Origin of the sequence: Rhodopseudomonas sp. AAP120, from assembly GCF_001295845.1 — a bacterium.
In the GTDB taxonomy this organism is placed as follows: domain Bacteria; phylum Pseudomonadota; class Alphaproteobacteria; order Rhizobiales; family Xanthobacteraceae; genus Rhodopseudomonas.
The window spans coordinates 1-55184 of the sequence record NZ_LJIC01000129.1 but is presented as its reverse complement, the minus strand read 5'-3'; the positions used below and the strand labels follow the sequence as shown (position 1 = coordinate 55184).

General features: G+C 64.5%; 60 protein-coding genes (1 of these 60 running past the window's edge). 36 read left to right on the top strand and 24 right to left on the bottom strand.

Going from position 1 to position 55184, the window contains the following annotated elements; genetic code table 11:
- Window positions 1-714, top strand: the end of a protein-coding gene (locus IP86_RS19900) for a bifunctional acetate--CoA ligase family protein/GNAT family N-acetyltransferase (RefSeq protein ID WP_054164163.1). It extends 2010 nt beyond the left edge of the window; 714 of the gene's 2724 nt are visible here — the last part of the coding sequence; the start codon falls outside the window, past its left edge; it ends in the stop codon at window positions 712-714.
- Between the two features lie 39 nt (window positions 715-753).
- Here IP86_RS19900 and IP86_RS19895 read toward each other — a convergent pair whose 3' ends face one another.
- Entirely contained in the window at window positions 754-1164 is a 411-nt protein-coding gene (locus IP86_RS19895) for a hypothetical protein (RefSeq protein WP_054164203.1), read from the bottom strand.
- A gap of 176 nt (window positions 1165-1340) precedes the next feature.
- Between IP86_RS19895 and IP86_RS19890 the strand changes: the two genes are divergently transcribed.
- The 3 genes from IP86_RS19890 to IP86_RS19880 are packed head-to-tail and all read left to right on the top strand — an operon-like array spanning window position 1341 to window position 4436.
- Entirely contained in the window at window positions 1341-2477 is a 1137-nt protein-coding gene (locus IP86_RS19890) for an ABC transporter permease (protein WP_054164162.1), read from the top strand.
- A gap of 2 nt (window positions 2478-2479) precedes the next feature.
- A complete protein-coding gene (locus IP86_RS19885; protein WP_054164161.1) occupies window positions 2480-3259 on the top strand; it encodes an ABC transporter ATP-binding protein in 780 nt (259 codons plus the stop codon).
- A 7-nt stretch (window positions 3260-3266) separates the two neighbouring features.
- Window positions 3267-4436, top strand: coding sequence for an ABC-type transport auxiliary lipoprotein family protein (locus IP86_RS19880; protein ID WP_054164160.1), 1170 nt, complete (start codon window positions 3267-3269; stop codon window positions 4434-4436).
- Here IP86_RS19880 and IP86_RS19875 read toward each other — a convergent pair.
- Window positions 4399-4713, bottom strand: coding sequence for a c-type cytochrome (locus IP86_RS19875; protein WP_054164159.1), 315 nt, complete (start codon window positions 4711-4713; stop codon window positions 4399-4401). The genes IP86_RS19880 and IP86_RS19875 overlap by 38 nt on opposite strands.
- A 186-nt stretch (window positions 4714-4899) precedes the next feature.
- Here IP86_RS19875 and aadR point away from each other — a divergent pair, with 186 nt between their 5' ends.
- Both aadR and IP86_RS19865 read left to right on the top strand, forming a co-directional pair.
- Window positions 4900-5619, top strand: a complete 720-nt coding sequence (aadR, locus tag IP86_RS19870; protein WP_054164158.1) for a transcriptional activatory protein AadR — start codon at window positions 4900-4902, stop codon at window positions 5617-5619.
- A 50-nt stretch (window positions 5620-5669) separates the two neighbouring features.
- Window positions 5670-6920, top strand: coding sequence for a cyclic nucleotide-gated ion channel (locus tag IP86_RS19865; RefSeq protein WP_054164202.1), 1251 nt, complete (start codon window positions 5670-5672; stop codon window positions 6918-6920).
- Between the two features lie 48 nt (window positions 6921-6968).
- Here IP86_RS19865 and IP86_RS19860 read toward each other — a convergent pair whose 3' ends face one another.
- A complete protein-coding gene (locus tag IP86_RS19860; RefSeq protein ID WP_054164157.1) occupies window positions 6969-7298 on the bottom strand; it encodes a hypothetical protein in 330 nt (109 codons plus the stop codon).
- A 146-nt stretch (window positions 7299-7444) separates the two neighbouring features.
- Here IP86_RS19860 and IP86_RS19855 point away from each other — a divergent pair, with 146 nt between their 5' ends.
- The gene (locus tag IP86_RS19855; protein WP_054164156.1) at window positions 7445-9556 is read left to right on the top strand and encodes a molybdopterin-containing oxidoreductase family protein; all 2112 of its coding nucleotides are present in this window, start codon (window positions 7445-7447) and stop codon (window positions 9554-9556) included.
- Between the two features lie 68 nt (window positions 9557-9624).
- On the opposite strand, the gene IP86_RS19850 is transcribed toward IP86_RS19855, so the two are convergent.
- Together IP86_RS19850 and IP86_RS28820 are read right to left on the bottom strand one after the other, a co-directional pair.
- Window positions 9625-9888 carry a hypothetical protein gene (locus IP86_RS19850; protein ID WP_054164155.1) on the bottom strand — a complete coding sequence of 88 codons (264 nt, stop codon included), beginning with the start codon at window positions 9886-9888 and terminating at the stop codon, window positions 9625-9627.
- 354 nt (window positions 9889-10242) lie between these two features.
- A complete protein-coding gene (locus IP86_RS28820) occupies window positions 10243-10632 on the bottom strand; it encodes a hypothetical protein (protein WP_156332567.1) in 390 nt (129 codons plus the stop codon).
- Window positions 10633-10781: 149 nt separating this feature from the next.
- On the opposite strand from IP86_RS28820, the gene IP86_RS19845 reads away from it, so the two are divergent.
- The 3 genes from IP86_RS19845 to IP86_RS19835 all read left to right on the top strand — a co-directional run bounded on the left by IP86_RS19845 (window position 10782) and on the right by IP86_RS19835 (window position 13819).
- Window positions 10782-11027, top strand: coding sequence for a hypothetical protein (locus IP86_RS19845; RefSeq protein ID WP_054164154.1), 246 nt, complete (start codon window positions 10782-10784; stop codon window positions 11025-11027).
- A gap of 284 nt (window positions 11028-11311) precedes the next feature.
- Entirely contained in the window at window positions 11312-11944 is a 633-nt protein-coding gene (gene ureG / locus IP86_RS19840; protein ID WP_054164153.1) for an urease accessory protein UreG, read from the top strand.
- Between the two features lie 219 nt (window positions 11945-12163).
- On the top strand, window positions 12164-13819 hold the full coding sequence (locus IP86_RS19835; protein ID WP_054164152.1) for an HWE histidine kinase domain-containing protein: 1656 nt from the start codon (window positions 12164-12166) through the stop codon (window positions 13817-13819).
- Window positions 13820-13920: 101 nt separating this feature from the next.
- Here IP86_RS19835 and IP86_RS19830 read toward each other — a convergent pair whose 3' ends face one another.
- Complete coding sequence (locus IP86_RS19830; protein ID WP_054164151.1) at window positions 13921-14466, bottom strand: sigma-70 family RNA polymerase sigma factor; 546 nt, start codon at window positions 14464-14466, stop codon at window positions 13921-13923.
- Window positions 14466-14687, bottom strand: coding sequence for a NepR family anti-sigma factor (locus tag IP86_RS19825; protein ID WP_054164150.1), 222 nt, complete (start codon window positions 14685-14687; stop codon window positions 14466-14468). Before IP86_RS19825 ends, IP86_RS19830 begins: the two co-directional genes overlap by 1 nt.
- Window positions 14688-14907: 220 nt before the next feature.
- On the opposite strand from IP86_RS19825, the gene IP86_RS19820 reads away from it, so the two are divergent.
- Together IP86_RS19820 and IP86_RS19815 are read left to right on the top strand one after the other, a co-directional pair.
- On the top strand, window positions 14908-15714 hold the full coding sequence (locus tag IP86_RS19820; RefSeq protein WP_054164149.1) for a response regulator: 807 nt from the start codon (window positions 14908-14910) through the stop codon (window positions 15712-15714).
- Between the two features lie 373 nt (window positions 15715-16087).
- Complete coding sequence (locus IP86_RS19815) at window positions 16088-16465, top strand: hypothetical protein (protein WP_054164148.1); 378 nt, start codon at window positions 16088-16090, stop codon at window positions 16463-16465.
- A 100-nt stretch (window positions 16466-16565) separates the two neighbouring features.
- Here the strand turns inward: IP86_RS19815 and IP86_RS19810 are convergent, their stop codons facing one another.
- Window positions 16566-17672, bottom strand: a complete 1107-nt coding sequence (locus tag IP86_RS19810) for an AI-2E family transporter (RefSeq protein WP_054164147.1) — start codon at window positions 17670-17672, stop codon at window positions 16566-16568.
- A gap of 243 nt (window positions 17673-17915) precedes the next feature.
- Here IP86_RS19810 and IP86_RS19805 point away from each other — a divergent pair, with 243 nt between their 5' ends.
- From IP86_RS19805 to IP86_RS28815, 3 genes are all read left to right on the top strand, one after another.
- Window positions 17916-18674: a L,D-transpeptidase gene (locus IP86_RS19805; RefSeq protein WP_156332566.1), complete on the top strand. Its 759-nt coding sequence runs from the start codon at window positions 17916-17918 to the stop codon at window positions 18672-18674.
- A 25-nt stretch (window positions 18675-18699) separates the two neighbouring features.
- Window positions 18700-19353, top strand: a complete 654-nt coding sequence (locus IP86_RS19800; RefSeq protein ID WP_054164146.1) for a DUF2865 domain-containing protein — start codon at window positions 18700-18702, stop codon at window positions 19351-19353.
- 107 nt (window positions 19354-19460) lie between these two features.
- Entirely contained in the window at window positions 19461-19616 is a 156-nt protein-coding gene (locus tag IP86_RS28815) for a Thivi_2564 family membrane protein (RefSeq protein WP_156332565.1), read from the top strand.
- A 161-nt stretch (window positions 19617-19777) separates the two neighbouring features.
- Here the strand turns inward: IP86_RS28815 and IP86_RS19795 are convergent, their stop codons facing one another.
- From IP86_RS19795 to cysP, 5 genes are all read right to left on the bottom strand, one after another.
- Window positions 19778-19978 (bottom strand): CsbD family protein, encoded by a 201-nt coding sequence (locus tag IP86_RS19795; protein WP_054164145.1) that lies wholly within the window; start codon window positions 19976-19978, stop codon window positions 19778-19780.
- 205 nt (window positions 19979-20183) lie between these two features.
- Window positions 20184-22358 carry a malate synthase G gene (locus IP86_RS19790; protein WP_054164144.1) on the bottom strand — a complete coding sequence of 725 codons (2175 nt, stop codon included), beginning with the start codon at window positions 22356-22358 and terminating at the stop codon, window positions 20184-20186.
- Window positions 22359-22507: 149 nt separating this feature from the next.
- Entirely contained in the window at window positions 22508-23386 is an 879-nt protein-coding gene (gene cysW, locus IP86_RS19785) for a sulfate ABC transporter permease subunit CysW (RefSeq protein ID WP_054164143.1), read from the bottom strand.
- On the bottom strand, window positions 23386-24213 hold the full coding sequence (gene cysT, locus IP86_RS19780; protein ID WP_054164142.1) for a sulfate ABC transporter permease subunit CysT: 828 nt from the start codon (window positions 24211-24213) through the stop codon (window positions 23386-23388). Before cysT ends, cysW begins: the two co-directional genes overlap by 1 nt.
- Before the next feature lie 398 nt (window positions 24214-24611).
- Entirely contained in the window at window positions 24612-25619 is a 1008-nt protein-coding gene (gene cysP / locus IP86_RS19775) for a thiosulfate ABC transporter substrate-binding protein CysP (RefSeq protein ID WP_054164141.1), read from the bottom strand.
- 330 nt (window positions 25620-25949) lie between these two features.
- On the opposite strand from cysP, the gene cysG reads away from it, so the two are divergent.
- The 5 genes from cysG to IP86_RS19750 all read left to right on the top strand — a co-directional run bounded on the left by cysG (window position 25950) and on the right by IP86_RS19750 (window position 31103).
- Window positions 25950-27386, top strand: a complete 1437-nt coding sequence (gene cysG, locus IP86_RS19770) for a siroheme synthase CysG (RefSeq protein ID WP_054164140.1) — start codon at window positions 25950-25952, stop codon at window positions 27384-27386.
- Window positions 27383-27697, top strand: a complete 315-nt coding sequence (locus IP86_RS19765) for a DUF2849 domain-containing protein (protein WP_054164139.1) — start codon at window positions 27383-27385, stop codon at window positions 27695-27697. The genes cysG and IP86_RS19765 overlap by 4 nt, the downstream gene beginning before the upstream one ends.
- A 13-nt stretch (window positions 27698-27710) precedes the next feature.
- Window positions 27711-29366, top strand: a complete 1656-nt coding sequence (locus tag IP86_RS19760; protein ID WP_054164138.1) for a nitrite/sulfite reductase — start codon at window positions 27711-27713, stop codon at window positions 29364-29366.
- Window positions 29353-29862 carry a DUF934 domain-containing protein gene (locus tag IP86_RS19755; RefSeq protein ID WP_054164137.1) on the top strand — a complete coding sequence of 170 codons (510 nt, stop codon included), beginning with the start codon at window positions 29353-29355 and terminating at the stop codon, window positions 29860-29862. Before IP86_RS19760 ends, IP86_RS19755 begins: the two co-directional genes overlap by 14 nt.
- Before the next feature lie 305 nt (window positions 29863-30167).
- Window positions 30168-31103, top strand: a complete 936-nt coding sequence (locus IP86_RS19750; protein WP_054164136.1) for a glutaminase — start codon at window positions 30168-30170, stop codon at window positions 31101-31103.
- 96 nt (window positions 31104-31199) lie between these two features.
- Here the strand turns inward: IP86_RS19750 and IP86_RS19745 are convergent, their stop codons facing one another.
- A complete protein-coding gene (locus IP86_RS19745; protein ID WP_054164135.1) occupies window positions 31200-31376 on the bottom strand; it encodes a DUF2735 domain-containing protein in 177 nt (58 codons plus the stop codon).
- Between the two features lie 477 nt (window positions 31377-31853).
- Between IP86_RS19745 and IP86_RS19740 the strand changes: the two genes are divergently transcribed.
- The 4 genes from IP86_RS19740 to IP86_RS19725 all read left to right on the top strand — a co-directional run bounded on the left by IP86_RS19740 (window position 31854) and on the right by IP86_RS19725 (window position 35831).
- Window positions 31854-32888, top strand: a complete 1035-nt coding sequence (locus tag IP86_RS19740) for a glutamine synthetase beta-grasp domain-containing protein (protein ID WP_054164134.1) — start codon at window positions 31854-31856, stop codon at window positions 32886-32888.
- 376 nt (window positions 32889-33264) lie between these two features.
- A complete protein-coding gene (locus IP86_RS19735) occupies window positions 33265-33777 on the top strand; it encodes a CAP domain-containing protein (protein ID WP_054164133.1) in 513 nt (170 codons plus the stop codon).
- Window positions 33778-33863: 86 nt separating this feature from the next.
- On the top strand, window positions 33864-35000 hold the full coding sequence (locus tag IP86_RS19730; protein ID WP_054164200.1) for a DUF3734 domain-containing protein: 1137 nt from the start codon (window positions 33864-33866) through the stop codon (window positions 34998-35000).
- Between the two features lie 42 nt (window positions 35001-35042).
- Window positions 35043-35831, top strand: coding sequence for a 3-hydroxybutyrate dehydrogenase (locus tag IP86_RS19725; protein WP_054164199.1), 789 nt, complete (start codon window positions 35043-35045; stop codon window positions 35829-35831).
- Between the two features lie 245 nt (window positions 35832-36076).
- Here the strand turns inward: IP86_RS19725 and IP86_RS19720 are convergent, their stop codons facing one another.
- The 3 genes from IP86_RS19720 to IP86_RS19710 all read right to left on the bottom strand — a co-directional run bounded on the left by IP86_RS19720 (window position 36077) and on the right by IP86_RS19710 (window position 38104).
- Complete coding sequence (locus tag IP86_RS19720) at window positions 36077-36358, bottom strand: type II toxin-antitoxin system RelE/ParE family toxin (RefSeq protein ID WP_054164132.1); 282 nt, start codon at window positions 36356-36358, stop codon at window positions 36077-36079.
- On the bottom strand, window positions 36355-36585 hold the full coding sequence (locus IP86_RS19715) for a hypothetical protein (RefSeq protein WP_054164131.1): 231 nt from the start codon (window positions 36583-36585) through the stop codon (window positions 36355-36357). Before IP86_RS19715 ends, IP86_RS19720 begins: the two co-directional genes overlap by 4 nt.
- Window positions 36586-36742: 157 nt before the next feature.
- Window positions 36743-38104, bottom strand: a complete 1362-nt coding sequence (locus IP86_RS19710) for a lipopolysaccharide biosynthesis protein (RefSeq protein ID WP_054164130.1) — start codon at window positions 38102-38104, stop codon at window positions 36743-36745.
- Window positions 38105-38342: 238 nt separating this feature from the next.
- Between IP86_RS19710 and IP86_RS19705 the strand changes: the two genes are divergently transcribed.
- The 4 genes from IP86_RS19705 to IP86_RS19690 all read left to right on the top strand — a co-directional run bounded on the left by IP86_RS19705 (window position 38343) and on the right by IP86_RS19690 (window position 41127).
- Window positions 38343-38549 carry a hypothetical protein gene (locus IP86_RS19705; protein ID WP_054164129.1) on the top strand — a complete coding sequence of 69 codons (207 nt, stop codon included), beginning with the start codon at window positions 38343-38345 and terminating at the stop codon, window positions 38547-38549.
- A gap of 310 nt (window positions 38550-38859) precedes the next feature.
- On the top strand, window positions 38860-39381 hold the full coding sequence (locus IP86_RS19700; protein WP_054164128.1) for a PAS domain-containing protein: 522 nt from the start codon (window positions 38860-38862) through the stop codon (window positions 39379-39381).
- Window positions 39356-40678, top strand: coding sequence for a methyl-accepting chemotaxis protein (locus tag IP86_RS19695; protein WP_054164127.1), 1323 nt, complete (start codon window positions 39356-39358; stop codon window positions 40676-40678). The genes IP86_RS19700 and IP86_RS19695 overlap by 26 nt, the downstream gene beginning before the upstream one ends.
- Window positions 40679-40827: 149 nt before the next feature.
- Complete coding sequence (locus IP86_RS19690; RefSeq protein ID WP_054164126.1) at window positions 40828-41127, top strand: hypothetical protein; 300 nt, start codon at window positions 40828-40830, stop codon at window positions 41125-41127.
- 60 nt (window positions 41128-41187) lie between these two features.
- On the opposite strand, the gene IP86_RS19685 is transcribed toward IP86_RS19690, so the two are convergent.
- Together IP86_RS19685 and IP86_RS19680 are read right to left on the bottom strand one after the other, a co-directional pair.
- The gene (locus IP86_RS19685; RefSeq protein ID WP_054164125.1) at window positions 41188-41670 is read right to left on the bottom strand and encodes a YbaK/EbsC family protein; all 483 of its coding nucleotides are present in this window, start codon (window positions 41668-41670) and stop codon (window positions 41188-41190) included.
- 126 nt (window positions 41671-41796) lie between these two features.
- Window positions 41797-42666 (bottom strand): amidohydrolase family protein, encoded by an 870-nt coding sequence (locus IP86_RS19680; RefSeq protein ID WP_054164124.1) that lies wholly within the window; start codon window positions 42664-42666, stop codon window positions 41797-41799.
- A 311-nt stretch (window positions 42667-42977) separates the two neighbouring features.
- Here IP86_RS19680 and ykgO point away from each other — a divergent pair, with 311 nt between their 5' ends.
- From ykgO to IP86_RS19665, 3 genes are all read left to right on the top strand, one after another.
- On the top strand, window positions 42978-43103 hold the full coding sequence (gene ykgO / locus IP86_RS19675) for a type B 50S ribosomal protein L36 (RefSeq protein WP_054164123.1): 126 nt from the start codon (window positions 42978-42980) through the stop codon (window positions 43101-43103).
- A 101-nt stretch (window positions 43104-43204) separates the two neighbouring features.
- Window positions 43205-43873 (top strand): tetratricopeptide repeat protein, encoded by a 669-nt coding sequence (locus IP86_RS19670; RefSeq protein ID WP_054164122.1) that lies wholly within the window; start codon window positions 43205-43207, stop codon window positions 43871-43873.
- A 133-nt stretch (window positions 43874-44006) separates the two neighbouring features.
- Window positions 44007-44435, top strand: a complete 429-nt coding sequence (locus IP86_RS19665) for an OsmC family protein (protein ID WP_054164121.1) — start codon at window positions 44007-44009, stop codon at window positions 44433-44435.
- Between the two features lie 159 nt (window positions 44436-44594).
- Here the strand turns inward: IP86_RS19665 and pyk are convergent, their stop codons facing one another.
- Window positions 44595-46028: a pyruvate kinase gene (gene pyk / locus IP86_RS19660; protein WP_054164120.1), complete on the bottom strand. Its 1434-nt coding sequence runs from the start codon at window positions 46026-46028 to the stop codon at window positions 44595-44597.
- On the bottom strand, window positions 46025-46636 hold the full coding sequence (locus tag IP86_RS19655; RefSeq protein ID WP_054164119.1) for a DUF1036 domain-containing protein: 612 nt from the start codon (window positions 46634-46636) through the stop codon (window positions 46025-46027). Before IP86_RS19655 ends, pyk begins: the two co-directional genes overlap by 4 nt.
- A 185-nt stretch (window positions 46637-46821) precedes the next feature.
- Here IP86_RS19655 and IP86_RS19650 point away from each other — a divergent pair, with 185 nt between their 5' ends.
- Both IP86_RS19650 and IP86_RS19645 read left to right on the top strand, forming a co-directional pair.
- Window positions 46822-47115 carry a DUF1244 domain-containing protein gene (locus IP86_RS19650; RefSeq protein WP_054164198.1) on the top strand — a complete coding sequence of 98 codons (294 nt, stop codon included), beginning with the start codon at window positions 46822-46824 and terminating at the stop codon, window positions 47113-47115.
- 212 nt (window positions 47116-47327) lie between these two features.
- The gene (locus tag IP86_RS19645) at window positions 47328-47600 is read left to right on the top strand and encodes a DUF2312 domain-containing protein (protein WP_011501826.1); all 273 of its coding nucleotides are present in this window, start codon (window positions 47328-47330) and stop codon (window positions 47598-47600) included.
- A 465-nt stretch (window positions 47601-48065) separates the two neighbouring features.
- Here the strand turns inward: IP86_RS19645 and ilvD are convergent, their stop codons facing one another.
- Window positions 48066-49922, bottom strand: a complete 1857-nt coding sequence (gene ilvD / locus IP86_RS19640) for a dihydroxy-acid dehydratase (RefSeq protein ID WP_054164118.1) — start codon at window positions 49920-49922, stop codon at window positions 48066-48068.
- A 312-nt stretch (window positions 49923-50234) separates the two neighbouring features.
- On the opposite strand from ilvD, the gene IP86_RS19635 reads away from it, so the two are divergent.
- Window positions 50235-51443, top strand: a complete 1209-nt coding sequence (locus IP86_RS19635; RefSeq protein WP_054164117.1) for a GTP-binding protein — start codon at window positions 50235-50237, stop codon at window positions 51441-51443.
- Window positions 51444-51462: 19 nt separating this feature from the next.
- On the opposite strand, the gene IP86_RS19630 is transcribed toward IP86_RS19635, so the two are convergent.
- The gene (locus tag IP86_RS19630) at window positions 51463-52206 is read right to left on the bottom strand and encodes a Crp/Fnr family transcriptional regulator (RefSeq protein WP_054164116.1); all 744 of its coding nucleotides are present in this window, start codon (window positions 52204-52206) and stop codon (window positions 51463-51465) included.
- Window positions 52207-52369: 163 nt separating this feature from the next.
- Between IP86_RS19630 and IP86_RS19625 the strand changes: the two genes are divergently transcribed.
- The gene (locus IP86_RS19625; protein WP_054164115.1) at window positions 52370-52594 is read left to right on the top strand and encodes a hypothetical protein; all 225 of its coding nucleotides are present in this window, start codon (window positions 52370-52372) and stop codon (window positions 52592-52594) included.
- 33 nt (window positions 52595-52627) lie between these two features.
- Here the strand turns inward: IP86_RS19625 and IP86_RS19620 are convergent, their stop codons facing one another.
- Window positions 52628-53071 (bottom strand): hypothetical protein, encoded by a 444-nt coding sequence (locus IP86_RS19620; RefSeq protein ID WP_245290680.1) that lies wholly within the window; start codon window positions 53069-53071, stop codon window positions 52628-52630.
- Window positions 53072-53402: 331 nt separating this feature from the next.
- Here IP86_RS19620 and IP86_RS19615 point away from each other — a divergent pair, with 331 nt between their 5' ends.
- Window positions 53403-54929 carry an acyl-CoA synthetase gene (locus IP86_RS19615; RefSeq protein ID WP_054164113.1) on the top strand — a complete coding sequence of 509 codons (1527 nt, stop codon included), beginning with the start codon at window positions 53403-53405 and terminating at the stop codon, window positions 54927-54929.
- Window positions 54930-55184 lie beyond the last annotated feature (255 nt).

Here is a 55184-nt window from a genome sequence, read left to right as displayed (position 1 = left end):
GTGAAGCTGTCGCAGATGGCGGCGGATTTTCCGCAGATCCACGAACTCGACATCAATCCGCTGCTTGCCGATGAAAGCGGCGTGGTGGTGATCGATGCGCGCGTGATGGTCCGCAAGGCGCAGCGCAAATTCGCAGGCCTCGGCAATACCACCTTCGCGGTGAAGCCGTATCCGTCGCAATGGGAGCGGCACCTCGAGGTGAAGGACGGCTGGCGCGTGCTGGCCCGGCCGCTGCGTCCGGACGACGAGCCGGCCATCCACGAATTCCTCAAGCACGTCACGCCGGAGGACCTGCGGCTGCGTTTCTTCGCGGCGATGAAGGAATTCAGCCACGCCTTCATCGCGCGCCTGACCCAGATCGACTACGCGCGCGCGATGGCTTTCATCGCGATCGATGAAGCCACCGGCGAGACGCTCGGCGTGGTGCGCATCCACTCGGACTCGATCTACGAGAGCGGCGAATACGCGATCCTGCTGCGTTCCGACCTCAAGGGCAAAGGGCTCGGCTGGGCGCTGATGAAACTGATCATCGAATACGCGCGGGCCGAAGGCCTGAAATACGTTTGCGGCCAGGTGCTGCGCGAGAATGCGGCGATGCTGCGCATGTGCCGTCACCTCGGCTTCGAGGCCAAGGCGGATCACTCGGAGCCGGACATCCTCAACGTGACGCTGGCGCTCACCGAGGCGTCGGCAAGGGCTGCCGCGCAGGCGTGATTGCGCGGGCGCGCTGTTTAAGCAGCGTATTTGGTGGGCCTAGAGTCGGCTGACCGACACCACCCGGAAGGTATGCATGTCGCCTTCCTCGCGGATCGACACGTATTCGCCTTGGACGAAACGTTCGTCGCCGAAGTGATAGCCCGCTTCATCCGGAATCGCGGCGTCGGCCTCGTACTGGAATGCCCACGATCCGCCCGGGCGGTGGACCAGATGGCCGAGGCTGTCGGCCTGTTGCGGCCGCTGCCGGGCGACCCGGCAGGCCTCGCGATGGCTTCGCCAGATCTCGGCATCGATGCGGTCGTTCTCATCCAGCGGCGCGACGATCACATACGCGATCTGCGAAGCCCCCTCCGGATGACCGGGTTCGCGAGCGAGTTCGAGTCGAATTTGACGGAAGCGCGCGGGCAACGACGTGTTGAGGATGGCGGACGGAGAGCCCTTGGTCATCGGATCGATCCTGTCGTCCTTGATTGCGTAAAGCTTACGCAGCGCTCCGCCGCCATAATTGATTTGCATCAATCGTGTATCGCGACGCAAGCTGTCGCATCGATGGGCTGCGAGGCGGCCGGCGATTCGCAAACGGAGTACCGGATGGCGGCGTTGAAAGTCGGAGCGAAGCTGCCGTGAGTTCTGCGCCCGTCCTGAATGCGGCCACCGATGGCGATGTGCTCGAGTTGCGTCCGGGCGGCGCGTGGACCGCGACGCATTCGGCGGTACTTGAACGATTATTCGCCGGAGTCGCCCCACAGGTCGCTGCCGCGCGGTCGCTCAAGATCGACCTGAGCGACGTGGCTGAAATCGATACGATCGGGGCCTGGTTGCTGGAGAAGGTGTCCCGCGAGGCGGTGCAAGCCGGGCGCACCGCCTTGTTCGTCGGCGTCGGCGATCGTTACGCCGGGCTGATCGAGGAGGTGCGCCAGGTCAATCGTCGCGGCCCGGCGCCGCGGCCGAAGGTCAATCCGATTATCGCGCGGCTCGACCAACTCGGCCGCTCCGCCTACAGCGCGACGCAGGACATCTCGGTGTTTCTCGATATGCTGGGCGCGCTGGCGATGGCGCTGCTCGGCGTGCTGCGGCGCCCGCGGTCGCTGCGCCTGACCTCGTTGACCTACCAGGTCTATCGCGTCGGCTGGCAGGCGATCCCGATCATCGTGCTGATCACCTTTCTGATCGGTGCCATCATTGCCCAGCAGGGCATCTTCCACTTCCGCAAATTTGGTGCCGAGTCCTATGTCGTCGACATGGTCGGCATCCTGGTGCTGCGCGAGATCGGCGTGCTGATTGTCGCCATCATGGTGGCGGGCCGCTCCGGCAGCGCCTACACGGCCGAACTCGGTTCGATGAAGATGCGCGAGGAAATCGACGCGCTCTCCACCATGGGGCTCGATCCCGTCGAGGTGCTGATCCTGCCGCGGATCATCGCGTTGGTGATTGCGCTGCCGATTCTGGCCTTCATCGGCTCGATGGCGGCGCTGTATGGCGGACTGCTGACGGCGTGGTTCTACGGCGGCATGATGCCGGCGGTGTATATCGCGCGGCTGCACGAGGCGGTGTCGCTGTCGAGCTTCGAGGTCGGGATGTGGAAGGCGCCGTTCATGGCGCTGGTGATCGGCATCGTCGCCTGCAGCGAGGGGCTGCGGGTCCAGGGCAGCGCCGAGTCGCTGGGTCTGCAGACTACGACCTCGGTGGTGAAGTCGATCTTCCTGGTGATCGTGCTCGACGGCCTGTTCGCCGTGTTCTTCGCCTCGATCGGGATGTGACGATGGACGCGCTCGCCGAGCTTTACGCCATCCGCGTCTCCGACCTCGTCGTCGGCTTCGGCCGGCAGGTCGTCCTGGATCATCTGTCGCTCGACGTGCGGCGTGGCGAGATCCTCGGCCTGGTCGGCGCCTCCGGCGGCGGCAAGTCGGTGCTGATGCGCACCATCATCGGACTGATCCCCAAGCAAAGCGGGCACATCGAGGTGATGGGCCGCGTCACCGAACGTGGGCTCGGCCGTGTCGGCGCTTCGGTTGCGGCTACATGGGGCATTCTGTTTCAGCAGGGCGCGCTGTTCTCGTCGCTGACGGCGCGGCAGAACGTGCAGTTTCCGCTGCGCGAGATGCTCACCATGTCGGACAAGCTGCAGGACGAAATCGCGACCGCAAAGCTCGAGATGGTCGGCATCGGCCCGGACGATTGGGACAAATACCCGGCGCAGCTGTCCGGCGGCATGACCAAGCGTGTGGCGCTGGCCCGCGCGCTGGCGCTGGATCCCGGCATCGTATTTCTCGACGAGCCGACTTCCGGGCTCGATCCGATCGCGGCCGGCGATTTCGATCAGCTCATCAAGACGCTGCAGACGACGCTCGGCCTCACCGTATTCATGGTGACGCACGATCTCGCCAGTCTCAACGTCGTCTGTGATCGCGTCGCCGCGCTGGCGGACGGCAAGATCGTCGCGATCGGCCCGATGCACGATTTGCTGCAATCCGAGCATCCCTGGGTGCATGCTTATTTCCACGGCAAGCGCTCGGCGATGCTGCAGCCCAAACAGGACTAGGACGCCCATGGAAACCCGAGCTCCCTTTGTCGTCGTCGGTGCGTTCGTGCTCGCAGCCATCCTGGCGGTGTTCGGCTTCGTGTTCTGGCTGCACAACACCAGCGGCATCGGGGCGCGCACCAGCTATCATATCCAGTTCCGCGATCCGGTGCCCGGCCTGCTGGTCGGTGCCGCCGTGCTGTTCAACGGCATCCGCGTCGGCGAAGTGACGGCGCTCAGCCTGGCGACCGACGATCCGCGCCGGGTGAACGCGACCATCGCCGTCGCGACCGATACGCCGGTTCGACCCGACACCAAGGTGGGGCTCGACTTCCAGGGCCTCACCGGTGTGCCGGTGGTCGCGCTGGAAGGCGGCAAGGATCTCACTGGCTCCGCCATCGCCACCACGCTGGTCGCCGAGCCGGGGGCGGGGCTCAGCATGACTCAGGCGGCGCGCGAGGCACTCCGCAAGGTCGACACCGTGCTGGGCGAGAACGCTCAGCCGCTCAAGGACACCATCGGCAATCTGAAGACCTTCTCGGAATGGCTCTCCAGCAAGACGGGTGCGCTCGACGGCATTCTCGGCGGCGTCGAGCGCATGACCGGCGCCAACGAGCCGGTGGTGAAGAAGGTGGTGTACGATCTGCAGCCGGCGGCCGGTTTTCCGCCGCCCGCAGGCGCCATCAAGGGACAACTCACCATTCCCGAGCCGACCACAGTGGTGCTGTTCGATAGCCAGAAGATGCTGGTCGCGCCGAATCTCGACCTGCCGGCGTTCGCCGGCGCGCAATGGAGCGACAGCATTCCGAAGCTGGTGCAGGAAAAGCTGATCCAGAGTTTTGAGAACTACGACATCGCGCATCCGCCGCTGCGGCCGAACGATGCGGTGACGCCGGACTATCAGCTCCTGATCGACATTCGAAGCTTCCAGATCGCGGGCGACAGCGAGCCGACGGCCGATGTCAGCTTGGGCGCCAAGATCATCGACAAGAACGGTAAATTAGTCGCGGCGCGGCTGTTTCAGCAGGCGTCCAAGCTGGATAAGCCGGAGCCGGCGGCGGCGGTAACGGCCTTCGATGCGTCGTTCGACGCGGTCGCCAAGGCGCTTATTCCATGGACCGTGAGCAGCCTGTCGGGCGGGGCCGGCGAAGCCAGGCCGATCAGTCCAGGCTCTTCAGGTACGACAAAAGGTCATTGATCTCGTCCGGCTCGAGTTCGAAGGCCGGCATCTTCGGATGCCCCGTGTAGATGCCCTCGGCGAAGGCCTCGGCCAGCGTTTCGATCGGGTAGCGGGTGTGCAGCGTTCGAAATGCAGGGGCCTGCTTCAGCCGGCTTTTGCCCGTGCGTCCGATCGCGTGGCAGCGCGCGCAATGGGATTTGGCGAAAACGAACCCGCGCTGTTCGGCGCGCGTCGCGGCGTCGGCTGAACTGATCATCAGAAGCGTTGCCGATATTAGAACAGAAATGATTCGCATTCGGCGTTCGATCCGGAAGGGCGCTTCGTCGATCGACCATTCAGTGCGCGGCTTGGTACGGCCTTGATCTGTGTCAAGCTGCCTTGACGATTTGCCGACATATTAACTTTTCGGGCGCATCGTACGTGATCTACGACGGTAGTGCGCGGCACATGAAGTTAATCTGGCGACCGCATGGAGTGATGGATGCCGCACCTCGCTTTTCCGAACTCGACTTGCGACGGTTTTCGTTGCGCGACCCATTGTTCGGTCCGTCCACTGGCGATTTGCGGTGAACTGGAGCAGCTCGAGCACGAAGAATTCGAACGTCTCGCTCAGCATGTTCGCTATGGGCCGAAAGAGGCGCTGTTCTCCGAGGATGAAGTCGCCGACGCGGTGTACAGTCTGGTCGAAGGCATCGCGCGGCTCTACAAGCTGCTTCCCGATGGCCGGCGCCAGATCATCGGGTTCGCACTCCCGGGCGATTTCCTCGGCATGGCGCCCTCGGCGCGCTACTCGTTTTCGGCCGATTCGATCGGCGGCGTCACGGTCTGTAAATTCTTCCGTGGTCCATTCATGCGCTTCATCGAAAACCGTCCGCACATGCTGCTGCGGATGAACGAGTTCGCGACGCGCGAACTGAGTCTGGCTCAGGATCAGATGCTGCTGCTCGGTCGCCGGTCCGCTGAAGAAAAGGTCGCCGCCTTCCTGGTCGGCTGGCGCGACCGGCTTGCCCGGCTGGAGGGCGTTACCAAGACCGTGAGCCTGCCGATGGGACGGCAAGACATCGCCGATTTCCTCGGCCTCACCATCGAAACCGTAAGCCGCACCTTCACCAAGCTGGAGCGGGAAAAACTGATCGTGATCGTCCCCGACGGGGTGCGCGTGCTGGATCCGAAGCGTTTCGACGCGCTCGCCGCGGCCTGATACGGTTCGTTCGACGGCGCGTCCGCCTGGGACCCATTCGAGGCCCAATGATGCGCCACGACCGGCCGCTGCATCTCCGAGCACGGCAGTACTTCTACGAGATCCTGGAATCCCATGCGCAGAGTACGCCGGTCGGCGTGTTCGCCAACCGCGTCATCGTGTTTTTCATCATGCTCAGCATCGGCGTCACGGTGCTGGAGTCGGTGCCGCGATTTCGTGACGACTACGGCTCGCTGTTTCGCGCGCTCGAGTTCGTCTGCCTCGTGTTCTTTTCGATCGAATACTACATCCGGATCTGGATCGCCCCGGAGCACGTGCCCTACCGCGAAATGAGTTCGGTGCGGGCCGGCTGGGCCTATATGATCAGCCCGCAGGGCATCGTGGACTGCCTTGCGGTGATGCCGCTGTGGGTCGCGATGCTCGGCTTCGACGATCTGCGGGTGCTGATCATCCTGCGCGTCCTGCGCGTGCTCAAATTCGCCCGCTATTCGTCCGGGATGCGCTCGCTGCTCGAGGTGCTGGAAGCCGAGCGCCGCGCGCTGCTCGCGTGCCTGGTGATCCTCGGCTGTGCGACGCTGGTGTCCGCCACGGCGATGCACATCGTCGAAGGCAACGTGCAGCCCGACAAATTCGGCACCATTCCGGATGCGATGTGGTGGGCGATCGTGACCTTGACCACGATCGGCTACGGCGATGTCGTGCCGGCCACCGGCATCGGCCGGATGATCGCCTCGGTGACGATCGTCGGCGGCCTGATCATGATCGCGCTGCCGGTCGGCATCGTCGCCAACGCCTTCTCGGAAGTGATCCATCGCCGCGATTTCATCGTCAATTGGAGCATGGTGGCGAGGGTGCCGCTGTTCTCGCACCTCACCGCCGGCGATATCGCGCATATCATGCAGTTGCTGCAGGCCCGGCAGATCGAGCGCGGCGAGGTCATCTTCCGCCGCGGCGACCCGGCGACGGCGATGTATTTCATCGCCGAGGGCGACGTCGAGATCGAACTCGGCCCGGAGGAGCGATCGAGGCGGATCCGCCTCGGGGCCGGGCATTTCTTCGGCGAGATCGCAGTGCTGAACCGCGTCGAGCGCTCGGCCACCGTCAAGGCCGTGTCGCGGGCGCGGCTGCTGGTGCTGGATGCGGCGGATCTGCGCTCCCTGATCAGCCGCGAGCCAGGGATCGCCCGCAAGATCAACGAGATCGTCGAAGGGCGCACCGGCCGAACCCTCAACCTCGAGATCGCCGACGTCGAAGGCCAGGAGGACGTGACGGCGGACGTCCCCTTGGAGAAGATCGACTGACGTCGGATGCCATTCGGATGCCGCTGCGCGTCACGCGGCGGCGGCGAGTCAGGATGACTCGTCCTCGGTCGGGGCTGACAACGTTTCCGGCTCGTCTGGTTTGGCCGGCTTGCGGGGAAAGCGCGCCGAAGAAGCCAGAGACGCTTGCGGAGCGATCAGGTCCATCAGTTTGCCGGCTGCGTCCGCGTAGCAACAGCCATCCGGAAGATCCAGTGCGGCGCAATAGTCCGGCGGCATGGCAGCGCGTTCGTCGCGGAGCTCCATAGCGGTTCCCCACCACCACGCGGCCGCCGGCGCGCGTTCGCTGTCGGGGATGGCTGTCCAGGCGCGAAACTCCTGAACCAGCCGCTCGAATTGGACGATTTTTCCGGGGTGCACGCGCCGCTCGATCGTTGGTCGGCGCGGTAACTGCGCAGCAGCAAAGAAGTTGCCAAGCAGCGCGGGAATTTGGTGCCCGTTAGGGAACAGCGGTTGCAGGTCGGGGGGCGTTCTCAGCGGCCGTTCGACATGCTAACGATTCGCACATGAACCCGCGTACCAGCATCGATGTTCGCCACTCGACCTGCCCGCACGATTGCCCGTCGGCCTGTGCGCTCGAGGTCGAGGTGATCGACCGCTCGACGATCGGACGCGTGCGCGGCTCGAAGCGTCAGACTTACACAGCCGGGGTCGTCTGCGCCAAGGTCGCGCGCTACGCCGAGCGCATCCATCATCCGGACCGCCTCACTTATCCGATGCGCCGTTCGGGCCCGAAGGGATCTGGGCAGTTCGTCCGTATCAGCTGGGACGAGGCGCTGGACGAGATCGCGGCACGGTTCACAGCCGCCGAAGCGGAGTTCGGCGCCGAGGCAGTTTGGCCGTACTACTACGCCGGAACGATGGGGCTGGTGATGCGGGACGGCATCAACCGGCTCGCCAATGCGAAGAAGTATTCCCGGTTCTATTCGACGATCTGCTCCAATATTGCTTGGTCCGGCTATGCGGCGGGAACCGGCAAGGTCGCCGGCGTCGATCCCCGTGAGATGGCGAAGTCCGACCTGGTGGTGATCTGGGGTACCAATCCGGTGTCGACCCAGGTCAACGTCATGACCCACGCCGCGCGGGCCCGAAAAGAACGGGGCGCCCGGATCGCGGCGGTCGACATCTACGACAACGATACGATGAAGCAGGCGGATATCCGGATCATCCTGCGTCCGGGCACTGACGGCGCCTTCGCCTGCGGCGTCATGCACGTGCTGTTTCGTGAAGGCTACGCCGATCGCGCCTATCTGGAGCGCTACACCGATTGTCCGGCCGAACTCGAAGCGCACCTTGCAATGCGTACGCCCGAATGGGCGTCCGACATCTGCGGCGTGCCCGTCGAAGAGATCGAAGCGTTCGCGCGCGCGGTCGGAGAAACCAAGCGCAGCTTCTTCCGGCTCGGCTACGGCTTCACCCGCAGTCGCAACGGCGCCGCACAGATGCATGCCGCGTTGTGTATCCCCGCGGTCACAGGTGCCTGGCAGTACGAGGGCGGCGGCGCCTTCTTCAACAATGGGGCGATCTTCGGCTTCGACAAGACGCTGATCGAGGGACTGGACACGCTCGATCCGACGACGCGCGTCCTCGATCAGTCCAAAATCGGTCGCATCCTGACCGGCGACACCGAGGCGCTCGGTGGCGGTTCGCCCGTCAAGGCCATGCTGATCCAGAATACAAATCCGATGACGGTCGCCCCCGAGCAGGCTCTCGTACGCGCCGGTTTCTCGCGCGACGACCTGTTTGTTGCGGTCCACGAGCAGTTCATGACCGAAACTGCGCAAATGGCCGATCTGGTGCTGCCGGCGACGATGTTTCTGGAGCACGATGATTTGTACTATGGCGGCGGCCATCAGCACATCTCGGTCGGCGCCCGCCTGGTCGATCCGCCCGGCGAGTGCCGGTCGAACCACGAGGTGCTACAGGGCTTGGCGACGCGGCTGGGCGTCCACCATCCGGCGTTCGATATGACGCCGCGCGAAGTGATCGACGCGACGCTGAAGAGAAGCGGACGCGGCACGATCGAGCAACTGGAGGCCGATCTCTGGCGCGATCTGCAGCCGGAGTTCAGAACTGCGCACTTTCTCGACGGCTTCGCGCATGCCGACGGCAAGTTCCACTTCCGGGCCGACTGGAGCAACGTCAAGGTGCCCCGACAGTTGAAGTTCGGGCCGTGGCAGCAGATGCCGAGCCTCCCGGACCACTGGGCTGTTACCGAGCAGAGCGACGACGAGCACCCGTTCCGACTGGCGACCAGTCCGGCGCGGAGCTTTCTCAATACGACGTTCAACGAGACGCCGTCGTCGCGCCAGCGGGAAGGCGTCCCGACGGTGCTGATACATCCGGCTGACGCCGCTGTGATCGAGGTTCAGGAGGGGGACATGGTCACCCTCGGCAATAAGCGGGGTGAGACCACGTTGACGGCCAGGCTCGACGGTGGCTTGCGCCGCGGGGTGCTGATCGCTGAATCGGTGTTTCCGAACAGCGCGCATACAGGAGGAATCGGAATCAACGTGCTGACCAGCGCGGATTCCGTCGCGCCGCATGGTGGCGCGGCGTTTCACGACAATAAAGTGTGGATCAAGAAGGCCTTACCGGCGCCCGCGAAGCGCGACTGATATCCGAACCAGCGGCCAGGCCGCGGATCAGCAGCCCGAGACGCGCTTCGCGAGGCGGTTTTACGATCTCAGCGCTGGTGGCCGAGGCCGATGCCGAGCTTGAGCGCCTTCTGACGCAGCGAGCCGACGGTACGCTTGGTCAGCTTCGCGATCTCGGCGACCGGGGTCCGCGCCTTCGAGTGCGCGCGCAACTCCTTGATGTCTTCCTTGGTGTACTCGCGCCGAGTGATCTTCGTCTTCTTGGCGGGCTTGGCAGCGGTTTTCGCTACGGTCTTCGCCTTCTTCGACTTGGCTGCAGTCTTTGCAGTCTTTGCTTTAGCTTTCTTTGCCACGCGTAGGCTCCTTTAGTGAAGCGCCCTTCTACTACACTCGTTTCGTGTCGACAATTCTCAATTTCACGAAATCTAACTCATCGCGACGGCCGCGGTTAGCAATCGCTTAAGTCTGCTTAGTTGAGATTTTGGCGAAAATCAGCACCGCTTAGGTAGCAAATACGGGGCTTGCGCTGAGTATTAGGACGTCGGCGGAGCGGATTTGTGTCGATCTGTGGCTGCTGATCGTCTCGGGGGTGCGCTGATTCGCCACGATCGATGCTGGTAGCACACCGAGCCGGCGGACCGTCCGCATCGCGGGATATCCGTCCAACCAAAGACGTAGTGCGACTAACGGAGAGTGTCCCGACGGCCTCAGCGGCGCGGCTTCAGGGGCTGCGACAGCAGTGATCGGGCGCGGGCCAGGGTTTGATCGTAGTACTTTTCGCGATCCTGCCGCAGCTTGATCTGCAGATTTCGGAATGCAGCAATGCGTTTAAGAATTTCTGCGCGCTCCGCTGCCTCGCGCTCAGCAGCCGGTATTGCGGCATTTACGGGGGGCACAGGGGAGCGGGTGGACGCCGAAGCGGCTTCGTTCGCTGTTGTAGCTGTATCCGTCGTCTGTGCGGAGGAATGCGAGTGCTGGCCTGATATCTCAACCGGATGCTGTTCGATCCAATTTCGAGAGGGGGAGGCGAAGGGCTCGGTGTCCAAAGAGTCAGAGCCCGAGCTGGGCTCGCTATTCGGCGATTTCGATGAAGTCATTATGATCCTCGATCAACATCATTGAGTTCGCGATTCCCGGGCGTCAACCCGAACGCGGCCGCTGTCCTTCTGCCGGTGGATAAATCTGCGGTTCGCTTGCGGTGAAAAGCGGTACCCGGTAGCCAAAGTTGCTTAAATGGAGACAGGCGATGGCGAAGATTGATCTCGACGCGCTCAGCATCGAGGAATTGGCATCGTTGCGCGATGATGCAGCCCAAAAGTTGGCCGAAAAGGTCGCCGCCCGGCAGGCCGAGCTCGAAGCGGAGCTCGCCGCGCTATCGCGCTATGGAAAATCCACGAAGAAGCCGGTGCCCGAGCCGCGCAAGGACGCGACGGCAAAACAGGCTCACCCAAAAAGCCTCGACGCGCCGACGCCTTCACCCAAGGCCGCTTGAAGCGCTGATAGATATAAAGGCTGCCGGACGGGCTGATAGGGACGCGCACGCGCGTCCAAGTTTAGTCTGGGGGCGTCAGCTCGCAGCTGCCTGATGGGAGCAGGGCCGCGAGTCAAGCGGACCTCGTGTTAGCTGCCCGACCATCGTCGGTTGATCCTGCCGCGTGGCGATCGACGACGTGACTTGCAATCTTCTGCTTCATCGTTCTTATTCCCATGGCACGGCGGTGTCAGCTTGCCTTGACGCCCCGTCGTCTCTTGAAGCTGCGTTGTCGGGAAATAGTCATGCCAACTCATCATGGTCCTTTGCGCGTCGGCATCGGCGGCCCGGTAGGTTCCGGCAAGACTGCGCTGATGGATTTGCTCTGCAAGTCGATGCGGGATCGCTACGACATCGCGGCCATCACCAACGACATCTACACCAAGTGGGACGCCGAGTTTCTGGTGCGGTCCGGGTCGCTGACGGCCGATCGCATTGCCGGCGTCGAAACCGGAGGCTGCCCGCACACCGCGATCCGCGAGGACGCGTCGATGAATCTCGCAGCCGTCGCGGAGATGCGCAGCAAGTTTCCGGGGCTCGATCTGGTGCTGATCGAGTCCGGTGGCGACAATCTCGCCGCGACGTTCTCGCCTGAACTGGCCGATCTGACCATCTACGTCATCGACGTCTCGGCCGGTGACAAGATTCCCTCCAAGGGCGGACCTGGGATCACGCGCTCGGATCTGCTGGTGATCAACAAGATCGATCTTGCGCCGCATGTCGGCGCCTCTTTGGAAAAGATGGATACCGACGCCCGCCGGATGCGCGGCGAGCGCCCTTTCATCATGACCAACTTGAAGAAGCGCGACGGGCTCGACCGCATCATCAGCTTCATCGAGGCCAAAGGCGGTCTTTGCCCGCAACCTGCGACAGTCTGATGGCGCACCTAGTAACCCGTTGGCTTTTCGGCAAAAAATAGCCAAAGCTGGAACAATCCGGGGCTGCTCACGTTGTGCCGCTTCGGACCCGACAAGTCGTGCTGCAAGGATATCACCAGCAATGGTCCCAGTTGCCTCGCGGCAGATCGGCTTTCCTGATGGGCGCGGGCATCGGGATGAAGGGCGCGAAGCCCTCCGTCTGTTGATCGAGTAGAAGCGTTGGTTCGGCTGGGATTCATCATTGCGCTGGTGGCGATCGTCGGGGTCCTGCTTTCGGGTCTCGCGGCCTTTCGCATTTACGATCAAGAGTCTGCGGTCGAGCGAATCGCGCTCGGCCGCGCCATCGACGTTCATGCCAGCCAGGTCCAGGATCGGCTGACCGAACGGGAGTTGCTGGGGCGCGTGGCTTCAGGCCTGTTCCGGACGCCGGCGGTCATCAAGGCCGATATGCTGAAGCCGCTGCGGTCGTCGATTTATGCGTTCAAGACAGACTTCCTGCTTGCGAGCTGGGTGGTGCGGCTGAAAGGGCCGGAATTCGCGGCCGCCGAGGCCGAGCTGGCCAACGCCGGTTTCCCCGATATCAAGATCCGGCATTCGGACGGCAGCCTGATCGATCCTGCAACGCAGAGCGAGCCGCTCGACGTGGTGATGGATGTCGAGCCGCGCAACGACGAGACGACCGCGCTACTCGGCAAGTCGCTCGACGATCATCCGGTGCTCGGGCAGATGTTCGCCCGTTCGCTGGCCGATGGGAAGCCCGAAGCCTCCGACCCGGCTCGTTTGCAGGTGCCCGGCGGGCCGATCGGCATCGTTCTGGCCGCGCCCGTGATGAGCGAGGATGCGACCGAGGCCGTCGGCTTCATCACCTTCTCCTACGACCTTTCCGCGCTGATGCTCACCAACGACGATATGTCCTTGTTCTCGGTGGTGTTGAAGGATCCGCGCCAGCCCAATGTCGAACTGGTGGCCGACGAGCGCGGTAAAGTCAGCGAGCGTCAGACCAATCCGGACGGGCAGCCGCCCACTATCGTCAGAACCGTCACATTCGGCGACCGCGACTGGTCCCTGGCGTACTACGCAAAGGTGAGCCCCTATGTGCGTGCCCAGCAGGTCGCCGCGATCGTGGCGGCGATCGGATTATCGCTGACCTTCATCGTTTGCGGTTTGTTCGGCTACGTGACCAACAGCAACATTCGCTTGCGCCGGGAAATCGAGATCAGGATCGGGTTCGAGCGGCGGTTGACCGCGGTGATCGACGAACTCAACCACCGCGTGAAGAACATTCTGGCCGTCATCCAGTCGATCGTGACCCGAACGCTGCGGCATGGGTCCGACATGGACGTCGCGCGGGAATTGCTGATCGGCCGGATCCACGCGATGTCCAATGTGGTGTCCCTGCTGAGCGAGAGCCAATGGCAGGGCGTGATGCTGAAAGGGCTGTTCGAGGCCCGCGCCATTCCGCACGCCGACCGCATCGCAGTGAACGGTCCGGATATCGCGGTGAGCGCCCGCGCCGCGCAGAGCCTGTCGCTGCTGTTTTTCGAACTCGCCTCACACTCCGACGAGGGATTATCGCTGGTCGGCAAGCATCCGCACATCGTTGCGAGCTGGGAGGTCAGCGGAGACGGGGCGGAGTCGATGTTCAACTTCCGTTGGGAAGAGTTCAATACCAGCGAAGCGACACGGCGGCCCGACAGCGACTTCGGCGTCATTCTGCTCGATCGCGTCGCGCCGGAGGCCCTGGGCGGCACTGCCAAGCGCTATTTCACCGACGTCAGCTACGTGTACGAGCTGACCGCGCCGATGGAGACCGTGGTCGACATGAACGAACGCGACCGAACCGGCCAGATCTCGGCGCCCGTCCGGCGCAACTGATCGGTCACGCTCGCCGCTTTGACGGGGTCTTCGGATCACGAGTCACGACATGGCGAAGCGGCCTTTCGGCCGCTTCGCTTTTGATGAGGGACGGGAAGCTATCAGCCGTTGCTGCCGATCACGGCACGGACGGTGTCGTCCGGCCCAAAGTCTTCAGCACCGTCGACATACAGCAGGGCGCTCAGCTTCGAACGGGCGCGGTTCACGCGGCTCTTGATGGTGCCGACCGCGCATCCGCAGATCGCCGCCGCATCTTCGTAGGAGAAGCCTGAGGCGCCGACCAGGATCAAGGCCTCGCGCTGGTCCTGCGGAAGCTTGTCCAGCGCGGTCCGGAATTCCTCGAACTCCAGATGCGCGTTCTGGCCGGGCTGAGACTTCAGCGTCTTCGCGTAGCTGCCGTCGGCATCTTCCACTTCACGTCGGCGCTTTCGATAGTCGGAGCGAAACAGGTTGCGCAGGATCGTGAACAGCCAGGCCGGCAGATTGGAGCCGGGCTGGAAGGAGTCGATATTCGCCAGCGCCCGCAGCAGGGTTTCCTGCACCAGATCGTCGGCCCGGTCGCCGTTGCCACTCAGCGAAATCGCGAAAGCGCGCAAGCTCGGCACCGCGGCGAGGATGTCGTCTCGAAGGGAGTCGGTGAGAGGCATTAATCCCTCCTCTCGCTGTCGACCGCTGCGGAATCGCTTTGTTGCTGGGGCTCGTCTAGCCGTTTGATCAGATCCGCGAAACGATCGGGTACGCCTTGCCGGACGACATCGTCATACATCGCGCGCAGCTGGTGGCCGATTCTCGCTTGAATCTCCTGATTCAAACCGCCCTTACTGCCAGGCGCCGACTTCTTCATGGTTTTAGCCTTGAATTCTGCCATGACTGATCCAATGTTTTCCCCATGGTCAAGTCCCTGAAAATCTAGGGTTTTGCTTGATTTTTGAAGGTTTTGCCGTGTCACTGGGAGCCTAATTCGACAGCGGCTCTAAAGTTCCCGGGCGCGATGGAACTTTTCGTCCCGTTCGGCGTAGGTAGTGCTGCAGGGGCCCGGCCGCCCCGTTCGATGACGGGCCGAGACAAGCTTCGAGATTGGAGTGGGGATGTCGAGATCGCAATTGGTTGCTGAGCATTTGCCGTTACTGCGCCGTTATGCGCGCGCGCTGACCGGGAGCCAGGCTTCCGGAGACGCTTACGTAGCGGCGATGTTGGAGGCTTTGCTGCAGGACCCGGGCCTGCTGGACGAGCGTCATGGTCCGCGCGCGGCGCTGTTCAGGCTGTTCGCGCAGATCTGGAATTCGGTCGCCCTCAACGATGATTCCGAGGTTCGCTCTCTGCCGATGCCGTCGGAGCGGCGTTTGTCCGCGATCACGCCGCTGCCGCGTCAGGCCTTCCTGCTGCTGTCGCTAGAAGGCTTTTCCGAAGAAGAAGTAGCTTTCGTCCTGCACACCGACGTCAACGAGGTTCGTCAGCTCGCCGACGCCGCCGGCCGCGAAATGGCCGAAGAAATCGCGACCGATGTGCTGATCATCGAGGACGAGACCTTCATCGCGATGGACCTCGAAAGCCTCGTGAAGAACCTCGGTCACAACGTGATCGGCGTGGCTCGCACGCACTCCGATGCAATCGCTCTGGCGCGCACCAAGAAGCCGGGCCTGATCCTGGCGGATATCCAGCTTGCGGATGGCAGCTCCGGTCTCGATGCGGTCAATGAACTCCTGAAGACCTTCGAGGTGCCGGTGGTGTTCATCACTGCCTATCCCGAGCGCTTCCTCACCGGCGAACGGCCCGAGCCGGCGTTCCTGATCTCCAAGCCGTTCCAGCCCGCGATGGTTTCGGCCGTCGCCAGCCAGGCGTTGTTCTTCCAGCGCAATTCGCGCAACAGGACGCCGAACGCCGCCGCGTCCTGACCGCCGTCCATTCCACGAAAGCCGCTCGTGCCAAAGCGCGGGCGGCTTTTGCTTGCCGGCTGTTTCGCCGGCCGGATGCTGCGGTCGAAACTGATAGGGTGCTGAAAAAAGAACAGGGCGCAGCTGGCATCACCACAGCTGCGCCCTGTATCGCCGGTTAATTGGGGCAGGGGGACTAACCGGCCTTCGAAGAACACGCGGCCATCAGATTTCGTTCCGCTCCCCCGACAAAAAACGTCACACGCTTAGTTGATCAACCATGATCGAACCTGATGCCCGCTGAGGCGATTAATTTATGCAGCGGGGATTGACAAGCCGCTGAAACCAGGATGCGGCGATTCTGCCGCGGCGAGCTAACAGCGGCTGGATCACCATGTCACAGATCGTGCGGGGAATTTTCGGCGTCATCGCGGTCACGGGCACGCTGGGTGTCGCGCAATTGGCGATCGGCGGTGACCTCGGGCAGCCTCGTCTGCAGGAGCAAGCCGCAGCGCAGGCCGTGAACCGGGACGGCAAGGCCGACCGCGGCGCGGTGAGCCAAATGTCGTCGGCGCCGGGCCAGACCTACGGGGTGACTCTGGTTGGCCAGTCCGTTCTGGTTAGAGTTCCGGATGCGCAGGTCGGTCAGGCCGGTCGTCCGCGCGCCCAGCAGCCCTCCGCAGCGCCGCGCCGGATGGTCGCCTGCGAGCCGGTAGTCAGCGTCCTCACTGACGTCGCCAAACAGCTCGAGCCCGGCCGTTGCATGACCTGACGGTCCTGCTTCCTCTCAAGAGTGGTTAGCCTGAAAGCATCCGCCACCCACGGTGGCGGATGTTGTCGTTTGGATGCATGCCTGGGTCTAGAGTGCCGCCTCAGGTCTCGTTGCCGGGCAGATGCGGCGCGTCCTCGGGCAACAGGTGCTCCTTCATCACCAGGCCGACGATCAGCAGCGGCGACGCCAGGAAGCCGCCCATCGGTCCCCACAGCCAGGTCCAGAAGGCCAGCGCGATGAAGACGGCAAGCGCATTGAGCTCCAGCCGTCGTCCGATGATGGTCGGCGTGATGAAGTGCCCCTCGACGAAGGTCAGCAGGGCGAAGCCGAGGGGCCCGATCAGGCCTTCGCCGAGCGTCGGCATACTGATGATCCCGACCAGGGTCAGGACAATGAACATCACCGAGGGCCCGATGATCGGAATGAAGTTGAGGATCGCCGCCAGCGCGCCGAGGCCGGCCGGATTGGGCATCCCGGCCAGCGCGCAGATCACGCCGGTCGCCGCGCCGTAGCACAGGTTGATGGTGGTCACCGTCAGCAGATAGCCGCCGAGACTGAGTTCGATCTCGTTGAGAATGCGCAAGGTCCGCAACCGCGCGTCGCGGCCGCCGAAATTCATCACCAGGGCGCGGCGCAGATCCTTCCAGCTCGCGACGAACAGCACCAGAGTCACCAGAAACAGCAGAAACTCGGTGAGCGTCGGGGAGACGAATTCCAGCGTCGGCTGCATCCAGTCGATTTGCGGCATCTGGATCGGCGAAGAGGGCAGTGCTTCCGACCCGCCGATGGACGCCTGCAATTGCCGCCACAGCCCGATCGGGCGCTCCAGAAAGCTCAGCTTTTCGCGCAGCAGGCCGCCGAGTTCGGGCAGGCGGCTGCTCCATTCGATCAGCGGCACTGAAATCAGCGCCACCATGAAGCCGACGGTGATCAAAGCGAAGCCGACGATCAGCACGGCGCAGACCGCGCGCGGAATTCGCCAGCGCTCCATATAGGTCGCGGCCGGCGACAGCATGGTGCCGACGACGAAGGCGGTGACGATCGGCAGGAAGAACGGCTTGGCGACGTAGAGCAGGCCGGTGATCACCACGATCAGCAAGGCGACGAGCGCGAAAGCGACGACTTCGGTGCGCCGGATCAGCGGCGGCCGCTCCTCGTTGCTGTCGGGAAGCGGAGTGCCGGCGGGCTCGATGGGAAGAGTTCGCACGAGTGCCCACCCAGCTTCTGCGGTCGAGATCGCGTTGACAGAGGACGGCGCGCGGCGCGCCGGTTGCACCGCCGGGCAAGTACGCGGCAGTTCGTGGCTTCAACAGCAAGCATTCGCGAAAGTTCCGGCGCGGCCTCCGGCGCTTAGTTAGTGCGTGCGGAGGGAGGCGCGGAACAGTTATGACGCGGTCGCGTTGCTCAGCGGCATCCACGACGATGCGCCGACAAACGCGGGGATATCATCATGATGACTTCGGAGATCGCAGCGCGAAGCAACCGGATGGCGCGTCCGATCCTGGCCGTCGCCGCCGCTCTTGTGATGACCGCCGCGCTGCCCGGCGCCGCTACCGCGCAGCAGATGATGGGCTATGCGGCTGCTCCGCAAGCCGGCCCGTTCAGCAGTGACGAGGACGTGCTGGCGGCGCCCCCGGCGGTAGAGCCGGATGGCTCGGTGCCGGCCGATGAGGACGCTCAGTTGTCCGATCGCCTTCGCCGCCAAGTCGTCGCCTATGGCGGCAATCAGCCCGCCGGCACCATCGTGATCGATACCGCCAATACCTACCTGTACTACGTGCTCGGCGGTGGTCGCGCCATTCGCTACGGCGTCGGCGTCGGCCGCGAGGGCTTCACCTGGTCCGGCACCGAGGCCATCACCCGCAAGGCCGAGTGGCCGGACTGGCATCCGCCGGCGCGGATGATCGCGCGCCAGCCTTATCTGCCGCGCTTCATGGCCGGCGGTCCGGGTAATCCGCTCGGTGCGCGGGCGATGTATCTCGGCTCGACCGAGTATCGAATCCACGGCACCAACGATCCGTCGACGATCGGCAAGTTCGTCTCTTCCGGTTGCATCCGATTGACCAATGAGGATGTCGAAGACCTGTTTAGCCGCGCGCGAGTTGGCACGCGGGTGGTGGTACTGCCGAAATCCTCGCCGAACCTGCAAGCCCGTAAGACTCAGCCGGGCCGGCAGGCGATGAACATTTCGGTCTCGTCGGTCGACTAACGTCCACACGGACCGGAGGTCCAGAATGATCCGCTCTGTCGCCAAATCGACCGCCGCCGCAGCGGCCATTCTGGTCGTCAGTCTCAGCTCCGGCGCCCAGGCGCAGGACTTCTTCTCCGCCTTGTTCGGAGGCTTCCAGCCGCAGCGCGGCTACGCACCGCAGATGCCGCGGGCCTTTCCGTTCGCAAGTGAGGGCGACTACGGCGCGCCGCGATCCGCCCGACCGGCGCAGCGCGGCTATGCCAGCGCCGGCGGACAAGCCTATTGCGTCCGCACCTGCGACGGCCGTTACTTCCCGATCTCGGCGACCGGCGGCGAGAGCAAGGACGCGACCTGCAACAGCTTCTGTCCGGCCAGCGAAACCAAGGTCGTGTACGGATCGACGATCGACGCTGCACGAACGGCTGCCGGCAAGCCGTATTCGGAGCTTCCCAACGCGTTCAAGTTCCGCAGCGAGATCGTCGATGGCTGCACCTGCAACGGCAAGGACCATTTCGGTCTGGCCAAGATCAAGGTCGAGGATGATCCGACCTTGCGACGCGGCGATATCGTAGCCGGCGAGGACGGTCTCAAGGTGGCCAGCCGGATCGACCGTCGCGACGGGGCCGTCAACTACTCCCCGGTCCCGGCGTCGGTGCGCGCCGCTTACGGCAAGATCCCGGTGGTGGCTTCGAACTGATCGGCGCACATCGCTGCTTAATCGCTTGGTTCCGGTGTCGGAACTCTCGGCCCTGCCGTTTGTTGTCACGGCGGCGCGGGCAGACCGCGGGCTGAGAGGATTATGCGATGCTGATCGGTATTCTGGTTACGTTTCTTGTCGTCATTCTGGTTCTGTACCTGATCAACCTGCTGCCGCTGGACGGCCGGGCAAAGCAAATCGCCCGCGCCGTGGTGATCATCATCGGCATCATCTCGCTGCTGAAGTATCTGGCAGTGTTCTAGCGCCGGCAGCCGATGGCGACCAAACGGGCGTCCACCGATCCGGCGGGCGCCCATTTTGGTTAGACATCGCCGAACCCCCGGATTGCGAGACATTCAAACGCCCAAAAAAGAAAGCCCCGCGACCTGCCGGGGCTTTCTTGTCTTACAGGCCAGTTGCCGGATCAGCGCAACGTCTTGAACCAGTCGTCGACGTCGCTGCTCACCTTGTCCTTGGCGTAGCCGTAGCGCTCCTGCAGCTTGCCTTCGAGCTGATCGCGGCGGCCATTGATCACGTCGAGATCGTCGTCGGTGAGCTTGCCCCACTTCTCCTTGATGTTGCCCTTGAACTGCTTCCAGTTGCCTTCCACACGGTTCCAATCCATCGGTCTTCCTCCATCATCTGATACGAAGGCAACCGGCGGCGAACATGATGGTTGCGGGCCGTGACGATGCGTCGCCCGCTGCTGAGGGGCGTAAGCCGCAGTCGAATAGCGCGCCAAACAAAGAGGCCCCTCCCGCATCCGGGAGAGGCCTTGATTATGGCGCATGACCGGACCTCGACGGTGGTCCGGCTAACCCGTTACGCGATCAGCGCAGCGTCTCCAGATGCGCCGCCTTCGCTTCGCGGCGGCGTTCGTGCAGGATGTATTCGGTGTAGCCGTTCGGCTGGGTGCGGCCCTTGAAGATCAGGTCACAGGCAGCCTCGAACGCGACGCCGTCGAAATCCGGCGCCATCGGACGATACAGCGCATCGCCCTCGTTCTGCTTGTCGACTACCACCGCCATCCGCTTCAGCGACTCCATCACCTGCTCCTTGGTGACGACGCCGTGATGCAGCCAGTTGGCGAGATGCTGGCTGGAGATGCGCAGCGTGGCGCGGTCTTCCATCAGGCCGACATCGTGGATGTCCGGCACCTTGGAGCAGCCGACGCCCTGGTCGATCCAGCGCACCACATAGCCGAGAATGCCCTGACAGTTGTTGTCGATCTCCTGGCGAACATCGTCCGGCGCCCAGTTCGAGTTCGACACCGGAATGGTGAGGATGTCCTCGAGCTTGGCGCGCGGGCCGCCCTTGGTCAGCTCCTGCTGACGCGCGATCACATCGACCTGGTGATAGTGCAGCGCGTGCAGCGTCGCGGCGGTCGGCGACGGCACCCAGGCGGTGGTGGCGCCGGCCTGCGGGTGGCCGATCTTCTGCGCGATCATGTCGGCCATCTTGTCGGGGGCCGCCCACATGCCCTTGCCGATCTGGGCGTGGCCGGGCAGGCCGTCGACCAGGCCGGTGTCGACGTTCCAATCCTCGTAGGCTTTGATCCAGGGCTGCGCCTTCATCTCGTTCTTGCGGATCATCGGACCCGCTTCCATCGAGGTGTGGATCTCGTCGCCGGTGCGGTCGAGGAAGCCGGTGTTGATGAAGCAGATCCGCTTCGAGGCGTTCTGGATGCAGGCCTTGAGGTTCACCGTGGTGCGGCGCTCCTCGTCCATGATGCCGACCTTCAGCGTGTTCTCCGGCAGGCCGAGTAGCTTCTCGACGCGGCCGAACAGCTCGACCGTGAGCGCGACTTCGTCCGGGCCGTGCATCTTCGGCTTGACGATGTACACCGAGCCGGTGCGGCTGTTGCGGGTCTTGCCGAGATGCTTGAGGTCGTTGATGGCCAGCAGGCCCGACACAGCGGCGTCGAGGAAGCCTTCCGGGATCTCCTGACCTTCGCTGTCGAGCACCGCGTCGGTCCACATGTGGTGGCCGACGTTGCGGATCAGCAGCAGGCTCCGCCCGTGCAGGGTGATCTGCTTGCCGTCGGGCGCCGTGTAGCTGCGATCGCCGTTCAGCGCGCGGGTGACAGTCTTGCCGCCCTTGTCGAAGCTCTCCGACAGCGTGCCGTTCATCAGGCCGAGGGTGTTGCGATAGATCAGCACCTTGTCTTCGGCGTCGACGGCGGCAACCGAGTCCTCCATGTCGAGGATGGTCGAGACGGCGGACTCGATCACCAGATCGGCGACGCCGGCCGGGTCGTCCTTGCCGATGGTGTTCGAGCGGTCGATCTTGATCTCGATATGCAGGCCGTTGTTGACCAGCAGCACGGCGCTCGGCGACGCGGCATCGCCGTTATAGCCGGCGAACTGCTCGGGCTTCTTGAGGCCGGTGGCGTTGCCGCTCTTCAGCTTGGCCGAGAACTGCCCGGCGATCACGCTGTAGCCGGTGACGTCGCTGTGGCTGCCGCTGGCCAGCGGCGCGGCCTGGTCGAGGAACGCCTTGGCCTTGGCGATCACCTTGTCGCCGCGGACCTTGTCGTAACCCTTGGCCTGGGTGGCTTCCTGCGGGATCGCGTCCGTGCCGTAGAACGCATCATACAGCGAACCCCAGCGCGCGTTGGCGGCGTTCAGCGCGTAGCGCGCGTTCGACAGCGGCACGACGAGCTGCGGGCCGCACAGCTTGCCGATCTCTTCGTCGACATTGGCGGTCTCGACCGGGGCAGTCGTGGGCTCCGGCAACAGATAGCCGATCTCCTTCAGGAAGGCGGTGTAGGCCGCCATGTCCTGCTTCTTGCCCTTGTTGGCGAGATGCCAAGCGTCGATCTTGGCCTGCAGATCGTCGCGCGTCTTCAGCAGCGCGCGGGTCTTCGGCGTCAGGTCGCGCAGGATCGCGGCGAGCCCGGCCCAAAATGCGTCGGGGTCTACCCCGGTCTTCGGCGCGGCCTCCTTGGCGATGAAGTCGAACAGGACGGGCGCGATTTTCAAGCCGTGGGCGTCAATACGATTCATATGAGGATGTCTCGCGAGAAAGGGCGCCGCAGCGGCGGCCGTTTCAGGGTTCGAAATGAGCCGATGCCGCCTGAGGCGGCCCCGGGGGCGCCTCTTTTAGCGCCAAAGGAGCGGGTATTGGAAGGGGCCCCGGGGGAAGCGGCCGGGAGCTAGGACGCCGGATGCTCGTCCGCCGCCAGTCGCTCCAGCACGATCTTGAGCAGGATCGTCAGCAGCGCCACCGCCGTCAGCGTGGTGGCGGCCGCGAAGGCGCCTGCGACATTATAGTCCTGGTACAGTAGCTCGATCTGCAGCGGCAACGTGGTGGTCTGGCCACGAACGTTACCCGATACCACCGAGACCGCCCCGAATTCGCCCAGCACGCGGGCGTTGCACAAGATCGCGCCGTACAGCACCGCCCAGCGGATGTTCGGCAGGGTGACGCGCAGGAAGGTGGCGAAACCGCCGGCGCCCAGCGTCACCGCGGCCTCTTCCTCGTCGGTGCCCTGCACCTGCATCAGCGGGATCAGCTCGCGCGCCACATAAGGCGCGGTGACGAACATGCTGGCCAGCACGATGCCGGGCAGCGCGAACATCACCTTCAGCCCGAGCATATCGAGCAACGGGCCGAACAGCCCCTGCGTGCCGTAGACGAACAGATAGGCTACGCCGGCGACGATCGGCGAGATCGAATAGGGCAGCTCGATCAGCGCGATCAGCAGGGTGCGGCCGGGGAAGTCGAACTTGGTCACGGTCCACGCCGCCGCGAGACCGAACAAGATATTCACCGGCACCACGATCAACGCCGTGACGGTGGTGAGCCACATCGCGTGCAGCGTGCCGGGATCGCCGAGGTTGCGCAGGAACACGCCGATGCCCTGGGCGAAGGCCGAACTGAGGATCACCGCCAATGGCGCTATCAGGATGAACAGCGTGATGACGCCGACGATGCCGAGCACCACGAGGCGTGTCACCGGGCCGGCACCGACCGGCGTCACCATCCAGTCCTTCTTATGTGTGGCCTTGAGTGGCGTGTTAGGCTTGCTCATCACACGCCTCCACGGCCTAGATAGCGCAGCTGCCAGGCCTGTACCGCGTTGGTGACCAGCAGCATCGTGAAGGCCATCGCCAGCATCACCACGGCGATCGTCGCGGCGGCCGGGTAGTCGTATTCCTCGAGCCGGATGAAGGCGAGCAGCGCGACGATTTCGGTTTTCATCGGCTGGTTGCCGGCGATGAAGATCACCGCGCCGAACTCCCCGAGGCTGCGCGCGAACGCCAGCGAACAGCCGGCGAGCAGCGCCGGGAAGATCGACGGGAAGATGATCTTGGCCAGGATCTGCAGATCATTGGCGCCGAGCGAGCGGCTCGCCTCTTCGACATCGCTGCCGAGATCCTCGATCACCGGCTGCACCGTGCGCACCACGAACGGAATGCTGGTGAACGCCATCGCGATGCCGATGCCGAGCGGCGTGTAGACCACGCTGAGCCCGAGCGGCTCCAGCACGCTGCCGAACCATCCGGTTTTTGCGAACAGCGCCGTGAGGGCGAGGCCGGCGACTGCGGTCGGCAGCGCGAACGGCACGTCGACCAGCGCATCGAGCACGCGCTTGCCCGGAAACGTATAGCGCGCCAGCACCCAGGCCAGCAGCGTGCCGTAGATCGCGTTGAAGATCGTCGCCGCCAGCGCCATCGTCACCGTCAACCGGATCGCCGCCACCGTCCGCGGCGACGACAGGATCGCCCACAGCTGCGCCGCCCCGATATCCGACGCCTTCAAGATCAACGCCGCCAGCGGCAGCAACACGATCACGCCGAGATACAGCACCGTGATGCCGAGGCCGAGGCCGAAACCGGGAATGACGCTGCGTTGCACGGGGATGATCCGGGTGGCGAGTGGAATGGTGAGCTCGGGTAGTCAGTCGGTATCAGTTGGGAATGGGTGCCTCACCGCGTCATTGCGAGGAGGCGAAGCCGACGAAGCAATCCAGAGCCGGTGCACTGCGCTGGATTGCTTCGCTGCGCTCGCAATGACGAAATTTAGCGTTTTTCATTCCGGGACGACGACCTGCCTCTCGTTCGTCATTCCGGGATGCGCGCTCTTGCGCGCAGGCCCGGAATCCATACTCCCGGCGGTGGTTATGGATTCCGGGCTCGCGCGGAGCCTGTCATCGGGCCGGCCGGAGGCCGGACCCGTTGGCGCGCCCCGGAATGACGAACTTCGAGATCGTGACGTGGGAAGGGCCCGTATCGGCTAGGCCCCCGCCTCGGACTTCACCGCCCCCCGAACAACTGATCGAGCTTCGCACCCGATGCCAGGTGCTCGGCGTTCAGCTTGTCCCAGCCGCCGAACTCGTCCTCGACCTTGTACAGCTTCACGTCGGGGAACTTGTCCTTGAACTTCTCGATCACGGCCTTGTCGTGCACGCGATTATACGCTTTGGCCAGAATGGTCTGGCCCTCCGGCGAGTACAGATATTCGAGATACGCGGTGGCGAGCGCGCGGGTGCCGTGCTTGTCGGCGTATTTGTCGACCACCGTCACCGGGAACTCGGCCAGCAGGCTGGTCGGCGGCACCACCACTTGATACTTGTCGGCGCCGGCGAGGTCGCGGATCGCGCTGGTCTCGGCCTCGAAGGTGATCAGCACGTCGCCGGTCTGGCGCTCGACGAAGGTCGTGGTCGCGGCGCGGCCGCCGGTGTCGAACACCGGCACGTTGGCGAACAGTTTCTTGATGAAGGCGTCGGCCTCGGCCTCGCTGCCGTATTTATGCTTCGCGAACGCGTAGGCGGCCAGATACGTATAGCGCGCGTTGCCGGAGGTCTTCGGGTTCGGGAAGATCACCTTGACGTCCGGCTTCACCAGATCGTCCCAGTCCTTGATGCCCTTTGGATTGCCGGCCCGCACCAGGAACGCCGGCAGCGAGTAGTAGGGCGATGAATTGTTGGGCAGGCGCTTGGCCCAGTCGGCCGGGATCAGCTTGCCCTTGTCGTGCAGCACCTGAACGTCGGTGACCTGATTGAAGGTGACGACGTCGGCCTCGAGGCCTTCGAGGATCGACCGGGCCTGCCGTGACGAGCCGCCATGTGACTGGTTGATGGTGATGTCCTGGCCGGTCTTCTGTTTCCAATACGGGACGAACGCGGCGTTGATCTCGCCATAGAGTTCCCGCGCGATGTCATAGGAGACGTTGAGCAGCGTGGTGGACGTCTGCGCCTGCGCCGGGAATGCGGTCGCGAGTGCGCCGAGGCCGGCGAGCAGGGCGAGGGCGAAGCGGTTCACGAGAACTCCTTATTGCTGGCCTTGGATGAGCCTCGCTGAGCTGTCGAGCGAAGCGATGGTTGCGCCAAGGGAACGCGGGGTTCGTGGTGAGATAGGTGAGATAGCAGGGAGTGTGAAGCCGCCGCGCCGCAGCCTCGGCCGCGCTGCCTTCGGTTTGCCTCAAGGTTCGAACGGGCGCGGAGAATGATAACCTCTGGCGATCCGCCGGAAGGGATGGAAATTCCCTTCGCCGCCTCCGGGTTGCAAAGGATTGGTTTTCTTCCGCCGCGACTTGTAAGAATTCCACGTAGAAAATAATTCTGGCGGACCCGAAAGGGCAACGGAGCGGGCATGCGGTTTCTTCCGGTCTTTCTCGATCTCGCGGCAGGGCCAGTGATTCTGGTCGGCGCCGGAGAGATGGCGCGCGCCAAATTACGGCTGCTGCTGTCGGCCGGCGCATCGATCCGCTGGTACGCGGTCGACGGCGATCGCGATCTGTCGGGCGTCAGCGACGCCGATCGCGCCCGCATCAGCTTTGCGGACGGCGATCCGCTGCAGGCCGATCTGCGCGGCGCGATCGCGCTGCTGTGCGCCGGCGCGGGCGACCTCGCGGCGCCGCTCGCGGCGCGGGCCCGCGAGATTGGCGTTCCGGTCAACGTCATGGACGAGCTGTCGCATTCGACCTTCATCTTTCCGGCGATCGTCGACCGCGGCGATGTCGTGGTCGCGGTCGGCACCGGCGGTTCGTCGCCGGTGGTGGCGCGGCGCGTTCGTGAGATGATCGAGGCCGTGGTGCCGGCCCGGATCGGCGATCTTGCCGCGCTGATCGGACGCTGGCGTCATCCGATTAAAGCGCGACTGCCCGAATTTCCGCTGCGTCGCCGGTTCTGGGAGCGCGTGGTCGACGGCCCGATCGGCACCGCCGTGCTCGAAGGGCGAGGCGCCGATGCCGAAGATCAGCTCAAGGAGATTGCGGATCCGTCCGCTTATGCGCGCCAATCCGCGACCGGCCATGCCGAAGGCCACGTCACCCTGGTCGGCGCCGGTCCCGGTGCCCCTGATCTGCTGACCATCAAGGCGCTGCGCGCCCTGCAGGACGCCGACGTCGTGTTCTACGACGAGCTGGTCTCCGCCGAAATTCTCGATCGCATCCGCCGCGACGCAGCGCGCGTGCCGGTTGGCCGCCGCGTCAACAAGCCCGGCATCGGCCAGATTGCCATTAACAAGCTGCTGATCGAAGCCGCGCAGGCCGGCCAGCGCGCCGTGCGCCTGAAGGGCGGCGATTCCTTCGTCTTCGGCCGCGGCGGCGAGGAAGTCGAAGCGCTGCGAGACGCGGGTGTTTCTTATTCGGTGGTGCCCGGCATCAGCGCCGGCTTCGGCGCCGCCGCGCAATTCGAGGTGCCGCTGACGTATCGTCACGAGGCGCTGCGCATCACCTTCCTCACCGCGCACAAGGCCAAGGACGCCGAGGCGGTCGACTGGTCCGTCCTCACTGACGAGAAGATGACCGTCGTCGTCTACATGGGCATGAGCGCGGCGCCGACGGTGCGCGCCGGCCTGCTGCAAGCCGGCCGTCCGCCGCAGACGCCCGTCGGCGTGTTTGCACGCGTCACGCGGCCGGATTCCAAGGCCGCCGTCGGCGTGCTGGACGATCTGCCGGCGCTGGTTGAGCAGGTCGAAGGTGGCCCGGCCGTTCTGGTGATCGGCGACGTCGTCGCCCATTCGGCGCCGTGGCGCCAGCAGCAACTTCAGCAACTCGTTTCGACCTATCAGGTGGCCGCCGAATGACGTCTCCGCTGCAACAGAAAATCCGGATCACCGGCCCCTCGGTCGTGACCGCGAACCGCACCTTCGACGGCGTCGTGATCTACCGCACTAACAACGGCGGCTGGTCGACCGATCTCGCCGACGCCGCGATCGTGCGCGAGGCCGAACCGGCGCGTGCGCTGCTCGCCGAAGCCGTCGCCGACGATGTCGGTGCGGTCGGCGCCTACATCGCCCCGGTGAAGATCGACGACGCCGGCACCATCATCCCCGGCAATCTGCGCGAACAAATCCGCAAGACCGGTCTAACCATCGCGCTGACCGCTCAGGCTTAAGGCTGTTTTTCCAATGTATGTTTACGACGACCTCGACCAGACCCTGGTCAACGAACGCGTCGCGGAGTTTCGCGACCAGGTCCAGCGCCGGCTGTCCGGCGAACTGACCGAGGACGAATTCAAGTCGCTGCGGCTGATGAACGGCGTCTACCTGCAGCTGCACGCCTACATGTTCCGCGTCGCGATCCCTTACGGCACGCTGTCGTCGGCGCAGCTGCGCAAGCTCGCGCATGTGGCTCGCAAATACGACCGCGGCTACGGTCACTTCACGACGCGGCAGAATATCCAGTTCAACTGGATCGCGCTGAAGGACCTTCCCGACGCGCTCGCCGATCTCGCCGAAGTCGGCATCCACGCGATGCAGACCTCGGGCAACTGCACCCGTAACGTCACTGCCGACCAATGGGCCGGCGTTGTGCCCGACGAAGTCGAAGACCCACGCGTGTGGGCCGAGATCCTGCGCCAGCACACCGCGCTGCATCCGGAATTCTCGTTCCTGCCGCGCAAGTTCAAGTTCGCCATCACGGCGGCCGATCATGATCGCGCGGCCATCAAGGTGCACGACATCGGCCTGCGGCTGGTCAAGAACGACGCCGGCGAGACCGGTTTCGAGGTGCTGGTCGGCGGCGGCCTCGGCCGTTCGCCGTTCATCGCCAAGACCATCAAGCCGTTCGTCCCCGGCCGCGACATCCTCAGCTATGTCGAGGCGATCCTGCGAGTCTACAATCAGTACGGCCGCCGCGACAACATCTACAAAGCGCGCATCAAGATCCTGGTGCACGAGCTCGGCATCGAGAAGTTTGCGGCCGAAGTCGAGCAGACCTGGCGCGAGATCGCCGACGGCCCGCTGACGCTCGACGACGAGATGATCGAGGAGATCCGCTCGCGCTTCGTTTATCCGGCCTATGAGAAGCTGACGGACGATCCCGCCGAGCTGCGCGCCGCCGCGGCCGATGCAAGGTTCGAGGCGTGGCGCAAAAACTCGGTCGCCCCGCATCGGCAGCCCGGCTACGCCATCGTGACGCTGTCGCTGAAGCCGGTCGGTGGCCCACCCGGCGATGCCACCGCCGAGCAGATGGATGCGATCGCCGACCTCGCCGACAAATACTCGTTCGGAGAGATCCGCGTCGGCCACGAGCAGAACCTGGCGCTGCCGCATGTCGCCCAGCGCGATCTGCCGGCGCTGTGGACCGCGCTCGACGCGATCGGCGTCGCGACGCCGAACGTCAATCTGGTCAGCGACATCATCGCCTGCCCGGGGCTGGATTATTGCTCGCTCGCCAATGCCCGCTCGATCCCGATTGCCCAGGAGCTGACGCGGCGTTTTGCCAATCATGAGACCGCCAATCTGATCGGTCGGCTCCACGTCAATATCTCGGGCTGCATCAACGCCTGCGGCCATCACCATGTCGGCCACATCGGCATCCTCGGCGTCGAGAAAAACGATCAGGAAGTCTATCAGATCACCATCGGTGGCCGCGCCGACGAGCACGCCAAGCTCGGCGAACTGATCGGCCCCGCGGTGCCGTATGCGCAAGTCGCGGACGTGGTCGAGGATATCGTCGAGGCCTATCTGGCGCTGCGCGAGCGGCCGGAGGAGCTGTTCGTCGACACCGTCAAGCGGCTCGGCGTCGAACCGTTCAAGGAGCGCGTCTATGCCACTCGTTAAGAACGCGCAGATCGTTGCCGATGAGTTCGTAACGGTCGCGGACGACGCCGAGCTGCCGGCCGAGGGCGCCGTCCTGCTGTCGGCAACGCGTTTCCTCGCCGACGCAGGGACGTTGACCAACAGCAATCGCGCACTCGGTGTCGCCTGGCCGAACAACCGAGACGTCGCCGAGCTCAAGCCGTGGCTCGACCGGCTGGCGCTGATCACGCTGGTGTTTCCCACCTTCAGGGACGGCCGCGCCCACAGCCAGGCGCGCCGGCTGCGCGAGATCTATGGTTATCGCGGTGAGCTGCGGGCGACGGGGCAAGTGCTGCGCGACCAGTTCACCTTCCTGGTGCGCAACGGCTTCGATTCGCTCGATGCCAAGAAGGAAGCCGATGCCCACGCCTTCCGCGAGGCGACGCACCGCTACACCGAATTCTATCAGCCCACCGGCGACGGCCACCTCAGCGCCCTGCAGCTGCGCAAGCAGCGCCACAAGGCTGCGGCGACGTAGCATCGTCGAGCCGAGCAGGGCCTGACCTCTCCCCGCGCGCGGGGAGAGGTCGATCTGGCTGAGCGCAGCGAAGCCAGGTCGGGTGAGGGGGGGCCTCCGCGAGCCTGAGCGGCCGGGTTGCTTAGACTGATCATCGTCGAGGATTGGCGCTCGGCCTTGTGGAGACGCCCCCTCATCCCACCCTTCTCCCCGCGCGCGGGGAGAAGGAGCAGGCCGCGCTTGGGACATCGCCTCACATCACCAGCCGCCTGTTGCTTCCTCTTTGAACTTGCTTTGGCGCGTAGCTTGCCGTTTTCTCCGCCGCCATGAACGCCTCACACCTTGACAACGTCGTCGCCGAGATCGCCGGCGACATGGCGCAGCGCACCGACCGTGGCGAGGTCGCGAGCTACATCCCCGAATTGGCGAACGTCGATCCGCAGCGCTTCGGCCTCGTGGTGATCGACGCCGACGGCCATGTCGCGGCTGGTGGCGATGCCGATGTGCCGTTCTCGATCCAGAGCATCTCCAAAGTGTTCACGCTGACGCTGGCGCTTGGAAAGTCCGGCGATCGGGTGTGGCGGCGGGTCGGGCGCGAGCCGTCGGGATCGGCGTTCAATTCGATCGTGCAGCTCGAGCGCGAGCGCGGCATCCCGCGCAATCCCTTCATCAACGCCGGCGCGATCGCCGTCACCGACCTGATCCTCTCGGGCCACCAGCCGCGCGAGGCGCTCGGCGAGATCCTGCGCTTCATGCAGTTCCTCGCCGGTGACGACAGCATCGTGATCGACGAGGCGGTCGCCGCCTCCGAGCAGCGCACCGGCTTCCGCAATGCTGCGCTGGCCAATTACATGAAGTCGTTCGGCGTCCTCGACAATCCAGTCGAGTACACGCTCGGCGTCTATTTCCACCATTGCGCGATTGCGATGAGCTGCCGCCAACTCGCGATGGCCGGGCGCTTCCTGGCGCATAACGGCCGCAACCCCTCCACCGGGCACAATGTCGTCTCGCCCCAGCGCGCCCGGCGTATCAATGCGTTGATGCTGACCTGCGGGCACTATGACGGTTCGGGCGAATTCGCCTACCGGGTCGGTCTGCCGGGCAAGAGCGGGGTCGGGGGTGGCGTGCTGGCCGTTGCGCCCGGTAAGGCGTCGATCGCCGTGTGGGCGCCTGGGCTGGATGCCGCAGGCAATTCCCATCTCGGCCGGATTGCGCTAGAGGCGCTAACCAAGCGGCTCGGCTGGTCGATCTTCGGAGGCTGATCCAGCGGGCGCGCAAAACAAAGGGCCGAAACGTTCGCACGCCGGCCCTTCGTCAGATTTGGAATGTTACGCCCCAGGGCGTTGTCGGCTCCGGTGTCATTGCGGCTTTCGCGGTTGCTCGTCGAGCATCGCTGCCTCGTGATACCAGCTCGAACTGGTCACGACAGCGTGGCTGACCGTCTCGGTCGTCGCCTGCTCGCGCCGGGCGATGCCACCACGGCCGCCGACCGGAAACTGGTAGATTTTTGCGGATGTCTGCTCCAAGCTCCTCACGCTGTTCTCCTTCTCTCCTTGTGTTGCTCTTCCGTCGCGCGCCTTGATGCACGGTCTGTGAATATCGGGCCCGCCTAGGCGAGGTGCAATATGCTCAAGGAAAAATCATCGATTGCTCTAGAACTGAGCATTTCTGACATTGCGCGGCGAGTAGCCACTGAAATTGGCGCGAAGGCTGTCTTCTGCCTTCAGAAAGCATTGGGGCGCCGCCCATGCCTAAAGCGTGCGCTTCATCGGTTAACATTGTCTGGCGATAGGTCCGGCGCCTGAATCCCCGCTGAAATCGATCATTTCGCCAAACCAAGCGGCGTCCGACACAGAAGTTCCTTAAAGGGGTGTCTTGTCGCGCGATTTTGTCGCAGAGGCTGCGCACGTTGGCACGGCACATGCTTACGTGACAGCCGGATGTCGGCCGCCGGGGTGCGGTTCCGTCTCCGCTTCGGGTCCTCACCCTTTGCAGTCAACAGAGAGAACCGCATGACCAAGTACAAGCTCGAGTACATCTGGCTCGACGGCTACACGCCGGTGCCGAACCTGCGCGGCAAAACGCAGATCAAGGAATTCGAAGTCTATCCGACGCTCGAGCAACTGCCGCTGTGGGGCTTCGACGGCTCCTCGACCATGCAGGCCGAAGGCCGCAGCTCGGATTGCGTGCTGAAGCCGGTCGCGATGTTCCACGACGCCACCCGCAAGAACGGCATCCTGGTGATGTGCGAAGTGATGATGCCCGATGGCGTCACCCCGCATGCCAGCAACACCCGCGCCACCATTCTGGATGACGAAGGCGCCTGGTTCGGCTTCGAGCAGGAATACTTCTTCTATAAGGACGGCCGTCCGCTCGGCTTCCCGGAGGCCGGCTATCCGGCGCCGCAGGGCCCGTACTACACCGGCGTCGGCTTCAAGAACGTCGGCAACATCGCCCGCAAGATCGTCGAAGAGCATCTCGACCTCTGCCTCGCCGCCGGCATCAACCACGAAGGCATCAACGCCGAAGTGGCGAAGGGCCAGTGGGAATTCCAGATCTTCGGCAAGGGCTCGAAGACCGCCGCCGACCAGATGTGGATGGCGCGCTATCTGATGCTGCGTCTGTGCGAAAGCTACGGCATCGACATCGAATGGCACTGCAAGCCGCTCGGCGACACCGACTGGAACGGCTCGGGCATGCACGCCAACTTCTCGACCAAGTTCATGCGCGAAGTCGGCGGCAAGGAGTACTTCGAAGCGCTGATGGGGCAGTTCGAGAAGAACCTGCACGACCACATCGCCGTGTACGGTCCGGACAACCACATGCGTCTGACCGGCAAGCACGAAACCGCGCCGTGGAACAAGTTCTCCTACGGCGTGGCGGATCGCGGCGCCTCGATCCGCGTGCCGCATTCCTTCGTCAACAACGGCTACAAGGGCTATCTGGAAGATCGCCGCCCGAACTCCATGGGCGACCCCTACCAGATCGCGTCGCAGATCCTGAAGACGATCTCGGAAGTCCCCACCTCGAAGGCCGCTGCGGCCTGATCCATCCTTGACCCCGCGGACGCCTCCTCCTCCAGGGCGCCCGCAGACGGCCCGGACGCAAGTCCGGGCCGTTGTCGTTTGGGGGGCGGGGGTACAACGCCGGAAAAGACAGTCATCGCCCGGCTTGACCGGGCGACCCAGTATCCCAGAGAGCCGCTGATCGGTTCTGGGCGCTCGCTTCCTGCCAGAAATCGCTTGCACTGGAATACTGGATCCCCCGCATGCGCGGGGGATGACGGTCATGATGTGGAGCGGATGTGGTCAGCACGGCTCCTTCTGCCGTCTTCACCTTTCAGCCACGGTTGATGTGCAACAACATTCGCGCGTTGCGGGGCCGATGGGGATCGGCTTGCATGCGTGGATGGGGAATTGCTGGATGTTGCGTGGGGTGATGGCCGTGCTCGGCCTCGTGTTGCTGGCGGGATGTGCCGGCGAGGTGGCGCCGACCGTCGAAACGCCGTCGATGTATGCCAGCATGGCGCGCGAAGGCGCCAAGGTCGACTCGATCGCTGCGGCCACGATGATCTCGCAATATCGTCAGAACAACGGGCTCGGCCCGGTTGTGGTCGATCCGGCGCTCACGCAGCTCGCGGAAGACCAGTCCGCCAACATGGCCCGGCGCAACAAGCTCGATCACGACGCCAAGGCGCCGCTGGCGCAGCGGCTCAATGCCTCGGCCTATCCGGCGTCGATCGCGGTCGAGAACGTCTCGGCTGGTTATCACACGCTGGCGGAAGCGTTCTCCGGCTGGCGCGACTCGCCGCCGCATCGCGCCAATATGCTGAAGAACGGCGTCACCAAGCTCGGCATCGCCGCCGTCTATGCGCCGAACACGAAATATAAAGTATTCTGGACGTTGATCCTGGCCTCGACCGAGCCGCCGCGATAACCCGGCCGTGATCGGGTTTGACCGGGCGCGCGATTGACGCCGGGATTGCGGAGCGCCACGGTGCCGATCCTGTCCGTGGCGAACTCATGAATTCTCCCCATCATCACCCCAAACCCGCCGTTCATCCGCGTCGGGTGCTCGTGCTGCAAGGCGGCGGAGCGCTCGGCTCATATCAGGCCGGCGCGTATCAGGCTCTGTGCCACCATGATTTCGAGCCCGAATGGCTCGCCGGCATCTCGATCGGCGCGATCAATGCGGCGATCATCGCCGGCAATCCGCGCGAGAAACGCGTCGAGAAGCTGAAGCAGTTCTGGGAAATGGCGTCGTCGCCGGTGCCCTGGCAGCCGATGCTGCACACCGACCACGCGCATTCGCTGTTCAACGAGGCCAGCGCCGCGATGATCGCGGCGTTCGGTGTGCCGGGCTTCTTCACGCCGCGGTTTCCGCCGGCGCATTTGATGCCGACCGCGGATCCCGAGACACTGAGCTACTACGACACCAAACCGCTGCGCGCGACGCTCGAACGCCTGGTCGATTTCGATCTGCTCAACAGCAACGGCATCCGGCTCAGCGTCGGCGCCGTCAATGTCGTCACCGGCAATTTCGAGTATTTCGACAATACGCGGGTGACGATCGGGCCGGAGCATATCATGGCCTCCGCGGCATTGCCGCCCGGCTTTCCGGCGATCGAGATCGACGGCCAGTACTATTGGGATGGCGGCATTGCCTCGAACACGCCGCTCGACTACGTGCTCGACAGCGAGCAGCGCGACAGCCTGCTGATCTTTCAGGTCGACCTGTTCAGCTCCCATGGCCGATTGCCGCAGACGTTGCTCGAAGCAGCCGAGCGCGAGAAGGACATCCGCTTCTCCAGCCGCACCCGGCTCAACACCGACAAGAACAAGCAGATCCACAACACCCGCAAGGCGCTGCGGCATCTGATCGATCGGCTGCCGGACGAGCTGCGCAACGATCCGACCTACGCGATCCTGCACGAAGCAGCGAAGGAAAACTCCGTCACCGTGGTGCATCTGATCTATCGTAAGAGAGACTACGAGGCGTCCTCGAAGGACTACGATTTCTCCCGCCTGAACATGATCGAACACTGGAAATCCGGAGAGCAGGATGTCTATGTCTCGATGCGCGATCAGGAATGGCAGCGCGGGCCGCAGGACGGCGAGGCCATGGTGACCTGGGACCTGACCCGGGATGCGTTCAAATAGCGGTCGTTCACGCCGCTTCAGACGATCGAACAGGAGCAGATGATGGCTAATCTCACGGGCAAGACCGCAGTCGTGACCGGCTCGACCTCGGGCATAGGCCTCGCTTACGCGCGCGCCTTCGCCAAGGCCGGCGCCAATGTGGTGCTGAACGGCATGGGCGACGCCGACGCGATCGAGAAGGAGCGCAAGTCGATCGAGACCGACTTCGCCGTTAAGGCGGTGTACTCTCCGGCCGACATGCTGAAGCCCGCCGAGATCGCCGAGATGGTCGCGCTCGGCGAAAAGAGCTTCGGCTCGGTCGACATCCTGGTCAACAATGCCGGCATCCAGTTCGTGTCGCCGATCGAGGATTTCCCGATCGAGAAGTGGGACGCGATCATCGGCATCAACCTGTCGTCGGCGTTTCACGGCATTCGTGCCGCGGTGCCCGGCATGAAGAAGCGCGGCTGGGGCCGCATCATCAACACCGCCTCGGCGCATTCGCTGGTCGCCTCGCCGTTCAAGTCGGCCTACGTGGCCGCCAAGCACGGCATCGCCGGTCTGACCAAGACGGTCGCGCTCGAAGTCGCGACCCACAAGATCACCTGCAACTGCATCTCGCCCGGCTACGTCTGGACGCCTTTGGTCGAAAAGCAGATCCCCGACACCATGAAGGCGCGCGGGCTCACCAAGGAGCAGGTGATCAACGACGTGCTGCTGCAGGCGCAGCCGACCAAGGAGTTCGTCACCGCCGAACAGGTAGCCGCCCTCGCGGTCTATCTGTGCAGCGACGACGCCAGCCAGATCACCGGCGCCAACCTGTCGATGGACGGCGGCTGGACGGCCGCTTGATCACGGCGGACTTTGATCGGTCGTCGCAGTCGTAGCCTTAGCCACGTCATGATCTGTCATCCTCCGCGAAAGCGGAGGATCCAGTATCCCTCGGCATTGACGATTTCACTTACATGATCGCCCGGACGAGCCGGGCGATGACCGGCGATAGTGAGACGCGGCATGGAAAAGGCGCGAAGCGCTGTGCCCACGCGCAGTTTCGCTTAGCGTGCCTGTTTGGCTACCAGCATCGCTTTGCCAGGCCCCTAAAGGGGGCGCCGCGAGGTGTGGCGGATGTGAAGGATTTCGATCCGGTCGGTCTGCACCCGGTAGAAGATCCGGAATGGATAACGGATCACCGCCGCAGTTCGAACATTCGAGCGCTGCGAAACGCGTGGCGCGGACTCGGGAGAGATCGCAATTCGCGCGATCACATCTTCGATACGTTGCCCGATCGCTCGGGCAACAAACGGACTAGCTTCGGATCTGTAATACTCGGCGATCCGCTTGAGATCCCCGACAGCTTGCCGCGAATAGATCAGTTTCACTGTCGGAAACGAACAAAGGCGTCCCTGACGTCATCGTCGGAGGCTTGTTCGCCCTGGTCGAGCGAGGCCATAGCGGCGTCGACTACGCGCAACTCGTCCGCGCTCGCAAGGTATTCTTTCGCCTTCAATTCGGTCTCGATCTGCTCGGCGATCGAGACGAGTTCTTCCCGAGCCGCCTCAGGCCAGCTCTCGGCACGATCAATCACGGCTTTCAGATCCGAACTCATTGTTTGACACTAACACAGCCGGATAGGTCAGGCGAGCCTACCCGTGGCTGTCGATCGCGAGCCGGATGTGGTCAGAAAACGCGCGTAGCGCCGTGCCACGCGCATTCCGATACTGGCTCGAAATGTCCGGCCTTGGGCACGCTGCGCTGCGCCCGCCCTACGTTTTTCTCCCGAACGCCAGCACGTGCAGCCCTAACCGTTTGCGCACAATCCAGAACAGCAGCACGGTTTCGAACGTCAGCGCCGCCGAAGTCGCTGCCGCTGCGCCGTAGCCGCCGAATTTCGGCACCAACACGAGGCACAACACCAGATTGGCGCCGAACGCCAGCGCGTAGGCGAGGGCACACATATTCTGGTGGCCGAGCATGTTCAGCAGCCGCTCGACCGGGCCGATCGCGGCGCGGACCAGAAGGCCGATGGCGGCCACGAACATGATGCCATAGCCCTCGGTGAATTGCGGCCCGAACAGCCACAGGATCGGTTCGCCGAGCGCCAGCAGCAGCACGGTGGCGCCGAGCGAGGGCCAGAACGTCCAGACGATTGCATGCCGCACATAGGCGGCGAGCCGGGCCTTGTCGCCGGCAGCGTGATATTCGGTGAAGCGGTGCGCGGTGGTGGCCGACATCGCGTAGTGGATGAACGACACCAGCGCCAGCGTCTTCACCACTGCATAGTAGACGCCGACCTCCTCGGCCGGGCGGAATTGCTGCAACACCAGCACGTCGGTGTAAGACAGCAGCAGATAGAAGCTCTCGACCAGCAGGATCGGCAGCGACGTCGCCAACCAGCCGCGGAAGTCGTAGGCGCGCGGACCGGCCGGGACGTGCACGCGCAGCTTGCGGTTCAGCGCGATCATCTGCCCGATCATCGCGATCCACACCGCGGCGCAACTCGCCGCCATCGCGGCGACCGCGCCGAGCTGGAAGCCGAGCACGAACAGCCCGGCGGTGAAGCCGATGATCAGGCCCTGCCGGATGATGAACTGCGGCATCAGGCCGAGTTTCATCCAGTCGTGCGAGCGCGCGATGCCATCCTGGGTATTGGCGACCACGAAGGCCGGGAGCGTCAGGCAGCCGAGATACAGCGGCAGCAAGGTCGCAGCGTCGATCGCACCTGACAGCACGAACACCAGTCCAGCAAGCAGCAGGGCCACCAGACTGGACGCTGCCAACGTGGCCCAGCGGCTGCCGGAGAGGAAGCCGCGCAGCCGGTCCTCGGCGCCGCTGGCGCGGTATTCGGGAATGATCTTCTGCGCGGAGGCGGAAATGCCGAAGTCGAGCATCGAGCCGAGCAACAGCACCCAGGTCCAGACATAGACGTAGACGCCGTAATCGGAGCCGCCCATCCAGCGCGCCAGCAGGATCTGGGCGAGGTAGGCGAGGCCGGCGCTGGCAACGCGGATCAGGAAGATCGTGCCCGCCAGACGGTTGGTCAGAGACCGCTCATTGCCCGAGCCGAACAGGCCGGCAAGGCGAGCCCTCAGGCCCGAGGTCGGCGATGTTGCCGGAGGAGCATCCATGGCAGCCAAAGCGAACCCCCAAATGCCAGGCCGCGATGGTCCGCGGTAGCCTGATCCGTCTAGCAACGAGACGTTACGATTCGGTTGGACGTGCGGTCTCCGTCATCGTGAATCGTCGTTAAGGCAGAGGCTGGTGCTATCCCGGGTGGAACCGGGAACCGCGGCTGATGTTGAATGGGAACTCGCGGTTGGCGGTTGAGCTTCCGACTGGAAGCCGCGCCGTGTCAGGAGACGACTCATGCCAAGGCTCACGTCCCGGACGATCTGGCGCGTTGCATTCGCCGGGCTGGCGGCCGTCGCTGTCGCAGGGGGGCTGTACGCGGTTTCGAATCAGACCCTCGGCTATTCGGGAGCGTCGGTTCGCAGCGCAGCCCTGAACGTGGCAAGCTTGGTGGTCGCCTTTCTGTTGGTTGCCGGCATTGGCCGCAAGACCGACAAGAGCTGACGCGTCAGCATCGTGCCGCTTTAATCGCGAGTAGCTCGCGGAATAGATGCCTCATAGATCCGCATTTCTTGCTGCCGTCGCGCCGGTGCAGTTACTGATGAGCTGCGGTCTACGTCTTTCGTCGGGTAGCTCGCTAACAACTGTATCGAGGTGTAGGAAACTGCGTCGATAATCGCCCTGTTTTCCGTCTCTGGACAGAGCGCGCATGGCTTGGACGAACTAACTCTTAAGCCATGGCTCGTAATTCTTCGAGGCCGGAGCCGCGAAGGCCCGGCCGGATCGTTCGAAGTCATTCAAGCCGGAATTCGCCGTGAAACAGAGCGTCACGCCGACCGACGTCGAAGTATTTTTCGATGCGGACGATATCATCGTCTCCAAGACCGATCTCAAAGGCCGCATCACTTACGCCAACAAAGTGTTCAGTGATGTCTGCGGCTACAGCGAGGCGGAATTGATCGGGCAGCCGCATTCGATCGTGCGCCATCCCGACATGCCGCGCTGCGTATTCAAATTGCTGTGGGATACGCTCGCCGAGGGGCGCGAGATCTTCGCGTATGTCAAGAACATGACGCGGAGAGGTGATTACTACTGGGTATTCGCTCACGTCACCCCGTCATTCGACGCGTCGGGCCGCGTGGTCGGTTATCACTCCAACCGCAGGGTGCCGGCTCGCCACGTCGTCGCAGCGCTGGCGCCGGTTTACAGGCAGCTCCTGGATGTCGAGGCGCGCCACCGCAACGCCAAAGACGGCCTTGCTGCCAGCACCCAGCATCTGGTCGACTTCATCAAATCGAAGAACATTTCCTATGATCAGTTCGTCTTCTCTCTTTAACGCGGGCGCCTGCCTAGCGGGCGTCGTGATATCGATCATGGCGGCCGCCGTCGGCGCCATCGCAGACGTGCCGTGGCTGATGCAGATCGGTGCTGTCGCCGTGCTGGCCTGTGCGGCGCTGCTGGCCCTGATGCTGGTGCGGATCGGGCGAGTGTTCGACGATTTTGGCGTGGTGTGCCGGCGCATCGCCGATGGCGACTTCGAAGCACGGATCATCGGCTGTCGCGAAGGCGGCCGGGTCGGCGCACTGACCCACACCTTCAACGACATGATCGACCGCTGCGACGCCTTCGTGCGCGAATCGAGTGCCGCGATGGCGGCGATTCGGGACGACAAATACTATCGCCATATCCTGCCGGCCGGCCTGCGCGGATCGCTATTGATCGCCACGCAGACGATCAACGATGCGATGCAGGCGATCGAGACAAGGGTCGCGGCGTTCAACGCCAATACGGCGGAGTTCGAGGGCGCCATCGGCGCCGTGATCGACACCGTGTCGACCGCGTCGAGCAACATGGGCGAGACCGCCGGCAGCCTGAACCGCGGCGTCGTCGCCACGCGCGACCGTGCGCTCGCGGTGTCGGCTGCGTCGGAGCAGGCCTCCACCAACATGGAGTCGGTCGCCGCCGCGACGGCCGAATTGACGGCCTCGGCCAACGAGATTCTCGGCAGCGTCAACCGCTCCGCTTCGATCGCGCGGACCGCGGTGGATGCCTCGGATCACGCCCGCGAGACGGTCGGCAGCCTGTCGACCGCGACGGAGCGCATCGGCACCATCGTGCAATTGATCGAGGAGATCGCCGCGCAGACCAACCTGCTGGCGCTGAACGCGACGATCGAGGCGGCGCGCGCCGGCGAAGCGGGCAGGGGCTTTTCGGTGGTGGCGCAGGAAGTGAAGTCGCTGGCGCAGCAGACCGCGAAGGCGACGCACGACATCTCCGTCAGCATCGCCGAGGTCCAGGAGACGACGCGCGCCGCGGTGGAAGCGATCTCCGGCATCGGCCGTAGTATCGGCGAGGTCGATGCCATCACCTGCCAGGTGGCGGTCGCGGTCGAGGCGCAAACTGCGGCTACGGGCGAAGTCGCCCGCAACATCGAGCAGGCCTTCGCGGGCATCCGCGACATCTCGGGCAATATCCAGAGCGTCAGCGTCAACGTGGCGGAGACCGAGCAGCATGCCGGAACGACGCTGACCGCGTCGGACTCGCTCGCTCATCAGGCGGCTGCCCTCGGCGAGGCTGTGCGCGGATTCCTGCGCTCGCTCCGCAGCGGAGAGGCGAAGCGCCGCGCCGCCTGACGGGTTCCGCGGCGTCGCGGGAGCAGCGTTACTACACGCTTTACCTTACGGCGATTTCATCAAGATGAACTCGGTCGTCAGCGCTCATTCACCTGCAACTTCTTAAGCTGTCCGCAGTTTTCAGAGTTGGATTGAAGGAGGTTGATCCGATGAAACTCAAGATCGCTGTTGCCGCCGCAGCCGCTCTCGGCGCCGTCGCACTCACCTCGGGCACCGCTTCCGCCGCGATGCCCAACGGCCTCGCCGGCGCCCCCGGTGCGGTCGCGAACCAAGCCGCCAACGTCGATCAGGTGCGCTACGTCTGTAACGCCTGGGGCCGCTGCTGGTGGCGTCCGAACTACTACGGCGCGTACGGCTACTATGGCCCGCGGCCGTATTACGGCCCGCGCTTCTATGGTGGGCCGCGCTATTACGGTCCGCGCTGGCACGGCGGCTGGCGCCGCTGGTAACAGCAACAGGGCATGAACGGATCGCGGGGCCTTCGGGCCCCGCTTTTCGTTGATGAAAGGTTAAGGCTGCGGCGGCTCGGAGCGGAGTTCGCTGACATCGACCCATTCCGCGCCGACCAGCTCGGCCATTCGCTGCGGAGCGATCCGCACGGCGCTGTGGGTCGATCCTGCCGCGGGCACGACGATGTCGAACGCCTGCAACGAGACGTCGCAGTAGATCGGCAGCGGCTGCTTCAGGCCGAACGGGCAGACGCCGCCGACCTCGTGGCCGGTCAGATCGGCCACCTCGTGGACGCCGAGCATCTTCGGCTTGGCGCCGAACGCGGCCTTAGCCTTCTTGTTGTCGAGTCGCGCTGTGCCGCTGGTCACCACCAGCACCACCCGCTCGCCGAGCCGCAGCGACAGCGTCTTGGCGATCTGCTCCGGCGGTACGCCGTAAGCTTCCGCCGCCAGCGGGACGGTGGCCGAGCTTTTGTCGGATTGCTCGACCGCGATGTCGGGAGCGTGCGCAGCGAACCAGGCGCGGACGGAATCAAGACTCATAGCGAAACCCTTGGCCGGCGGCATCGCGGGCCCTCACGCAGCGTCATAGCCAGCGGTGAGGCGACGAAGCAATCCATCCCACGCGGGGATCTGGGTTGCTTCGCCTTCAGCGTGACGACGAAGCTGTCAGATCCCCAGCAGCTTCCGCGCGTTCTGCTTGAGCACCTTCGGACGGACCTCGTCGCGAATCTCCAGCTTGGCGAAATCGGCCAGCCAGCGGTCAGGTGTGATCACCGGCCAGTCCGAGCCGAACAGCATTTTGTCCTGCAGCAGGCCGTTGATGTAACGCACCAGGATCGGCGGGAAGTACTTCGGCGACCAACCCGACAGGTCGATATAGACGTTGGGCTTGTGGGTCGCCACCGACAGCGCTTCTTCCTGCCAGGGGAAGGAGGGATGCGCCAGAATGATCTTCAGATCGGGGAAGTCGACCGCGACATCGTCCATGTACATCGGGTTCGAGTACTTCAACCGCATGCCCATGCCGCCCGGCATGCCGGAGCCGACGCCGGTCTGGCCGGTGTGGAACAGCGCGATCGCGCCGCCTTCCTGGATCGCTTCGTACAGCGGATAGGCCAGCCGGTCGTTGGGGTAGAACCCCTGCATCGTCGGGTGGAACTTGAAGCCCTTGATGCCGTAGTCGGCGATCAGCCGCTTGGCCTCGCGGACGCCGAGCTTGCCCTTGTGCGGGTCGATCGACGCGAACGGGATCAGCACGTCGGAATTCTGCCGCGTGAGCTCGATCATTTCGTCGTTGTTATAGCGGCGGAAGCCGGTCTCGCGCTCGGCGTCGACCGGGAAGATCACGGCGGCAATCTTCTTGGCACGATAGTAGGCGGCGGTTTCCGGCACGGTCGGCGGATGCTTGTGTGGCGACTTGAAGTACTCGGCCATCTGCGCCTGGAAATCGTCGTAGCCGTCGTCGGGATGCGTGCCGCAGGGCTCCTCGGCGTGGGTGTGAATATCGATGGCGACGAGATCGTCGGGATTGAGCATCGGGCGTTTCCTTCGGGGCCGTCTTGGGGCGGGAGAATTGATTATGGTCTATAATTATTCTTCGGACCTGTGAAGCGGCTGACACTGCGTTCCAGGCCGAATCGGGCAGTCGGTTGGGCGGACATCGAGCGGCCGGGCGTGCGCCCAAGTTTCTGGTGCGAACAGGCATGCAGAGCGTGCGGGTTCGATTGACAGGGCCGGTTCGGCTGGTTAGAAACCGACCGTCCCGGGCGGGCTGCCGCCGGCGGGCAAGGTATGTTTTACACCTTCGGCCAGTCCCAAACGGCCTTTCAAACAGTCAGGATAGACCCATGAAGGTCCGTAACTCGCTGAAGTCGCTGCGTTCCCGTCATCGGGACAACCGTCTGGTCCGCCGCAAGGGCCGGCTCTACGTGATCAACAAGGTCCAGCGCCGGTTCAAGGCCCGCCAGGGTTGATCCTTCCGGCCGGTTTTGACCGGCTGAGACTGCCACTCCATCACGCCTGTTTGACGCGCGCGCTGCTTTGCAGCGCGCTTTGTCGCGTCTAGACTTCGCGAATGGTTCTTCGAGCATTCGACCGGGTGTTGTTGTCCTGCGCGGCTTTCGCCATGGCGATGCTGCCGCTCGCCGCCGCCGCGCAGTCTGCCAAGGAGCGTCCGGACGGCCCTCCCAAGCATCATCTGGAAAAGCCGCTCGATCAGCCCCCGACGCCGCCCGCCAAGCTGCCGCGCGTCGGCGGTGATCAGACACGCGGGCTGGATTTCCTGTTCGGTGCGCTGAAGGCGGCACCCGACGAGGCCAGTGCCAAGCACGTCGAAGCGCGGATCTGGGCGTTGTGGACGCAGACCACCAGCGACACGACCGCGCTGTTGATGGCGCGGTCAAAGGTCGCGATGGATGCCAAACAATACGATGTCGCGGTCAAGTTGCTCGATGCCGTGGTCAAGCTCCGGCCCGACTATGTCGAGGGCTGGAACCGTCGCGCCACGATCTATTATATGCAGAACGAATATGCCCGATCGCTCGGTGACATCGAGCAGGTGTTGTCGCGTGAGCCACGCCATTTCGGCGCGCTCGCCGGGCTCGGCATGATCATGCAGGAACTCGGCGACGACAAGCGGGCGCTCGACGCTTTCCGCAAAGCGCTCGCCATCAATCCGCACCTCGACAAGGTGCCGGATCTGGTGAAGACCCTGTCCGAAAAGGTCGAAGGTCGCGACATCTGACGCGCCCGCCGCCGCGCTCGGCCGCGGCTTCGGCAACGGGCCACGCCAGCGCATGCAGAATCGCGTCGTTTCCCATTGTGGTCATCGCTCCGCGTTACGATGTGATGGGCACCAACCACAGCAGGAGTGATCCATGAGCACGACGTTCGGTTCGGCCAAGTGGCAGGGCGGCATCAAGGACGGCAAGGGCGCAATCTCGACCAAGAGCGGCGCGCTCTCCGACTATCCCTACGGCTTCGCCAGCCGATTCGAAGGCCAGCCCGGCTCCAATCCGGAGGAACTGATCGGCGCGGCGCATGCCGCGTGCTTCACCATGGCGCTGTCGCTGATCCTCGGCGAAGCCAAGCTCACTGCCGAGCAGATGGAAACCAAGGCCGACGTCACGCTGGAAAAACAGGGCGACGGCTTCGCCATCACCGCCGTGCACCTGACGCTGACCGCCAAGATCCCGGGCGCCGACGACGCCACCTTCCAGGACTGCGCCGCCAAGGCGAAGGCGGGCTGCCCGGTGTCGAAGCTGCTGAACACCAAGATCTCGCTGGACGCCAAGCTGGCGAATTGAGGCAGCTTACGTCGTCCGACCTATCGTTCGTCATTCCGGGGCGCGAGCGTAGCTCGCGAGCCCGGAATACATAGCCCCTGCTTGCAGTAGAGGGAGTGACGGGAGTTCGAGCGAACGCAACGAGGACGGTGGTTATGAATAGCCAGCTAACTACTCGCCCTACACATCCGCATCCGTCGGCCCCACATAGGCAATCCGCACCATGTTGGTGGCGCCGGGAGTACCCAGCGGGACGCCGGCGACGATGATCACGCGCTGGCCTGATTTGGCGAAGCCGTCGCGGAAGGCGATGCGGCCGGCGCGGTCGACCATGTCGTCCTGATCGCGGGCGTCCTCGGCGACGACGCAATGCACCCCCCACACCGCCGAGAGCTTGCGGCCGGTGTTGAGGTTGGGCGTGATCGCCACCACCGGCACTTTCGGCCGCTCCCGCGCGACGCGTAGCGCGGTCGAGCCGGACGACGTCCAGCAGATGATCGCCGACAGATCGAGCGTCTCGGCGATCTGCCGCGCAGCCCCCGCAATGGCGTCGCCGGCGGTCGCCTCGGGCTCCGGCCGCTGCGCGGTCAGCACGCCGCGATACAACGTGTCGCGTTCGACCTCTTCGCCGATACGGTTCATCGTCGACACCGCCTCGACGGGATACTTGCCCGCGGCGGATTCGGCCGACAACATGATTGCGTCGGCGCCTTCGTAGACCGCCGTGGCGACGTCGGAGACTTCGGCGCGGGTCGGCACCGGGCTGGTGATCATCGATTCCAGCATCTGCGTGGCGACCACCACCGGCTTGCCGGCGCGCCGCGCCATCCGGGTCATCTGCTTCTGCAGACTCGGCACGCGCTCCAGCGGCATCTCCACGCCGAGGTCACCGCGGGCCACCATCAACGCGTCCGACACGTCGAGGATGTCCTGCAGACGTTCGATGGCTTGCGGCTTTTCGATCTTGGCCATCACCGCGGCGCGGCCGCGGATCATCCGCTTGGCTTCGGCGACGTCCTCGGCGCGCTGCACGAAGGACAGCGCCACCCAGTCGATGCCGGTCTCGCACGCGGCCTCGAGATCGGCGCGGTCCTTGTTGGTCATTGCCGACATCGGCAGGTCGGTGTCGGGCAGGCTGACGCCCTTGCGGTCGCTCATCTTGCCGCCGATCACAACGCGGGTCACGGCACGATCCGGCGATGTCTCTTCGCAGATCAGCCGGACCTTACCGTCGTCGAGCAGCAGCGCATCGCCGACCTTCAGGGCCGACAGAATCTCGGGATGCGGCAGGCAAACACGATCGGCGTCGCCCGGCTCCTTACTCGAATCCAGCACGAAGCTGGCGCCGTTGTTGAGCTGCACCGGCCCGTTGGCGAACGAGCCGACGCGTAGCTTCGGCCCTTGCAGATCGACAAGGATACCGATCGGGCGGCCATAGCTCGACTCGACGTTACGGATCGTCTTCACCAGCTCCCGCATCTTGTCGTGCGGAGTGTGGCTCATGTTGATGCGGAAGACGTCGGCGCCGGCTTCGAACAGCTTCCGGATCATCGTGCTGTCGGAAGATGCTGGGCCGAGCGTCGCGAGAATCTTGATTCTGCGGAGACGTCTCATGGCTTGCCCCCGCCGTCGCTCGGCTTGGCCCCGGTGTCGGGGATTGGCGCGGGCGTGACCGGCGCGGTGCGGCCCGGCGTCGGCGGGATGCCGGGCATGCCGGCACCGGGCGGTGAACCGCTCGGCAATCCCGGCAGTTTCTGGGTGTTCTGCTCGTTGCTCTCGGTGAGCTGCACGGTCCAGGCGCGCTGTTCGCCGGTGTCGACCTCGAAGAAGCCGGTGCGGTCGAAGCCGCGCGCCAGGCAGTTTTCGGTCCCCTTAATGGTGAACTCCTTGTCGCGCGAGCACATGAAGGCCTGGCCGGACCATTCCCCGCCGCGGTCGTAGTCCAGCGCATAGATGTAGTAATAGCGCGCCACCAGCGTGCCGCGGAGCAGCGTCTCGCAGCTGCGCGACGACACGTTCCACCAGCCCTCGGTGGTCCAGCCGTCGACGTCCTTGTAGCCGAGCGCGATGCCGACGCGGCTCGATGTGTTGTTGCACAGCCGGAAATCCGCCGCCGCCGGCGAAGCGGCGAGCAGCAGGGCACTGAGCGTCAGCGCGGCCATGAGGGCCAGCGGCACACGGCGCGGTTGTGCAAGGCGGGGAAGAGAATCTGAGCTGATCATGCCGGCAAGCTATAACAGAACGGGAATGGTTTCGCGTGACATGATGGGGCTGTCAACGGCTGCGGCGGAGGCCTCGTCCGCCGTTCGGCGTTGATGGCGCGGTCCGTTCTACGGGCGAGATGTGGCAAAATCGGAGTCAGCGCCCATCTGAGCAGGGGCGTAGCGTGCACGAGAAGGTGAGTGTGATGGACGACAGGACCCGGACCGACCTCGAAGCGGCGGCGTTTCGCCGGCTGGTGGCGCATCTGCGCGAGCGCACCGACGTGCAGAACATCGACCTGATGAATCTCGCGGGCTTCTGCCGCAACTGCCTGTCCAACTGGCTGAAGGATGCGGCCGATGCGCAGGGCGTGGCGCTGACCAAGGACGAAAGTCGCGAGGCGGTGTACGGCATGCCCTATGAGGAGTGGAAGGCCAAGCACCAGAGCGCTGCGACTCCGGCGCAGGTCGAGGCCTTCAAGAAGACCCACAATCATTGAGGCAAACCGAAGGCACGCCAGCGACTCGCAGATAGGTGGGCCGGAAGTCCAGCGCCGAATTTCGCAGAGCGATTTTTGTCTGTGCGGTCGCTGTGGATGAGCACGAGGGGTCTTGACGGAGAGGGCCGCCGCGAAGACTGTCCGGCGCAGACGCGGCGCGTGGCGACCGTCCCTGCCGCCCTTTCCCGATCATCAGTTTCCAGGAGTGAACGATGGCCACCTCTGCTGCCGCCGTCCAAGACGAGCCCGCGACCCGATTCGCCAAGGACCAGCTCAAGGCCATCATCGAGCGCATCGAGCGGCTGGAAGAAGAGAAGAAGACGATCTCCGACGACATCCGCGACGTCTATGCCGAAGCCAAGGGCAACGGCTACGACGTCAAGGCGCTGCGCACCATCGTCCGCATGCGCAAGCAGGACGCCAACGAGCGCGCCGAGCAGGAGACCATCCTCGAGACCTATATGCAGGCACTCGGGATGCTGTGAGGCGAGAGCCTCATCCAAGCGGATTCGCTAGTCTTCGATTGCGCTGAGCGTGCGCTCTAAAGATGAGCCGCCTCGCTCTCCACTCGTCATCACCTGCGTAGGCGGGTGATCCAGTATCGCAGAGCGTCGATGTTCATCGATGCGGGCGATACAAGCTGGCGCTCTGGAATACTGGGTCGCCCGCCTTCGCCGGCGATGACTGGGGAAGCGTTGGGCTAAGCGGCTCGGCCTGTCGCACACTCAAATGGCGTCTCCACACGCACATCCTCATGGTGAGGAGGCGCGTAGCGCCGTCTCGAACCATGGGCCGCGAGTCGCGCGTGGCCCCATCCTTCGAGACGCCCCGGCTTCGCTCTTCGAGCTTCGCCGCGGCTCCTCAGGATGAGGACGCAGTGCCTGCGGGAATGCCGCAGCGCTCCATCTCATGATGAAGCGCTGCAAAGTGCGTCCCGGTCGGACGACTTGTTACTTCCGTCCCTGGCGGCGGCTGACGTCGCGGACGGCGCCGTTGGCGGCGCTGGTGGTCAGCATTGCGTAGGCCTGCAGCGCGGCGGAGACGACGCGCTTGCGGTCCTTCGGCGTCCAGGCGGCATCGCCGCGGGCGTTTTCTTCCTCGGCGCGCTTGGCGAGCTCCGCATCGGAGACGTCGAGTGTGATGGCGCGGTTCGGGATGTCGATCGAGATCCGGTCGCCGTCGCGCACCAGGCCGATCAGGCCGCCTTCCGCCGCTTCCGGCGAGACGTGGCCGATCGACAGGCCCGAGGTGCCGCCCGAGAAGCGGCCGTCGGTGATCAGCGCGCAGGCTTTGCCGAGGCCCTTCGATTTCAGGTAGCTGGTCGGATACAGCATCTCCTGCATGCCCGGACCACCGCGCGGACCCTCATAGCGGATCACCACGACGTCGCCGGCGACGATCTTGTTGGTGAGGATTGCCGAAACCGCGTCGTCCTGGCTCTCGAACACCTTGGCGGGGCCCGAGAACACCAGCACCGACGCATCGACGCCGGCGGTCTTCACGATCGAGCCGTCGAGCGCGATGTTGCCGTACAGCACGGCGAGGCCGCCGTCCTTGCTGAAGGCGTGCTCGGCGTCGCGGATCACGCCCTTCTGCCGGTCGAGATCGAGTTCGTCGTAGCGGCGGTCCTGGCTGAACGCGGTCTGGCTCGGCACGCCGCCCGGCGCGGCGCGGAAGAAGGTGCGCACGCTCTCGCTGTTGCTCTGGCGGATGTCCCAGCGCGCCAGCGCGGCGCCGAGCGTCTCGCTATGCACGGTCGGGCACGAGGTATCGAGCAGGCCGGCGCGGTCGAGCTCGCCGAGGATCGCCATGATGCCGCCGGCGCGGTGCACGTCTTCCATGTGCACGTCGGGCACCGAGGGCGCGATCTTGCTGAGGCAGGGCACCCGGCGCGACAGCCGATCGATGTCGCTCATCGAGAAGTCGAGTTCGGCCTCGCGCGCGGCGGCGAGCAGATGCAGCACCGTGTTGGTCGAGCCGCCCATCGCGATGTCGAGCGTCATGGCGTTCTCGAACGCCTTGAAGCTGGCGATGGTGCGCGGCAGCACCGAGGCGTCGTCGTTTTCGTAGTAACGGCGGGCGAGATCGACGATGGTGTGGCCGGCCTCGACGAACAGCCGCTTGCGATCGGCGTGGGTGGCGAGCACCGAGCCGTTGCCGGGCAGCGACAGGCCGAGCGCTTCGGTGAGGCAGTTCATCGAATTGGCGGTGAACATGCCCGAGCACGAGCCGCAGGTCGGACACGCCGAGCGCTCCATGGTCTGCACGTCTTCGTCGCTCATGCTGCTGTCGGCGGCGGCGACCATCGCGTCGATCAGGTCGACCGAATGCGTCTTGCCCTTGAGCACGACCTTGCCGGCTTCCATCGGGCCGCCGGAGACGAACACCGCCGGAATATTCAGCCGCATCGCGGCCATCAGCATGCCGGGGGTGATCTTGTCGCAGTTGGAGATGCACACCATCGCGTCGGCGCAGTGCGCATTGACCATGTACTCGACGCTGTCGGCGATCAGTTCGCGCGACGGCAGCGAATACAGCATGCCGTCGTGGCCCATCGCGATGCCGTCGTCGACCGCGATGGTGTTGAACTCCTTGGCGACGCCGCCGGCCGCCTCGATCTCGCGCGCGACCAGCTGGCCGAGGTCCTTGAGATGGACGTGGCCGGGCACGAACTGCGTGAACGAGTTGACCACCGCGATGATCGGCTTGCCGAAATCGCTGTCCTTCATGCCGGTGGCGCGCCACAGGCCGCGGGCGCCGGCCATGTTGCGGCCGTGGGTCGTCGTTCTCGATCGATAAGCAGGCATTGAACTGTTCCGTGAAATTGTCCGTCGCCGGAGGGCGCGCCGGCGGCCGAAAAGGGCTTCAGTGAAAGGCGCGCCGAAGCAAAGCGACCATCACCAAGCCTTACTGCAGAACCAGCGGCCTCTCAATGGTCGCCGGGCGCGCAGGCCGATGTCAGCGCGCGGGGCAGCCCCTCGGAGGCCGCTCGCCGACAGCTGTGCACGATCAATTGAACGGACGCGGCTCCGTTCCCGGCACGGCCCGTTGCCTGTCGTGAATGTAATGTTATAACATATCAATAAATCACCCTCGACACCACGGAAGGCCCCTCCGCCATGGATCATCTGCTCCCGGTCACCGTCCTGTCCGGCTTTCTCGGCGCCGGCAAAACCACCCTGCTCAATCGGATGCTGGGCAACCGGGACGGCCAGCGCATCGCCGTGATCGTCAACGACATGAGCGAAGTGAATATCGACGCCGAGCTGGTGCGGCAGGACGGCGGCCTGACCCGATCGGAAGAATCATTGGTGGAAATGACCAATGGCTGCATCTGCTGCACGCTGCGCGACGACCTGCTGGTCGAGGTGCGCAAGATCGCGGAAAGCGGCCGGTTCGACGCGCTGGTGATCGAATCCACCGGCATCGCCGAGCCGCTGCCGATCGCCACCACCTTCGAATTCCGCGACGAGAACGGCGCCAGCCTGTCGGACATCGCGCGGCTGGACACGATGGTCACGGTGGTCGACGCCGCCAGCCTGCTGGCGAATTACTCCAGCCAGGAATTCTTGCGCGATCGCGGCGAGGTCGCGGGCGACGAGGACGAGCGCACGCTGGTCGACCTGCTGGTCGAGCAGATCGAATTCGCCGACGTGATCGTGCTCAACAAGGTGTCGGCCACCTCGCCGGCGCGCCGCGAAGCCGCCCGCGCCATCGTCCGCTCGCTGAACTCCGACGCCCGCATCATCGAGACCGATTTCGGCGAGGTGCCGCTCGGCGCCGTGCTGCGCACCGGCCTGTTCGACTTCGACAAGGCGCACCAGCATCCGCTGTGGTTCAAGGAGCTCAACGGCTTCAAGGATCATGTGCCGGAGACCGACGAATACGGCATCAGCTCGTTCGTCTACCGCGCCCGGCAGCCGTTTCATCCGGCGCGCTTCCAAAGCTTCTGCAACCGCAACTGGCCGGGCGTGATCCGCGCCAAGGGCTTCTTCTGGCTGGCGACGCGGCCGCAATATGTCGGCGAGCTGGCGCAGGCCGGCGCCATGGTGCGAACCTCCAAGCGCGGGCTGTGGTGGTCGGCGGTGGCCAAGACCCGCTGGCCCGATCAGGACTCGTGGCGCCAGGCGATGGCGCCGTATTTCGATCCGGTGTGGGGCGACCGGCGCCAGGAGATCGTGTTCATCGGCACCGGCGAGATGGACGAGATCGCGCTGCGCCGGCAGCTCGACGCCTGCCTGGTCGGCGATCCTCAGCACTTTACGCCGGACGCCTGGCGCGCGCTGCCCGATCCGTTCCCGGCCTGGAGCAGCGCGCCGGCCTCCTGAGGCCGAGGCGCGTCGCCGCTCAGCTGTCCTCGGCGATCAGCGGCGTCTTGCGCAGGTGCAGATAGCCGGGGTCGAACTGGCCGAGTTCGACCAGCCGGGCCCAGTCGAGCACCTCCAGCTCGCCGCCGCGAAATTCGATCGCCTGCGCCCCGCGCAGCTCCGCCAGCGTCCGGTTCACGGTGGCGATCGCCATGCCGAGGGTCTCGCCGAGCTGCGCGAGGCCGATCGGCAGCGACATCACATTGCCGCGCGTCAGCCGCGACGCCTCGGCGCGATAGAACAGCTCGCAGAACAGATGCGCCATCCGCGCCGTCATGTCGCGGGCGCTGTTGTTGGTGATCGCCTCGCGGAAGATCGCGGCGTCGATCAGCGTCTCCCGCCACACGGCAAATCCGATCAGCGGCCGCAGCTCGAACAGCCGCGCCAGCTGCTTGTGCGGGATCGACGCCACCACGGCGGTGCCGATCGAGCACACGGCATGATCCATCCGGTCGAGAAACAGCGTCTGCGAGTCCGGCATGTCGCCGGCCATATGGAAGGACAGGTACTGACGGCGCCCGTTGGGCAGCAGATGATAGCGCGCCACCATGCCTTCGACGACGAGGGCGGAGACCTTCGCGGTGTCGCCCTGGCGAATGAAGTCTTCGTTGCGGTCCAGCTCGCGCACCGTAAAGCTCAGCGATTGAAGCGCGACCGCGTCGTCATTGGTGATTCGGGAATGCTCTCTCAACTTGTCAATCAGGATACGGTGAATGCGCTCCACGCAGGGCTCCGTTGAATGAAGCATATCATTTGATACGCCTCGAAAGTCTCGGAACCACTAAACTCCCGGGCCGTGAGCGGGTTTCAATCATCGACCTCGCCACCGTCGAAATGTCGGGCCGCGTTGGCAGCCGGGCGATCGTGGAACCCCGGAGACTGCCGAGTTGGCCTATCGAGAATTCCTGGAGAGGATTCGCCGCCTGTTCGAAGGCCCGAGCGAACATCTCGATCTGATCGCCGAGTCGCTCGCCAAAGGGCGTCTGAAACAGCCGATCAAGCCGATGTCGGACCAGGAGCTGGCGATCGCGATTCGCGAATTCCGCAAAATGCCGGCCTCCCCGACCGCGATCGAGAAGCTCGACACCGAATTGTCCAAAGACGGCAAATGACGACGCTTCGGCGCGCCTGACCGGCGTTGCGCCTCAGGTCCTCGACGCCGCGCCTTTCACGGCCGAGCCGGTTGCGGCCGCTACGCGCAGCCTCCTCTTGCCACCCTGGATCAGCATCAATTGCGGCCGCGGCTGCACGCTCGTCACCGGATCGGCCGACGGACCGCTCGCGATGCACGGATCGATCCCGGCCGCGTCGGACGAGTCTTCTGAAACACTTGGCGGTTCGGGATCGGCCGGATGCCGGCCCTCGAGGCGCTCGATCATCGCCCGGCCGGCCGCCGTGATCTGCCATCCGCGCTCGTCACGAACGACGAGTCTCTGCGTGAAGATATCCAGCGCCGGCTCGCGCGCCGCATAGCTGCGCATCCGGCTGGTCCAGTCCTCACTGCCGGACAGCACGGCCAGATCGGCATTCAGGGCCGCGGGTGCAGCGAGGCCGCCAGGATAGGTCGACAAGACCTTCAGGATCGCCACATGCACCGACACAACCAACACTCCGACTCACTTGAGCAAAGTATCCGTGCATCTACCGCAAAAGCCAGCCACCCGATAGTTATCCACAAAGACAGGAATAGCTAACTACCGGGAGCGGGCGCTGGCGTCAGGCGCTCACCTACAAACTGCACCGGCGATCATTCCACCCGACGGCGAATCAAGTGTGACAGCGAGCACGGCGACGCCCGGCCACGTCATGCCGCAGCGCAGCGGAAGCCTTGCGGCAATTGACTTCTCCCAGGGCCGCGACTTCACTTGCGTCGCTCCAGCCGGCCACAAGAGCCGGCGGACGCCCGAGGGAGGACGACACATGAGCTTTGCTTATTACGACTGGATCGCCCACCACGCCGAAGTGCGCCCCGACCGAATCGCCGTGGTCGATCTGGCGACGCAGCGCCGGCTGACGTATCGCGCCCTCGATGAGCGCGTCGACCGCCTGGCAGCTCATCTCGACAAACTCGGCGTCTCTCGCGGCGACCGCGTCGCCGTACTGGCCGCCAACACCACCGACACGCTGGAAGTGCAGTTCGCCTGCTTCCGGCTTGGGGCGATCTTCGTGCCGCTGAACGTGCGGCTGACGGTGCACGAACTCGCCTTTATCGTCGGCGACGCCGCGCCCCGGGTGCTGGCTCACGATTCCGATTTCGCCGCGATGGCGGGCGAGTTGCAGGGCAAATGCAGCGTGCCGCATCTGCTGCAGTTCGGCGAAGCCTATGAGGCGGCGATCGCCGCCGCGCCCCGGCTCGGCCGCACCGAAGCGGTGACGCTCGAGGACGTCTCGACCATCATGTACACCTCGGGCACCACCGGCAAACCGAAGGGAGCCATGATCACCCATGGCATGACCTTCATCAACGCGGTCAATCTCGGCATCCCGACCTTCATCTCGCAGCGGACGGTGTTTCTCTGCGTGATGCCGCTGTTCCACACCGGCGGTCTCAATTGCTACACCAACCCGGTGCTGCACGCCGGCGGCACGGTGATGCTGATGCGGGCGTTCGATCCGGCCGAAACGCTGCGGCTGATCGGCGATGCCGGCATCGGGCTGACGCATTTCTTCGGCGTGCCGTCGATCTATCAGTTCATGTGCCAGCATCCGGCCTTCGCCGGCACCGATCTGTCGCGGCTGCAGGTCGCCGGCGTCGGCGGCGCGCCGATGCCGGTGCCGCTCCTCAAGATCTGGCAGGACCGTGGCTGCGTGCTGATGCAGGGCTACGGCATGACCGAGACCAGCCCGGCCGTGCTGATGCTCGACGCCGACGACGCCGCGCGAAAGGCCGGCTCGGCCGGCAAGCCGGTGCTGCACGCGGATCTGAAGATCGTCGGGCCGGACGGCGAGCCGGTCGCGCCCGGCGAGATGGGCGAACTCTGGGTCAAGGGCCCGAACATCACGCCCGGCTATTGGAACAGGCCGGACGCCAACCGGACCAGCTTCACCGACGGCTGGCTGCACACCGGCGACGCCGCGCGCGTCGACCACGAAGGCTTCTACTACATCGTCGACCGCACCAAGGACATGTACATCTCGGGCGGCGAGAACGTCTATCCGGCCGAGGTCGAGGACGTATTGTATCAGCTGCCCGAGATCGCCGAAGCCGCCGTGATCGGCGCGCCAGATCCGCAATGGGGCGAGACCGGCGTCGCGATCATCGCGGTGAAGAGTGGCCACGAATTGCCCGAGACAACGCTGCACGCGCATTGCCGCGAGCGGCTGGCCCGCTTCAAATGCCCGCAGCGCGTGATCTTCGTCGAGGCGTTGCCCCGCAACGCCACCGGCAAGGTGCACAAGCCGACGCTACGCGAGCGGTTTCTGGCACGGGAGACGGCGGACGCGTGAGCGCCCTTGCTATCAGAGGCTCTTGACATCAAGGCCGCTGCTATCAAGGGCACCCACCACAAGCACACCCTCATGGTGAGGAGGCGCGCAACGCCGTCTCGAACCTGGGGCCGCAGGTACTCGTGGCCCCATCCTTCGAGACGCCCGGCTTAACCAGGCTCCTCAGCGCCCGACCGGAAATTCGATCCCAGAAATACGACCTTGAATGTTCGTCATTGCGAGGAGCGAAGCGACGAAGCAATCCAGAAGCCCCGT

Coding starts and splice junctions, on each gene's coding strand:
- IP86_RS19895 (WP_054164203.1), bottom strand. CDS start 1,164: ATGACCAAGGGCTCTCCGTCCGCCATCCTCAACACGTCGTTGCCCGCG.
- IP86_RS19885 (WP_054164161.1), top strand. CDS start 2,480: ATGGACGCGCTCGCCGAGCTTTACGCCATCCGCGTCTCCGACCTCGTC.
- IP86_RS19880 (WP_054164160.1), top strand. CDS start 3,267: ATGGAAACCCGAGCTCCCTTTGTCGTCGTCGGTGCGTTCGTGCTCGCA.
- IP86_RS19875 (WP_054164159.1), bottom strand. CDS start 4,713: ATGCGAATCATTTCTGTTCTAATATCGGCAACGCTTCTGATGATCAGT.
- aadR (WP_054164158.1), top strand. CDS start 4,900: ATGCCGCACCTCGCTTTTCCGAACTCGACTTGCGACGGTTTTCGTTGC.
- IP86_RS19865 (WP_054164202.1), top strand. CDS start 5,670: ATGCGCCACGACCGGCCGCTGCATCTCCGAGCACGGCAGTACTTCTAC.
- IP86_RS19855 (WP_054164156.1), top strand. CDS start 7,445: ATGAACCCGCGTACCAGCATCGATGTTCGCCACTCGACCTGCCCGCAC.
- IP86_RS28820 (WP_156332567.1), bottom strand. CDS start 10,632: ATGACTTCATCGAAATCGCCGAATAGCGAGCCCAGCTCGGGCTCTGAC.
- IP86_RS19845 (WP_054164154.1), top strand. CDS start 10,782: ATGGCGAAGATTGATCTCGACGCGCTCAGCATCGAGGAATTGGCATCG.
- ureG (WP_054164153.1), top strand. CDS start 11,312: ATGCCAACTCATCATGGTCCTTTGCGCGTCGGCATCGGCGGCCCGGTA.
- IP86_RS19830 (WP_054164151.1), bottom strand. CDS start 14,466: ATGCCTCTCACCGACTCCCTTCGAGACGACATCCTCGCCGCGGTGCCG.
- IP86_RS19825 (WP_054164150.1), bottom strand. CDS start 14,687: ATGGCAGAATTCAAGGCTAAAACCATGAAGAAGTCGGCGCCTGGCAGT.
- IP86_RS19820 (WP_054164149.1), top strand. CDS start 14,908: ATGTCGAGATCGCAATTGGTTGCTGAGCATTTGCCGTTACTGCGCCGT.
- IP86_RS19815 (WP_054164148.1), top strand. CDS start 16,088: ATGTCACAGATCGTGCGGGGAATTTTCGGCGTCATCGCGGTCACGGGC.
- IP86_RS19805 (WP_156332566.1), top strand. CDS start 17,916: ATGATGACTTCGGAGATCGCAGCGCGAAGCAACCGGATGGCGCGTCCG.
- IP86_RS19800 (WP_054164146.1), top strand. CDS start 18,700: ATGATCCGCTCTGTCGCCAAATCGACCGCCGCCGCAGCGGCCATTCTG.
- IP86_RS28815 (WP_156332565.1), top strand. CDS start 19,461: ATGCTGATCGGTATTCTGGTTACGTTTCTTGTCGTCATTCTGGTTCTG.
- IP86_RS19795 (WP_054164145.1), bottom strand. CDS start 19,978: ATGGATTGGAACCGTGTGGAAGGCAACTGGAAGCAGTTCAAGGGCAAC.
- IP86_RS19790 (WP_054164144.1), bottom strand. CDS start 22,358: ATGAATCGTATTGACGCCCACGGCTTGAAAATCGCGCCCGTCCTGTTC.
- cysW (WP_054164143.1), bottom strand. CDS start 23,386: ATGAGCAAGCCTAACACGCCACTCAAGGCCACACATAAGAAGGACTGG.
- cysG (WP_054164140.1), top strand. CDS start 25,950: ATGCGGTTTCTTCCGGTCTTTCTCGATCTCGCGGCAGGGCCAGTGATT.
- IP86_RS19765 (WP_054164139.1), top strand. CDS start 27,383: ATGACGTCTCCGCTGCAACAGAAAATCCGGATCACCGGCCCCTCGGTC.
- IP86_RS19760 (WP_054164138.1), top strand. CDS start 27,711: ATGTATGTTTACGACGACCTCGACCAGACCCTGGTCAACGAACGCGTC.
- IP86_RS19755 (WP_054164137.1), top strand. CDS start 29,353: ATGCCACTCGTTAAGAACGCGCAGATCGTTGCCGATGAGTTCGTAACG.
- IP86_RS19750 (WP_054164136.1), top strand. CDS start 30,168: ATGAACGCCTCACACCTTGACAACGTCGTCGCCGAGATCGCCGGCGAC.
- IP86_RS19740 (WP_054164134.1), top strand. CDS start 31,854: ATGACCAAGTACAAGCTCGAGTACATCTGGCTCGACGGCTACACGCCG.
- IP86_RS19735 (WP_054164133.1), top strand. CDS start 33,265: ATGTTGCGTGGGGTGATGGCCGTGCTCGGCCTCGTGTTGCTGGCGGGA.
- IP86_RS19730 (WP_054164200.1), top strand. CDS start 33,864: ATGAATTCTCCCCATCATCACCCCAAACCCGCCGTTCATCCGCGTCGG.
- IP86_RS19725 (WP_054164199.1), top strand. CDS start 35,043: ATGGCTAATCTCACGGGCAAGACCGCAGTCGTGACCGGCTCGACCTCG.
- IP86_RS19715 (WP_054164131.1), bottom strand. CDS start 36,585: ATGAGTTCGGATCTGAAAGCCGTGATTGATCGTGCCGAGAGCTGGCCT.
- IP86_RS19710 (WP_054164130.1), bottom strand. CDS start 38,104: ATGGATGCTCCTCCGGCAACATCGCCGACCTCGGGCCTGAGGGCTCGC.
- IP86_RS19705 (WP_054164129.1), top strand. CDS start 38,343: ATGCCAAGGCTCACGTCCCGGACGATCTGGCGCGTTGCATTCGCCGGG.
- IP86_RS19695 (WP_054164127.1), top strand. CDS start 39,356: ATGATCAGTTCGTCTTCTCTCTTTAACGCGGGCGCCTGCCTAGCGGGC.
- IP86_RS19690 (WP_054164126.1), top strand. CDS start 40,828: ATGAAACTCAAGATCGCTGTTGCCGCCGCAGCCGCTCTCGGCGCCGTC.
- IP86_RS19685 (WP_054164125.1), bottom strand. CDS start 41,670: ATGAGTCTTGATTCCGTCCGCGCCTGGTTCGCTGCGCACGCTCCCGAC.
- IP86_RS19680 (WP_054164124.1), bottom strand. CDS start 42,666: ATGCTCAATCCCGACGATCTCGTCGCCATCGATATTCACACCCACGCC.
- ykgO (WP_054164123.1), top strand. CDS start 42,978: ATGAAGGTCCGTAACTCGCTGAAGTCGCTGCGTTCCCGTCATCGGGAC.
- IP86_RS19670 (WP_054164122.1), top strand. CDS start 43,205: ATGGTTCTTCGAGCATTCGACCGGGTGTTGTTGTCCTGCGCGGCTTTC.
- IP86_RS19665 (WP_054164121.1), top strand. CDS start 44,007: ATGAGCACGACGTTCGGTTCGGCCAAGTGGCAGGGCGGCATCAAGGAC.
- pyk (WP_054164120.1), bottom strand. CDS start 46,028: ATGAGACGTCTCCGCAGAATCAAGATTCTCGCGACGCTCGGCCCAGCA.
- IP86_RS19655 (WP_054164119.1), bottom strand. CDS start 46,636: ATGATCAGCTCAGATTCTCTTCCCCGCCTTGCACAACCGCGCCGTGTG.
- IP86_RS19650 (WP_054164198.1), top strand. CDS start 46,822: ATGGACGACAGGACCCGGACCGACCTCGAAGCGGCGGCGTTTCGCCGG.
- IP86_RS19645 (WP_011501826.1), top strand. CDS start 47,328: ATGGCCACCTCTGCTGCCGCCGTCCAAGACGAGCCCGCGACCCGATTC.
- ilvD (WP_054164118.1), bottom strand. CDS start 49,922: ATGCCTGCTTATCGATCGAGAACGACGACCCACGGCCGCAACATGGCC.
- IP86_RS19635 (WP_054164117.1), top strand. CDS start 50,235: ATGGATCATCTGCTCCCGGTCACCGTCCTGTCCGGCTTTCTCGGCGCC.
- IP86_RS19615 (WP_054164113.1), top strand. CDS start 53,403: ATGAGCTTTGCTTATTACGACTGGATCGCCCACCACGCCGAAGTGCGC.